This is a genomic window from Mesorhizobium sp. M8A.F.Ca.ET.207.01.1.1 (genome assembly GCF_004794715.1).
Lineage (GTDB): Bacteria > Pseudomonadota > Alphaproteobacteria > Rhizobiales > Rhizobiaceae > Mesorhizobium.
This window is the reverse complement of record NZ_SRUS01000003.1, coordinates 57429-112359: the sequence shown is the minus strand read 5'-3', so window position 1 is coordinate 112359 and position 54931 is coordinate 57429. Positions and strand designations below refer to the sequence as shown.

At 64.9% G+C, this 54931-nt stretch carries 56 protein-coding genes and 3 pseudogenes (2 of these 59 only partly in view); 25 read left to right on the top strand and 34 right to left on the bottom strand.

The annotated features are described in order from the left end of the window. On the bottom strand, positions 1-626 hold the 5' portion of the coding sequence (locus tag EN850_RS09210) for a CerR family C-terminal domain-containing protein (RefSeq protein WP_136091067.1). It extends 73 nt beyond the left edge of the window; only the first 626 of its 699 coding nucleotides appear in the window; the start codon lies at positions 624-626; its stop codon lies beyond the left edge, outside the window. 91 nt (positions 627-717) lie between these two features. Between EN850_RS09210 and EN850_RS09205 the strand changes: the two genes are divergently transcribed. The 3 genes and pseudogenes from EN850_RS09205 (at position 718) to EN850_RS09195 (ending at position 3015) form a co-directional block, all read left to right on the top strand. Next, the gene (locus EN850_RS09205) at positions 718-1191 is read left to right on the top strand and encodes a CYTH domain-containing protein (RefSeq protein WP_127871072.1); all 474 of its coding nucleotides are present in this window, start codon (positions 718-720) and stop codon (positions 1189-1191) included. Next, positions 1188-2131, top strand: a pseudogene (locus EN850_RS09200) (CHAD domain-containing protein). Before EN850_RS09205 ends, EN850_RS09200 begins: the two are co-directional and overlap by 4 nt. Positions 2132-2187: 56 nt before the next feature. After that, the gene (locus EN850_RS09195) at positions 2188-3015 is read left to right on the top strand and encodes a lipo-like protein (RefSeq protein WP_136091066.1); all 828 of its coding nucleotides are present in this window, start codon (positions 2188-2190) and stop codon (positions 3013-3015) included. Positions 3016-3098: 83 nt separating this feature from the next. Here EN850_RS09195 and EN850_RS09190 read toward each other — a convergent pair whose 3' ends face one another. Together EN850_RS09190 and EN850_RS09185 are read right to left on the bottom strand one after the other, a co-directional pair. Beyond that, complete coding sequence (locus EN850_RS09190; protein ID WP_136091065.1) at positions 3099-4475, bottom strand: adenylate/guanylate cyclase domain-containing protein; 1377 nt, start codon at positions 4473-4475, stop codon at positions 3099-3101. A 110-nt stretch (positions 4476-4585) separates the two neighbouring features. Beyond that, positions 4586-5386, bottom strand: a complete 801-nt coding sequence (locus EN850_RS09185) for a helix-turn-helix transcriptional regulator (protein ID WP_135862925.1) — start codon at positions 5384-5386, stop codon at positions 4586-4588. Positions 5387-5499: 113 nt separating this feature from the next. Between EN850_RS09185 and EN850_RS09180 the strand changes: the two genes are divergently transcribed. Beyond that, positions 5500-6360 (top strand): ATP/GTP-binding protein, encoded by an 861-nt coding sequence (locus EN850_RS09180; protein ID WP_136091064.1) that lies wholly within the window; start codon positions 5500-5502, stop codon positions 6358-6360. 35 nt (positions 6361-6395) lie between these two features. Here EN850_RS09180 and EN850_RS09175 read toward each other — a convergent pair whose 3' ends face one another. The 4 genes and pseudogenes from EN850_RS09175 to EN850_RS09160 all read right to left on the bottom strand — a co-directional run bounded on the left by EN850_RS09175 (position 6396) and on the right by EN850_RS09160 (position 9225). Next, positions 6396-7412 (bottom strand): zinc-dependent alcohol dehydrogenase family protein, encoded by a 1017-nt coding sequence (locus tag EN850_RS09175; protein ID WP_136091063.1) that lies wholly within the window; start codon positions 7410-7412, stop codon positions 6396-6398. Positions 7413-7422: 10 nt separating this feature from the next. Next, positions 7423-7824, bottom strand: a complete 402-nt coding sequence (locus EN850_RS09170) for a cupin domain-containing protein (protein ID WP_136091062.1) — start codon at positions 7822-7824, stop codon at positions 7423-7425. Positions 7825-7847: 23 nt separating this feature from the next. Further along, positions 7848-7979, bottom strand: a pseudogene (locus EN850_RS37075) (MFS transporter); the annotation flags it as partial. Between the two features lie 52 nt (positions 7980-8031). Then, the gene (locus EN850_RS09160; protein WP_136091061.1) at positions 8032-9225 is read right to left on the bottom strand and encodes an MFS transporter; all 1194 of its coding nucleotides are present in this window, start codon (positions 9223-9225) and stop codon (positions 8032-8034) included. A gap of 132 nt (positions 9226-9357) precedes the next feature. Here EN850_RS09160 and EN850_RS09155 point away from each other — a divergent pair, with 132 nt between their 5' ends. Together EN850_RS09155 and EN850_RS09150 are read left to right on the top strand one after the other, a co-directional pair. Next, positions 9358-10260 carry a LysR family transcriptional regulator gene (locus tag EN850_RS09155; RefSeq protein WP_136091060.1) on the top strand — a complete coding sequence of 301 codons (903 nt, stop codon included), beginning with the start codon at positions 9358-9360 and terminating at the stop codon, positions 10258-10260. Positions 10261-10262: 2 nt separating this feature from the next. Further along, positions 10263-10862 (top strand): DNA-3-methyladenine glycosylase, encoded by a 600-nt coding sequence (locus tag EN850_RS09150; protein WP_136091341.1) that lies wholly within the window; start codon positions 10263-10265, stop codon positions 10860-10862. A gap of 296 nt (positions 10863-11158) precedes the next feature. Here the strand turns inward: EN850_RS09150 and EN850_RS09145 are convergent, their stop codons facing one another. Continuing rightward, positions 11159-11860, bottom strand: coding sequence for a phosphatase PAP2 family protein (locus EN850_RS09145; RefSeq protein ID WP_135930784.1), 702 nt, complete (start codon positions 11858-11860; stop codon positions 11159-11161). 8 nt (positions 11861-11868) lie between these two features. Beyond that, positions 11869-12210, bottom strand: coding sequence for a hypothetical protein (locus EN850_RS09140; RefSeq protein ID WP_056585458.1), 342 nt, complete (start codon positions 12208-12210; stop codon positions 11869-11871). A gap of 167 nt (positions 12211-12377) precedes the next feature. Between EN850_RS09140 and EN850_RS09135 the strand changes: the two genes are divergently transcribed. Both EN850_RS09135 and EN850_RS09130 read left to right on the top strand, forming a co-directional pair. Next, complete coding sequence (locus EN850_RS09135) at positions 12378-13769, top strand: sensor histidine kinase (protein ID WP_136091059.1); 1392 nt, start codon at positions 12378-12380, stop codon at positions 13767-13769. Further along, positions 13766-14428: a response regulator transcription factor gene (locus EN850_RS09130; RefSeq protein WP_127278300.1), complete on the top strand. Its 663-nt coding sequence runs from the start codon at positions 13766-13768 to the stop codon at positions 14426-14428. The genes EN850_RS09135 and EN850_RS09130 overlap by 4 nt, the downstream gene beginning before the upstream one ends. A gap of 213 nt (positions 14429-14641) precedes the next feature. On the opposite strand, the gene EN850_RS36305 is transcribed toward EN850_RS09130, so the two are convergent. Next, positions 14642-15106 carry a hypothetical protein gene (locus EN850_RS36305; protein WP_189591039.1) on the bottom strand — a complete coding sequence of 155 codons (465 nt, stop codon included), beginning with the start codon at positions 15104-15106 and terminating at the stop codon, positions 14642-14644. 276 nt (positions 15107-15382) lie between these two features. Here EN850_RS36305 and EN850_RS09120 point away from each other — a divergent pair, with 276 nt between their 5' ends. After that, on the top strand, positions 15383-17386 hold the full coding sequence (locus EN850_RS09120) for a PhoX family phosphatase (RefSeq protein ID WP_136091058.1): 2004 nt from the start codon (positions 15383-15385) through the stop codon (positions 17384-17386). A gap of 130 nt (positions 17387-17516) precedes the next feature. Further along, positions 17517-17741 carry a hypothetical protein gene (locus tag EN850_RS09115; RefSeq protein WP_127276434.1) on the top strand — a complete coding sequence of 75 codons (225 nt, stop codon included), beginning with the start codon at positions 17517-17519 and terminating at the stop codon, positions 17739-17741. Here EN850_RS09115 and EN850_RS09110 read toward each other — a convergent pair. Then, a complete protein-coding gene (locus tag EN850_RS09110; protein ID WP_136091057.1) occupies positions 17733-18917 on the bottom strand; it encodes an NAD(P)/FAD-dependent oxidoreductase in 1185 nt (394 codons plus the stop codon). The genes EN850_RS09115 and EN850_RS09110 overlap by 9 nt on opposite strands. A gap of 443 nt (positions 18918-19360) precedes the next feature. Here EN850_RS09110 and EN850_RS09105 point away from each other — a divergent pair, with 443 nt between their 5' ends. Beyond that, positions 19361-20398, top strand: coding sequence for a phosphatidylglycerol lysyltransferase domain-containing protein (locus EN850_RS09105; RefSeq protein ID WP_127276438.1), 1038 nt, complete (start codon positions 19361-19363; stop codon positions 20396-20398). Positions 20399-20477: 79 nt separating this feature from the next. On the opposite strand, the gene EN850_RS09100 is transcribed toward EN850_RS09105, so the two are convergent. Beyond that, positions 20478-21257 (bottom strand): ABC transporter permease, encoded by a 780-nt coding sequence (locus EN850_RS09100; RefSeq protein ID WP_127276440.1) that lies wholly within the window; start codon positions 21255-21257, stop codon positions 20478-20480. Next, positions 21254-22180 carry an ABC transporter ATP-binding protein gene (locus EN850_RS09095; protein WP_135930772.1) on the bottom strand — a complete coding sequence of 309 codons (927 nt, stop codon included), beginning with the start codon at positions 22178-22180 and terminating at the stop codon, positions 21254-21256. Before EN850_RS09095 ends, EN850_RS09100 begins: the two co-directional genes overlap by 4 nt. Positions 22181-22475: 295 nt before the next feature. Between EN850_RS09095 and EN850_RS09090 the strand changes: the two genes are divergently transcribed. Together EN850_RS09090 and EN850_RS09080 are read left to right on the top strand one after the other, a co-directional pair. After that, a complete protein-coding gene (locus EN850_RS09090) occupies positions 22476-23837 on the top strand; it encodes a cytochrome ubiquinol oxidase subunit I (protein ID WP_136091056.1) in 1362 nt (453 codons plus the stop codon). A gap of 279 nt (positions 23838-24116) precedes the next feature. Then, positions 24117-25121, top strand: coding sequence for a cytochrome d ubiquinol oxidase subunit II (locus EN850_RS09080; protein ID WP_136091055.1), 1005 nt, complete (start codon positions 24117-24119; stop codon positions 25119-25121). 45 nt (positions 25122-25166) lie between these two features. Here the strand turns inward: EN850_RS09080 and EN850_RS09075 are convergent, their stop codons facing one another. Beyond that, on the bottom strand, positions 25167-27755 hold the full coding sequence (locus tag EN850_RS09075) for an AAA family ATPase (RefSeq protein ID WP_136091340.1): 2589 nt from the start codon (positions 27753-27755) through the stop codon (positions 25167-25169). 223 nt (positions 27756-27978) lie between these two features. Here EN850_RS09075 and EN850_RS09070 point away from each other — a divergent pair, with 223 nt between their 5' ends. The 3 genes from EN850_RS09070 (at position 27979) to EN850_RS09060 (ending at position 29072) form a co-directional block, all read left to right on the top strand. Further along, complete coding sequence (locus EN850_RS09070; RefSeq protein ID WP_135918009.1) at positions 27979-28254, top strand: DUF4242 domain-containing protein; 276 nt, start codon at positions 27979-27981, stop codon at positions 28252-28254. Next, a complete protein-coding gene (locus EN850_RS09065) occupies positions 28229-28495 on the top strand; it encodes a hypothetical protein (RefSeq protein WP_135918010.1) in 267 nt (88 codons plus the stop codon). Before EN850_RS09070 ends, EN850_RS09065 begins: the two co-directional genes overlap by 26 nt. Positions 28496-28571: 76 nt before the next feature. After that, positions 28572-29072 carry a hypothetical protein gene (locus EN850_RS09060; RefSeq protein WP_127871052.1) on the top strand — a complete coding sequence of 167 codons (501 nt, stop codon included), beginning with the start codon at positions 28572-28574 and terminating at the stop codon, positions 29070-29072. A 166-nt stretch (positions 29073-29238) separates the two neighbouring features. Here the strand turns inward: EN850_RS09060 and msrA are convergent, their stop codons facing one another. The 4 genes from msrA to EN850_RS09040 all read right to left on the bottom strand — a co-directional run bounded on the left by msrA (position 29239) and on the right by EN850_RS09040 (position 32778). After that, the gene (msrA, locus tag EN850_RS09055) at positions 29239-29964 is read right to left on the bottom strand and encodes a peptide-methionine (S)-S-oxide reductase MsrA (protein ID WP_136091054.1); all 726 of its coding nucleotides are present in this window, start codon (positions 29962-29964) and stop codon (positions 29239-29241) included. Positions 29965-30197: 233 nt separating this feature from the next. Then, positions 30198-30515, bottom strand: coding sequence for a hypothetical protein (locus tag EN850_RS09050; RefSeq protein ID WP_135918013.1), 318 nt, complete (start codon positions 30513-30515; stop codon positions 30198-30200). 113 nt (positions 30516-30628) lie between these two features. Further along, the gene (locus EN850_RS09045; RefSeq protein ID WP_136091053.1) at positions 30629-31333 is read right to left on the bottom strand and encodes a DUF1223 domain-containing protein; all 705 of its coding nucleotides are present in this window, start codon (positions 31331-31333) and stop codon (positions 30629-30631) included. 362 nt (positions 31334-31695) lie between these two features. After that, the gene (locus EN850_RS09040) at positions 31696-32778 is read right to left on the bottom strand and encodes a pilus assembly protein TadG-related protein (protein ID WP_136091052.1); all 1083 of its coding nucleotides are present in this window, start codon (positions 32776-32778) and stop codon (positions 31696-31698) included. Between the two features lie 206 nt (positions 32779-32984). Between EN850_RS09040 and lepA the strand changes: the two genes are divergently transcribed. The 3 genes from lepA (at position 32985) to EN850_RS09025 (ending at position 36012) form a co-directional block, all read left to right on the top strand. Then, a complete protein-coding gene (gene lepA, locus EN850_RS09035; protein ID WP_136091051.1) occupies positions 32985-34790 on the top strand; it encodes a translation elongation factor 4 in 1806 nt (601 codons plus the stop codon). A 213-nt stretch (positions 34791-35003) separates the two neighbouring features. After that, positions 35004-35516 (top strand): hypothetical protein, encoded by a 513-nt coding sequence (locus tag EN850_RS36300; RefSeq protein ID WP_189522259.1) that lies wholly within the window; start codon positions 35004-35006, stop codon positions 35514-35516. 79 nt (positions 35517-35595) lie between these two features. Next, entirely contained in the window at positions 35596-36012 is a 417-nt protein-coding gene (locus tag EN850_RS09025) for a hypothetical protein (RefSeq protein ID WP_136091050.1), read from the top strand. Between the two features lie 596 nt (positions 36013-36608). Here the strand turns inward: EN850_RS09025 and EN850_RS09020 are convergent. The 3 genes from EN850_RS09020 to EN850_RS09005 form a co-directional block, all read right to left on the bottom strand. Further along, on the bottom strand, positions 36609-38249 hold the full coding sequence (locus EN850_RS09020) for an ABC transporter substrate-binding protein (protein ID WP_136091049.1): 1641 nt from the start codon (positions 38247-38249) through the stop codon (positions 36609-36611). Between the two features lie 433 nt (positions 38250-38682). Next, positions 38683-39180 carry a protein-export chaperone SecB gene (gene secB / locus EN850_RS09015; RefSeq protein WP_136091048.1) on the bottom strand — a complete coding sequence of 166 codons (498 nt, stop codon included), beginning with the start codon at positions 39178-39180 and terminating at the stop codon, positions 38683-38685. A 382-nt stretch (positions 39181-39562) separates the two neighbouring features. Continuing rightward, positions 39563-40060 carry an FxsA family protein gene (locus EN850_RS09005; protein WP_127873563.1) on the bottom strand — a complete coding sequence of 166 codons (498 nt, stop codon included), beginning with the start codon at positions 40058-40060 and terminating at the stop codon, positions 39563-39565. Positions 40061-40259: 199 nt separating this feature from the next. Between EN850_RS09005 and EN850_RS09000 the strand changes: the two genes are divergently transcribed. From EN850_RS09000 to EN850_RS08985, 4 genes are read left to right on the top strand one after another with little or no spacing between them, the layout of a single operon-like run. Next, entirely contained in the window at positions 40260-40967 is a 708-nt protein-coding gene (locus EN850_RS09000) for a Tim44/TimA family putative adaptor protein (protein WP_127277701.1), read from the top strand. A 21-nt stretch (positions 40968-40988) separates the two neighbouring features. Then, a complete protein-coding gene (locus EN850_RS08995; RefSeq protein ID WP_136091047.1) occupies positions 40989-42086 on the top strand; it encodes a murein transglycosylase A in 1098 nt (365 codons plus the stop codon). Continuing rightward, on the top strand, positions 42086-42616 hold the full coding sequence (locus tag EN850_RS08990; protein WP_127873559.1) for a Smr/MutS family protein: 531 nt from the start codon (positions 42086-42088) through the stop codon (positions 42614-42616). Before EN850_RS08995 ends, EN850_RS08990 begins: the two co-directional genes overlap by 1 nt. Continuing rightward, positions 42613-42981: a helix-turn-helix transcriptional regulator gene (locus EN850_RS08985; protein WP_127277693.1), complete on the top strand. Its 369-nt coding sequence runs from the start codon at positions 42613-42615 to the stop codon at positions 42979-42981. Before EN850_RS08990 ends, EN850_RS08985 begins: the two co-directional genes overlap by 4 nt. Before the next feature lie 174 nt (positions 42982-43155). Here EN850_RS08985 and EN850_RS08975 read toward each other — a convergent pair whose 3' ends face one another. The 4 genes from EN850_RS08975 to EN850_RS08955 all read right to left on the bottom strand — a co-directional run bounded on the left by EN850_RS08975 (position 43156) and on the right by EN850_RS08955 (position 46512). Further along, entirely contained in the window at positions 43156-43404 is a 249-nt protein-coding gene (locus tag EN850_RS08975; RefSeq protein ID WP_127277694.1) for a hypothetical protein, read from the bottom strand. A gap of 381 nt (positions 43405-43785) precedes the next feature. Then, positions 43786-44400, bottom strand: a complete 615-nt coding sequence (locus EN850_RS08965; RefSeq protein WP_135922115.1) for a transglutaminase-like cysteine peptidase — start codon at positions 44398-44400, stop codon at positions 43786-43788. Between the two features lie 161 nt (positions 44401-44561). Continuing rightward, the gene (locus tag EN850_RS08960; protein WP_135922119.1) at positions 44562-45839 is read right to left on the bottom strand and encodes a polyhydroxyalkanoate depolymerase; all 1278 of its coding nucleotides are present in this window, start codon (positions 45837-45839) and stop codon (positions 44562-44564) included. Between the two features lie 304 nt (positions 45840-46143). Next, positions 46144-46512 carry a septal ring lytic transglycosylase RlpA family protein gene (locus EN850_RS08955; RefSeq protein ID WP_127277697.1) on the bottom strand — a complete coding sequence of 123 codons (369 nt, stop codon included), beginning with the start codon at positions 46510-46512 and terminating at the stop codon, positions 46144-46146. A gap of 310 nt (positions 46513-46822) precedes the next feature. Between EN850_RS08955 and EN850_RS36295 the strand changes: the two genes are divergently transcribed. Further along, complete coding sequence (locus EN850_RS36295; RefSeq protein ID WP_189524608.1) at positions 46823-47008, top strand: hypothetical protein; 186 nt, start codon at positions 46823-46825, stop codon at positions 47006-47008. Positions 47009-47098: 90 nt separating this feature from the next. Here the strand turns inward: EN850_RS36295 and EN850_RS08945 are convergent, their stop codons facing one another. The 8 genes and pseudogenes from EN850_RS08945 to tauA all read right to left on the bottom strand — a co-directional run bounded on the left by EN850_RS08945 (position 47099) and on the right by tauA (position 54113). Further along, the gene (locus tag EN850_RS08945) at positions 47099-47896 is read right to left on the bottom strand and encodes an ATP-binding cassette domain-containing protein (protein ID WP_135918119.1); all 798 of its coding nucleotides are present in this window, start codon (positions 47894-47896) and stop codon (positions 47099-47101) included. 7 nt (positions 47897-47903) lie between these two features. Further along, a pseudogene (locus EN850_RS08940) lies at positions 47904-48679 on the bottom strand (ABC transporter permease subunit). After that, positions 48676-49833 (bottom strand): FMNH2-dependent alkanesulfonate monooxygenase, encoded by a 1158-nt coding sequence (gene ssuD, locus EN850_RS08935; RefSeq protein ID WP_189591038.1) that lies wholly within the window; start codon positions 49831-49833, stop codon positions 48676-48678. The pseudogene EN850_RS08940 and the gene ssuD overlap by 4 nt, the downstream one beginning before the upstream one ends. Positions 49834-49909: 76 nt before the next feature. Further along, a complete protein-coding gene (locus tag EN850_RS08930; protein WP_136091044.1) occupies positions 49910-50863 on the bottom strand; it encodes a sulfonate ABC transporter substrate-binding protein in 954 nt (317 codons plus the stop codon). A 228-nt stretch (positions 50864-51091) separates the two neighbouring features. After that, positions 51092-51280 carry a hypothetical protein gene (locus tag EN850_RS08925; protein WP_136091043.1) on the bottom strand — a complete coding sequence of 63 codons (189 nt, stop codon included), beginning with the start codon at positions 51278-51280 and terminating at the stop codon, positions 51092-51094. Between the two features lie 19 nt (positions 51281-51299). Continuing rightward, entirely contained in the window at positions 51300-52160 is an 861-nt protein-coding gene (locus tag EN850_RS08920; RefSeq protein WP_127873550.1) for an ABC transporter permease subunit, read from the bottom strand. Continuing rightward, positions 52157-52930: a taurine ABC transporter ATP-binding protein gene (locus tag EN850_RS08915; protein WP_136091042.1), complete on the bottom strand. Its 774-nt coding sequence runs from the start codon at positions 52928-52930 to the stop codon at positions 52157-52159. Before EN850_RS08915 ends, EN850_RS08920 begins: the two co-directional genes overlap by 4 nt. Before the next feature lie 169 nt (positions 52931-53099). Beyond that, complete coding sequence (gene tauA / locus EN850_RS08910; protein ID WP_136091041.1) at positions 53100-54113, bottom strand: taurine ABC transporter substrate-binding protein; 1014 nt, start codon at positions 54111-54113, stop codon at positions 53100-53102. 505 nt (positions 54114-54618) lie between these two features. Here tauA and EN850_RS36290 point away from each other — a divergent pair. Continuing rightward, positions 54619-54774, top strand: coding sequence for a hypothetical protein (locus tag EN850_RS36290; protein WP_189591037.1), 156 nt, complete (start codon positions 54619-54621; stop codon positions 54772-54774). 93 nt (positions 54775-54867) lie between these two features. On the opposite strand, the gene EN850_RS08905 is transcribed toward EN850_RS36290, so the two are convergent. Next, on the bottom strand, positions 54868-54931 hold the 3' portion of the coding sequence (locus tag EN850_RS08905) for a helix-turn-helix transcriptional regulator (RefSeq protein ID WP_189591036.1). It continues 1085 nt past the right edge of the window; 64 of the gene's 1149 nt are visible here — the last part of the coding sequence; the start codon falls outside the window, past its right edge — the gene reads right to left on this strand; the stop codon is at positions 54868-54870.

The window sequence follows — 54931 nt, the reverse complement described above, 5'->3', positions numbered from 1 at the left end:
ACCACCTTGGCGGCCTCGGCGGCACCGATGTCTTGCCAGCCCATGCGGCGCATCACCGCCTCGCGGCCGATGCGGAAATAGATGACCTGGCCGATCAGCGTGAACACGGTGAGCCGGGTCCGTTCGCTCTCGGCCGGCTCGCCGGTGGCCTGCTCCCAGAGCAGACACAGGCGGCGATGCGCCGGCTCGAAGACGCCGTCATAGATGCGGTCGAGCGCCGCCGTCGGATGCGACAGTTCGCGCAGCACGAACTGCACGATCTCCCCGGCCTGCGGGCTGGCAACGACAAAGCCGACCATCCGTTCCAGGGCCGCGAACAGCTGCGCGCGCGCCGCCTCCGGATCGCCAGCCGTCGCGGCCTGTTCATTGAGCGCCTGACCGGCGACGGCCTGAATGGTCTCGACGATGAAGTCGGCGGCAGCGGCGCGAAGACCTTCCTTGCCGCCGAAATGATAGGCGATCGAGCCGATATTGGCCCCTGCCTCGGCGGCGATTTCACGCGTCGAGGTGCCGTCGAAGCCCTGCCGCCCGAACAGTTTCAGCGCTGCCCGGACCAGTGCGGCGCGCGTCAGCTCAGCCGGGGATGTCGCGCGGCGGGGCGTCTTGGCGTCCGACAATTTGATCATGGCAAGCACTTTAATCAATCGATTGATTAAAGTCAACTTGTGTGCGGTGCCGTCTTGCCATCGCCTTCGGCAAACGCTTTAGTGCGCGGCCATGGGCAAGGAAGTCGAGCGTAAGTTCCTGGTCTCCAGCCCCGCGTGGCGGGACCTGGTGGAAGCGGATATCCGCATTCTCCAGTTCTATCTCGCCACGGCACCCGGACGAACCGTCCGCATCCGCATCAGTGATGGCGCCTCGGCCAAGCTGACGCTCAAATTCGGCAGCAGCGCGCGCGAGCGCGACGAATTCGAATATCCGATCCCGCTGGCGGAAGCGGTGGAGATGCTGGACTTCGCCATCGGACGTGTCATCGAGAAGACACGCTACCATGTTAGACATCGCGGCTATCTCTATGAAGTCGATGTCTTTGGCGGCGCACTGGCGGGACTTGTGGTGGCCGAACTCGAGACTCCGGAAGACGTTCCGGATGAAATGCTGCCGGACTGGCTCGGCCGTGAAGTCACCGGTGAACAGATGTTCTACAACGCGTCGCTCGCCCTCGGGGGGATACCGGAGATCGCCGCATGAGCTTTCGCATAGACCCGCGCTTGCCGCTGACCGGCGAGGTCAGACGCATCCTTGCCGAGGAAATCGGCAAGGCCCTGCAACATCTGGACGTGGCGCGCACTCGGCCCGAACAGGGGCTACACAAATGCCGCAAGCGGCTGAAGAGCGCGCGCGCCTTGTTGCGCCTCGTTCGTTCCGGAAACGAAACGTTCTGTGCCACGGAAACCAATGCTATCGCAATGTGGCGGCGCTGCTTGCCGGCCCGCGTGAAGCGACAGCTCTGATCGAAACCATCGATCGGCTGGCGGCGGCCTTTGCCAGGGAAAGCGCCGATGGCGGGCTCGATGCCGTGCGCGACCGGCTGATCGCACGCCAGCATGATTTGCACGAAGGCGCCGGGCTGAAGGCAGCGATCGGCGCGGCCGCCGCCGCCTGCGAAGACGGCATGAAGCGCATCGAAACCCTTACCCTGCCCGACCAGCCGGAACAGGCCGCCGACGTGCTTGCCGAAGGCGCCCGCGCCACCTTGCGCCGTGCAAGGAAGGCCCTCGACAAGGCCGGCTCGCACGGCGAGGCCGACGATTTCCACGACCTGCGCAAGGCGGCCAAGACGCATGGCATGCACCTGTCGCTGCTCGGCAGGCTGTGGCCGACCCCGATCAAGGCGCGGCGCAAGGCCGTCGACGCACTGGGCGAACGGCTCGGCGAACTGCATGATGTGTTCGTCATGCGTGCGTTGCTCGAGGCGGACGACGAGCCGCTGGGACCGCCCGAGGATACGAAACTTCTCGGCAAGCTGCTCAAGCGTTCGGAAAAGAGCCTGAAGAAGACGTGCCTTGCCGAGGCGGCCGAACTGTTCGGCGACAGCCCCAAGCGCTCGACGAAAAAGCTTGCCCGCAAGGCCCGCGACGATCTTGCCGGCTCGGCCGAAGACGCCGGCGCACTTGCGGCCACCGGCTGATCCGGACCGAACATGCTTTGCCGTCGGGCACCGGCCTGTGGTAATCGCCATAGCCGATGACCGAGCCTGGCGACATGCTTCTGGATCGACTGGGCCGCTGGCTTGCCGGTCAGCTGCAGGAAGAATCCTCGGGATACGAGCCCTACACGCCTTCCGACGCCGAAACACTGCGCCGCACGCTGGAGCCGGGCGACGTCCTGCTGATCGAGGGCAACCAGAAGATCTCGGCGGCGATCAAGTATCTGACCCAGTCCACGTGGTCGCATGCGGCCTTCTATGTCGGCGACGCGTTGGCCGAACCGGATGACGGCTCGGAACGCAGGCGGCTGATCGAGGTCACGCTCGGCGAAGGCTGTGTCGCCGTACCCTTGTCGCGGTACCGGACCTACAATACCCGCATCTGCCGGGCGAGCGGCCTGGCACCCGAAGACCGCGACAAGGTCGTCTCCTTCATGATCAGCAAGCTCGGCCTGAGATACGACCTCAAGAACATCTTCGACATGCTGCGCTATTTCATGCCGACGCCGCCGGTGCCGGTGCGCTGGCGCCGCCGCATGCTGGCCTTCGGCTCCGGCGACCCGACGCGGGCGATCTGCTCGACGCTGATTGCCGAGGCTTACGGCCAGATCCGCTATCCGATCCTGCCCGAGATATCCCGCGCGCCCGGCCGCGCCTCGGCACAGTCGAACTATTCGCGCAGGGAAATCCTGCACATCCGCCATCACTCGCTCTACACGCCGCGTGATTTCGACCTGTCGCCGTTTTTCCGCATCGTCAAGCCGACGCTGGAATATGGTTTCGACTACAGGGCCGTGACCTGGGACGACAAGGCAAGCACGGACGCCGCAGCCGCAAAGGCTGGCGCAACCGCGGCGGACACGTGATGGCTTTCCGCCTAGGTCAGGACATGCCTGGCGCGGCCTACCGCTATCCTGCCGAGGTGCAGCGTTTCACATGGCGGCCCATGTCACGCCGGAACCGCAACAACACCCTGGTTTTCGGCTCTGCGTTCGACCCAGACATGGACCGGTTCGTCCCGGCCGCGGATGCTCATCGGTCCATGATCGCGCGCATTCAACGGTGTCGTGGGCGATTCCGCCTTCGCCGCCTCAATCAGTCGTGACCCAAAGCAAATATTCGCCTGAAGCTCACGGCAGAGCGCCTGCAAACGGCTGGCGACGTTGACGGTGTCGCCCACCACCGCGAAGGACAGATTGCGCTCGCTGCCGACCGCGCCGATGACCACAGCGCCATATTGTACACCGATCCGAACGTCCAGCGGCGGGTATCCCCTGGACACACGCTGTACATTCCAGTCCTCGAGAGCGGCGACCATCGCTTCAGCGCACTGGATGGCCCGAGTCGCGTCGTCATGGCTGGCTTGCGGAACCCCGAATGTCGCCATGATGCAATCGCCGATATAGTTATCGACGGTGCCACGGTGGTCGAAAACGACTTGTTCCATGCGACGGTGGAACTGACGCAGGAGTTCGAACACTGCTTCGGCCGGATGATCCTCGGAATAGTGTGTGAAGCCGACGATGTCGGCGAACAGCACCGCGATATCCTGCCGGCGAACCGGGCCGAAGGGCTCGTCATCGGCGGCGAGCTGGTCGACGACATTGGGCGAAAAATGCCGGGCGAGATTGGCGCGGGCGCGCTCTGCCTTGACATAGTCTTCCGACAGATGTCGGGAACGAAAGACGACCAGCGCCATGATCGCGCCGATAATCAGCACGACCAACACGTTGGTCGCCTGCGCGAATGTATCGACGAAATTGGGGTTGAGATAGAGGTTCAGTCGCTCTGTCATTGGCAGCGAATAGAGGTTCGTCGCCGGAATTACGGTTCCCGGATGGGAAATCACCCATCCCACCCCGATCGCCCATGTCAGGGCCGCGAGCGCGCCGAGATAGAGTGCCAATCGTGTCGAAAGGGTCAGAGCGCCAAGGCATACGAAAATCAGCAGGTATTTAAAGCTGCCCTCGCGCAGTTGCATCGCGGCCGGCGCGACCTCGAGGGAAAACGGGTTGGGCGTTATCAGCAGAACGGTCAACAGAATGATGTCCAGCGTACCGGTGAGGTAACCGATCCACCATCGCGCCGTACGACGGCGAGCAAAGAGAAACTGGATCAGGCCGACCAGCTGGAACAGCACGAGGCCCGCCAGCACGAAGAGCAGCGAAGCATCCCAGCGGCTGGTCAATGAAAAGAAGCAGGAGATCACGGCGAGCGATGCCGTACGCGCCCAGAACTGTAATGCAGCACCCTGGCGTTCTGCGCGCGCCCGCAAATTTTTCAGGCGCGAATAGCGGCGAAGTTCAAGTGTTGGCGCGGTCGACATAGGATCACTTCGATTTCATGGGGACGTGTCACGCATTCGGCAAACCCGCCTTCTACAATCTGACAAATCAGTGCGCGAACTCTATCATGAATGTGATTTCGTTTTCTGTATCAGGCCGGTAACGGGCGGCGTCCCTTTGCAGGAGCGGCGGGCCGATCGAACGCCCCGGCGTCGCGCGGATGCGGGCCGATCGGCATGATCGCCTCGAACGGCGTGGCGCCGAAGGCGAACGTCCATTTGTAGCCGACCAACCCGTCCTCGGGCGTGGTGTGCTGGTCGTGATGGGCGAGCAGTTTCGCGCGGTCGGCCAGTTCCTCGGCCTCGCGCCGCACCATTTCCGCCGTCTCCGGGCGCATCCGCCTGGAGAAGCTGACGAAGGTCGCCTCCTTCTCGATATGGGTGATCGCCCAGCCGATGAAATTCTTGTTGGTCATCTCGAACAACGGCCTGAGCGGCCCCTCGAAATTCCATTGAATCGGCGTTTCGACCAGCAATTTCGCCGACAGGCCACGGCCGAGCGCGATCAGGCCGAGCTGCTCGAGGTCGCGCAGATAGAGGAACATCGAGGCTTCGCTCAGGCCCTGCGAGCGCATGATGCCTTCAGGCGTGAACTTTTCCGACAGCATGACGAAGACGAACAGCAGCGCCGGACGGCCGGCGAGCCGGCGCTCGATCTCCGGCGCGACGTGGTTGACCGGCCCCGGCCCCCTGCTCATCGAGCCGAGCACGTTTTCCAGTTCCACGCCGGCGGCGGCGCAGATCTCCACCAGCCGGTCGAGCTTGCAGTTCTTCTCATGGAAGATGCGCTTCACCGTCGGCTCGGAAACGCCCATGCGTTCGGCAAGCTCGCGATAGGTGACGCCCTTCGCCTTCAGCGTCCGCTTAAGCGCCTCGAAGACCAGACCGTTCATGGGATGCACCTCTTGCCTGCGGTTTCGTATCGGTATTCGATACTAGTGGCAATCTGGCTTCCCGAAAAGTATCGAAAAGCCTAGCTCTTCGCCGACATCAAAGGAGAGCAGTCATGAACATCTTCGTCACCTCAGCCTTTATCGCCACCATCGGCATAGCGGCCGCACCGCCGGCCCAGGCCGGAGAACTCTGGCGGGCCACGGGCCTCGAACAGCCGGAATCGGCGCTGTTCGACGCCGCCAATAACCGCATCATCGTTTCCAACATATCAGGCAATCCGGGCGACGCCGACGGCAATGGTTATCTCAGCGTGCTGTCCACGGACGGCAAGATCGTCACCCAGCACTGGACCGACGGCATGGACGCGCCCAAGGGCATGGCGATAGCGGGCGGCAAGCTCTATGTCGCCGACATCACCAAGGTCCGCGTCGTCGACCTCGCCAGCGGCAAGCTCATCGCCAGCATCGTGGTCCCGAATGCCGTCTTCCTGAACGACATGACGTCGGACCAGTCAGGCAAGGTCTATGTCACCGACATGCTGGCCGACACGATCTACCGCATCGACGGCGACAGACCGGAGCTGTTTGTCAGGGACGCCATGCTCGCTTCACCCAACGGCGTCTTCGCCGATGGCAGCAGGCTGATCGTCGCCTCGTGGGGCAAGGGCATCAAGCCCGACTTCAGCACGGCCGAGCCGGGCGGGCTGCTGGCGGTCGACCTCGCCAGCAAGACGGTGACACCGCTCGCGGGCGCGCAGAAATTCGCCGACCTCGACGGCGTCATCGCGCTGGGCGACATCATCTATGCCACCGCCTACATGACCGGCACGCTCTACCGATACAGGACCGGCGGCGCGCCGGAAGCGGTGGTGCATTTCAAGCCGGGCAGCGCCGACATCGGCACCGACGGCAAGTCGATCCTCTATGTGCCGCTGATGAACGAGGGCGAGGTGGCGGCGCTGAAGATCGATTGAGAGCCCATACCGAGCGCTCCAGGAGCGCCGGACGGTCACACCTGGAGCAGCGTCTTGATGGCGCGGCGCTCGTCCATGGCCTTGTAGCCTTCGGCGACCTGTTCGAGCGGAAGAACCAGGTCGAAGACCTTGCCGGGATTGATCTTGCCCTCGGTGACGAGGGCGATCAGTTCGGGCAAGTAGCGGCGCACCGGCGCCGGGCCGCCATGCAGGTGGACATGGGCGAAGAACAGCTGCTGCCCATCCAGTTGCACCTGGTGGGGAACGCCGACATAGGAGGCATAGCCGCCTTTGCGGGTCGACCCGATCGCCTGCTTCATCGATTCCTGCGTGCCGACGCATTCGAGCACGGAGTCGGCGCCGATACCCCCGGTCATTTCCAGGATGCGGGCGACACCTTCCTCGCCGCGCTCGGTGACGATGTCGGTGGCGCCGAACTCCAAAGCGAGCTTCTGGCGCGGCTCGTGCCGGCTCATGACGATGATGCGCTCGGCGCCCATCTGTTTGGCGGACAGCGCGGCAAGCAGGCCGACGGCGCCGTCTCCGACCACCGCGACGGTCGATCCGGCCCTTACATTGGCCGCGTCCGCGGCAAACCAGCCGGTGCCCAGCACGTCGGACGTGGCGAGCAGGCTCGGGATCATCTCGGCCGAAGGCTGGCCGGACAAGGCGACGAGCGTGCCGTCGGCCAAGGGCACGCGCAGGAACGGCGACTGCGCGCCGCTCATGAACGTCCGGTGCTGGCACGACGACTGGTAGCCGTTGCGGCAATTGGGGCAGGTGTTGTCGGAGGTCGCGAACGACCCAACCACGAACTGGCCGCGGCGGACGGCTCGAACCTCGCTGCCGACCTCCTCGACGACACCGCAATATTCGTGGCCCATATGGGCCGGCTCTGCGATCGGCTGCAGGCCACGATAGGGCCACAGGTCCGATCCGCAGACGCAGGTTGCCGACAATCGCACGATCGCGTCGGTGGGCAGCAGGATCTCGGGATCCGCCACTTCCTCGCAGCGTATGTCGCCGGGGCTGTAAAGAACGGTGCCGCGCATGGAACGTCTCCTATGGGTTGGTGTCGTATTGCGTATCGGTGACGTGATCGAGCCAGTCGACCGCCTTGCCGTCGAGCGCTTCCTGGATGGCGATGTGGGTCATTGCCGCGCTCGGGCTGGCGCCATGCCAGTGTTTTTCGCCAGGCGCGAACCAGACGACGTCGCCGGGGCGGATCTCCTCGATGGGACCGCCCTCGCGCTGCGCACGGCCCAGGCCCGCCGTGACGATCAGGCTCTGGCCGAGCGGATGGGTGTGCCAGGCCGTGCGTGCGCCTGGCTCGAATGTGACGGCGGCGCCCGCGGCGCGTGCCGGAGCAGGCGCGGAAAACAGGGGATCGATGCGGACCGTGCCGGTGAACCACTCGGCGGGCCCCCTGGCTGACGGCTTGGCGCCGGCGCGTTGGATATCCATGGAACAACCTTCCTTTCCTGGTCTCAGCGAATGCGCTCGATACGCAGGGGGAATTCCCCGCGCGTCAGCAGCGGCTCGAACCGGTCGTCCAAACGGCCGAGCCGGATCAGCCCGGTCGACCAGTGATCACCGGCGTGGAAAAGCGCGAGCCCGCCGCCGGTGCGATCGCGGCCCAGAGCAGCGTGCGTCGGCTGATCCGTTGTCGTGTCATGACCGGCGCCTCGCGGAGGTGGAGGTCGCCGCCGCGACGGCAAATAGCGTCGAGCCGGTGAGAAGCAAGGCGGCAAGCGCGAAGGGGCTCCACCAGCTGGCGGAGTCGAACAGCAACCCGCCGGCAAACGCGCCGAAGGTGATGGCGAACTGGATCAGCGCGACCTGCAGCCCTCCGCCCGCCTCGAGATCGTTCGGGATGACCTTGGCCATCCACGTATTCCAGGCCACCGGAATGGGCGTGGTGAACAATCCCCACAGCAAGAGCAGGGTCGCGGTCGCGGCGGCGAGGGGGCCAAGCCCAATCAACAGCAGCGCGACGACCGCCAGCACGGCCGGCAGGGCAATCAGCACGGCGCCCAGATGCGAGCGCAGGACGAAACCGACGAGCGACGTGCCGACGAGGCCCGCCAGCCCGAGTCCGAGCAGGACCATCGAGAGCGTGTTCACGTCCAGGCCGGTGACACCTTCGAGGAACGGACGCAGGTAGGTGGAGAGGGAGAACTGGCCCATGAAGGCGAGCGTGGTGGCCGCCATGCCTATGGCGAAGGCGCGGTTGCCGAGAAGACCAAACATGCGCCTGGCCGAGACGGGCTCGTCGGCGGGCATGCTGGGAAGGACGGCGAGCTGCCAGACGATGGCCGCGAGCCCGATGGGCACGACGATGAAGAGGGCGCCGCGCCATCCGATCAGGCCGCCGAGAAAACTTCCCAGCGGCGCCGCGATGACCGTCGCGAACGCCGTCCCGCCCTGCATCATGGCGATCGCCTTGGGCAGGTCGTCACGCGAGACGATGCGGGCCAGAATGGCGGTGGACAGCGACCAGAAGCCGCCGATCGACACGCCGATCAGGGCCCGGCCGAGCAGGAACACCGGATAGTTCGGCGCAAAGGTGACCGCCAGGCCGGAGACGACGAGCACCGCGGTGTAGAAGAGGACGACCGTGCGCCGGTCCAGCTTCGAGAGCAGGCCGTTGCCGAACAGGCTGGTAAGGACGGCGAAGAATCCGGAGACGGAGATCGCCTGGCCGGCCTGGCCCTCTGTGATGGCCAGTTCCCTCGCGACTGGCGTGAGCAGGCTGACGGGCATGAACTCCGACGCCACCAGAACGAAGGTGAGCAGTGACAGGCAGATCACCGCGCCCCAGGCGCTCGGTGATTCGGCAAGTCGGCCGTCATAGGTGGTTTCCATGCGCCTCGGCCCGCGACGGGACCCTCCAACGGTTTTCGTTGGTGGCTATATAAATCGCCGGGACTGCCCCGATTAGCCGTTGTAATTCGCATGGACTTATCCAATTTTGATATAAATGCACGAGGGCTGGCCATGAACCGCCGCGACCTGAACGACATGCTCTGGTTCCAGGCGGTGGCCGAGGAAAGCAGCTTCACCAAAGCGGCCGCCAAGCTTGGCACGTCCCAGTCGACGCTCAGCCACACCGTGAAGCAGCTCGAGGCGCGGCTCGGCCTGCGCCTGCTGACCCGAACCACACGCAGCGTCTCGCCGACCGAAGCCGGGGAGCGGCTGTTGCGCGCCTTGGCGCCGCGCATCCAGGATATCGAGAACGACATCGACGCGCTGATGGCGTTTCGCGACAAGCCGTCGGGCAATGTGCGGATCACACTCTCCGATCACGCGCTGGACTGGATCGTCTGGCCGAAGCTGAAACCGGTACTGCGGCACTATCCCGACATCCACGTCGAACTGAATGTCGACAATGGCTTCCGCAACATCGTCGAGGAGCGGTTCGACGCCGGCGTGCGGCTGGGGGAAAGCGTCGACAAGGACATGGTCGCTATTCGCATCAGCCCCGACTGGCGGCTGGTCATCGTCGCGTCCCCTGACTACCTCGCCCGGCATCCGGCGCCCGGCACGCCTCAGGACCTCGTCCAGCACGATTGCATCAACCACCGGCAGTCGCGCTCGGGCGGCCTCTACGCCTGGGAATTCGCCAGGGACGGGCGAGAGCTGAGAGTGCGCGTCGACGGACAGCTGACCTTCAATTCGACGATCCCCATGATCGACGCCGCCGTGAGCGGACTTGGGATCGCCTACGTGCCTGAGAATTTGGTGACCGACGAGATTCGGTCGGGCCGGCTGGTGCTGATGCTCGACGAATGGTGCCCGCTGTTCCCGGGCTATTACCTCTACTATCCGACCCGCCGGCAGAACTCGCCGGCCTTCGCGGTGATCGCCAACGCGCTGCGCCACGCGGATGGCTCATCGTGAGCATGACCGTGCTTCGCCCGCTCGCGCGGGAAGAACTGCCGGACGATACGGCCGCCCTTGCCCGTTATCTCATCGGCAAGCTGGTGGTGCGCGACTTGCCCGACGGCAGGGTCAGCGGGCGGATCGTCGAGACGGAAGCCTATGTCGCCGGCGACGCCGCAGGGCATGGCTTTCGAGGGATGACGGAGCGCAACCGGTCGCTGTTTCTCGAGCGCGGGCACGCCTATGTCTATCTCGCCTATGGCATCTCGTTCATGCTGAACGTTTCGAGCGAGGCGCAAGGCATCGGGACCGGCGTACTGATCCGGGCACTGGAGCCGCTGGAAGGCATCGCGATCATGCGGCTGAACCGTGGCGTCGAGCGCCTGCGCGACCTGGCGCGCGGGCCCGGAAGGCTGGCCGCGGCATTGCGGATCGATCGATCGCTCGACGGGCTCGACCTTTGCCGGGAAGGCCCGCTATGGCTCGCACACGATGAATTCGGGGCCGGCGCGATCGGACAGGGCATCAGGATCGGCATTTCGAAGGACGCGGACCGCCTGCTTCGCTTTTACCTGAAGGAAAGTCCTTTCGTCAGTGGCCCGGCATCGCTCAACCGTTGAGCGACGGTTGCTCCGCCTCTTGTTTTCCCGCCAGCTGCGCCCGCGCATCGCGGATCGACGCGGCATAGGTCACCAGCGGCCGCTTGACGCTTGCGGCACGTTAGCGTCTTCGCCTGATTGTCCATTTCTCGATACTTTCCGAAGATTTCAGCCTAAGGTGCCGCACATTCGGGGCAGGGGATAACGAGGTTGAACGTTTTCAAGATCTTGATGACATCAGCAGGCTTGCTACCGATGGCTTTGGCGCTGGCGGGCTGTGGTGGGCACCTCATCAACAGGTTGATCTGACGGTGGGGTCAGGCATCGTCGCTCACCGCCTGGCGCCGTTGCAGAACCCTCGCCACCAACCAGCATAGCATCGCCCAGGCGAAGCCTGCACACCAGCCCGCCAGCACATCGGACGGCCAGTGGACGCCCAGATAGACGCGGCTGACGCCGACCAGCACCGTCGTCAGCACCGCCAGGAACAACACGTAGACCTTGGTGGTCCGGCCCGGCAGGAAGCGTGCCGCCAGCGAACCGAGCGTGAGATAGGTCACCGCCGACAGCATGGCATGGCCGCTCGGAAAGGAGAGCGAGGTCTCGTTGACCAGATGCGAAACCAGTTCCGGACGTGGCCGGTCGACGCCGACTTTCAGCAGGCTCGACAGAAGCTGGCCGCCCGCCACGGCAACGAAGATGAGAAGCGCAGTGCCTCGCCTGCGGATCAAAAGCAGATATATGACCGTCGCGGTGGTGATCAGCACCAGCACGCTGGTACTGCCAAGGCTGGTGATGTCACGCATCGCCCCTTCCAGCCATGACGGACCGATGGGAAGGCCGGGCTGGCCCGGCTGGCGGAAAGCGAGAAGTATCTCGGTATCGAAGGCGTGCGGCGTGGTGGCCCGCGCCACCTCCATCAATTCCTCGAACGCCCACAGCCCACCAGCGATGACCAGTCCGGCCAGCAGCACCGGGAATTCGACCCGGTTGAGCAGCGTTTTCGCAGCGTTTTTCATCGGCACGGTTATAACCGCCCTTGCAGATAGGGCCCAAGGGTGATCAGCGCCACGGCGGCGATCGCCAGCATGATGCCGGTCGCCTGCAGCGCGTTGACGCGCTCGCCGAAGAACACCAGCGCCACGACATTGACCGAGACCAGCTGGATGACCGCCGAAAGGCTGAACGACACCGACATGCCGAACTCGCGGATCAGCCGCAGCATGATCAGATTGCCCAGCGAATAGAGCGCCAGCGTCAGCAGGATCTTGCCCAGGCTCGGCGCCAGTCCCCATTGCTTGGCGGCGGTCGCCGCCAGCAGGAAGATCACCGTTGAAAAACCCAGCTGCAGCAATCCCGAAAAACTCAACGTCCGTCCCCCTCGAAGTGGCTTTCGCCTGATATCGCGGACCTTGTTTCCGAAGCGCGCCGAGACGTCAAGCGAGGTCGTTGCAACGAAGGTCTTGGCAACGGCGAGACTGAAGCTCAATGTGCTGGAATCGCCCAGCATATCGATAGAAGGGCGGTCAGGGGACCATGATTCGTATTCTTCAGAACTTGGCGCGGCGCTGGAGCGAGCTTTCCCTTGCCCTGCAATTCGTCGTTGCCGGCGGCTTTGGGCTGCTGGTCGTCATGCTGATCGTGGGGACTTGGGTGACGACGCAGATCCGGGACGGCGTCATTCGCAATTCGGCCGCCACGACGGCGCTTTATGTCGACAGTGTGATTGCGCCGCTGCTGCCCGACCTGCGCAAGAGCGAGGAGCTCAGCGAATCCGTCAAACAGGCGCTCGACGAGACACTCGGCCAGGGCGCGCTCGGCAAACGCCTGGCGTCGTTCAGGCTCTGGCGCCGCGACGGCACGGTGCTCTACGCGAAGGACGCGGATTTGATCGGCCGCCGCTTCGAGCTGAACAAAAATCTGCGTTCCGCCTTCCAGGGTAGCGTCATGGCCCAGTTCGATACGTTCGACGAGGACGAAGAGAAGGAGCGGGCCGCGGGTGTGCCGTTGCTCGAAATCTACAATCCGGTGCGCGAACCCTGGTCCGGCGACGTGGTCGCCGTCACCGAATTCTACGAGCTCGCCGGCGATTTCAAGGCCACCCTGGCTTCCGCCCTGCTGTCGAGCTGGCTGATCGTGGCTGGCACCACCTTGACGGCATTCCTGCTTCTGTCGGGCATCGTCCTGCGCGCCAGCCGCACCATCGACGACCAGCGCGGGGCGCTGCGCCGCCAGGTGTCGGAACTGCAGGGCCTGGTGACGCAGAACAGCGCCTTGCGGCAGCGCGTGCAGCGGGCATCCCGCCGCGCCACGGCGCTCAACGAACGATACCTGCGCCGGATCGGCGCCGACCTGCATGACGGCCCTGCCCAGCTGGTGGCCCTGGCGGCGCTGCGCATGGACAGCCCGGTGTTTACCGGCGACGGCCATGGCAGCGAAGGCCGCTCGACCGAGGTCGCCATGATTCGCAAGACGCTGGAGGACGCGATGCGCGAGATACGCGGCATCTGCACCGGCCTGGTGCTGCCGCAGATAGAAACGGCGGCGGCGGCGGACGTGTTGCGGCTGGCCGTCGAGGAGCATGAGCGCCGGACGGGCACGTCGGTGACGCTTACGCTGCCCAAACATTTGCCCGAGCCCGGCGCTTCTGAAAAGATCAGCATCTATCGCTTCGTGCAGGAGGGGCTGAACAATGCCTACCGCCACGGGCGGGGCAAGGATCAGGCGGTGCGTGCGGGAATGAAAAATGGCCGGCTTTTCGTCGAAGTGTCGGATGGCGGGCCGGGCTTCGATCCGGCCCGGGCCGAAGGGTTGGGGCTGGCCGGCCTCAGGGAGCGGGTTGAAAGCATTGGCGGACAGTTCGAAACCCTGACGGGGCCGAAGGGCACGAAATTGATGATCCGTCTTTCGGTCGAGGAGCAAGCATGATGGGCGCCATCCGCATCGCCATTGTCGACGACCATCCTCTCTTCCGCGAGGGTGTGACACGCAGCCTTTCGGAGATCGGAGGCTTCGAGGTGGTCGGAGAAGGGGCTACCGCGCAGGACGCGGAACGCATCGCCTCGACCGTGCAGCCCGACATATTGCTGCTCGACATTTCCATGCCCGGCGGCGGCCTGGCCGCGGTTGCAAGCATCCTTGCGGACCATCCCACCCAGAAGATCGTCATGCTGACCGTTTCGGAGGCCAATGCCGACGTGACCAAGGCCCTGAACGCGGGGGTGCATGGCTATATCCTCAAAGGAGTCGGATCGCGCTCGCTTGCCGATATCCTGCGCAACGTGGCGGCTGGCGAAAGCTATCTTTCGCCGATGTTGTCGGCCCGGCTGCTTTCCGATGTGCAGTCCCTGCAGCCCACCAACGGCGTGGCGGACCGGCTGCGGCAACTCACCGGCCGACAGACCGAAATCCTGCGGCTGGTGGCGGAAGGACTGAGCAACAAGGAAGTTGCCTTGCGCCTGGCGCTGCAGGAGAAGACCGTCAAGCACCACATGACGGGGGTGCTGTCGAAACTCAGCGTGCGGAACCGCACCGAGGCTGCCCTCATGATGCGCGAGTTTCGTGACCGCGAGAGGGACTTCTCATAAAGCGGTTTAGCGAAGCTACGCGCTTCTCCCGGGAAAACCGCTACGCACTTTTCATGGAATTGCTCCAAGTCATCGCAGCATTGGAACACAGCGCGAAAACGAGGTCACCTCCGCCGGGGGGCGGCGGAGGTGACGTGTGAAGCTGGTCGTTGCCTGTTGACCAGCTTCACAAGGCCTATATTTCAGAAGGCCGGGATTTCAGAAGGCCAGGATTCAAAGGGCCTTGAGACGGCTGACGTCGGCCGGTGTGGCCGGGCGGTCGATGATCGTGCGGTCGAGCGCATCCTTCATCCTGAAACGGCCGTTCTCGATCTTTTCCGTTAAGCCGTCGGGGTGGTGAACCGTAATCTTGTTGCCGTCCACGTCGACCTCGTCGCCAGTGGTGGCGTTGACATGGCTGCTCTTCCCGCCCTGGCCCTTGCCGGACCCCGAATTTCCGCCACCGTTGTCAGCGCCATTTCCGTTGCCGTTTCCATTGTTGCCGCCGCCGTTGCCGTTTCCATTGCTGCCGCCGCCACCGCCACCACCACCGCCGCCACCCTTGGCGAGCGCGGTCGCGGCCTCGATTCCAGGCACGAAGCCATGAAAGGCAATTCCATAGGGAGCGATGGTCAGCGCCAGAAGCGCAGCCGATCCGAAAGCCAGCCGGCAACAACGGGCCGTTATCGATCCGTGCATCCCTGAACTCCGTCGATTGAGCCGGTGCACCCACCCCAACGTTGCAGTGCAACCAACATCGCCGAAACACGTGGTGACCGGAAGCGACCTCCGACCGTTGCGTTTGTCTCCCAGGACCTTTGCAGGCGCAAGACTGGACTAAAGTCCGAGGTCCGGCGTGAAAAATGGTGTCGTGAGGCCGCGGCAGCGCCGATACCTTGTCACGAAAATGTGATCAGCCGACTGTAAGGCGGTCGATCAGGCAACAAGCTCCAGCCAATCCAGCCAGAGGCTCTCATGACCGAACATTGCTCCCCCGACGCCCGATTCCGCACCAGCCTGCTCGAGGAAAACGAAGGCCCGGCCAACAATCCCAGCGAAAACCGCACGATGGGCGAGATCATCGCCGCGCGGTTTTCGCGCCGGGGCTTCCTCAAGGGTTCGCTTGCCGTCTCGGCGATCGCCGCCACCGTCAGCCCGCTGGCGATGATCGCCGCCGACGATGCCCGCGCCGCGGAAAGCTCGGCCTTCAAGTTCGACGAGTTGGAGGCCGGCATCGACGACAAGCACCATGTCGCGCCGGGCTACGACGCCGATGTGTTGCTTCGCTGGGGCGATCCGCTGTTTGCCGATTCGCCGGAATTCGATCCGACCAAGCAGTCGGCACAAGCCCAGGCCAGGCAGTTCGGCTACAACAACGACTATGTCGGCTACATCGCGATCGATGGCTCGGCGGAACATGGCCTGCTGGTGGTCAACCACGAATACACCAACCCGCATCTGATGTTCCCGGGCATCGTCAAGATCGTCGAGAAGGACGGCAAGAAGGCGGCCGAGGTGGCGCCGCTCTCGAAGGAGCAGGTCGATGTCGAGATGGCCGCGCATGGCGGCACCATCGTCGAGATCCGCAAGGACGGCGGCAAATGGCAGGTTGTGCGTGACGGCAAGCTCAACCGCCGCATTACCTCCAACACCGAGATGGCGCTGTCCGGCCCGGTCGCCGGCCATGACCGCGTCAAGACCAATGCCGATCCGTCCGGCACGAAAGTCTTCGGCACGATCAACAACTGCGCCGGCGGCGTCACGCCCTGGGGCACCTATGTGATGGCCGAGGAGAACATCCATGGCTATTTCTCCGGCGAGCTGCCGGAAGGCCACAAGGAAGCCGCCAACTACAAGCGCCTCGGCATCCCGGAAGGCGCCTATGAATGGGGCACGCATTACGACCGCTTCAACCTCGCCAAGGAACCGAACGAGCCCAACCGCTTCGGCTGGATCGTCGAAGTCGATGTCAACGACCCGAATTCGGTGCCGCGCAAGCGCACCGCCATGGGCCGCTTCAAGCATGAGGGCGCCGAATCGATCGTCGCCAAGGACGGCCGCGTCGTCTTCTATCTCGGCGACGACGAGCGCTTCGACTATGTCTACAAATTCGTCACCAAGGGCATGTTCAATGCCGGCGACCGCGCAGCCAACAAGGACCTGCTCGACGACGGCACGCTGCATGTCGCCAAATTCGCCGAGGACGGCTCGGTCGAATGGATGCCGATCGTGTTCGGCCAGGGTCCGCTGACGGCGGAAAACGGCCTTGCCGGCCAGGCCGACGTGCTGATCGAGACGCGCCGCGCCGCCGACCTGCTTGGCGCCACCAAGATGGACCGGCCCGAAGACATCCAGCCCAATGCCGGCAACGGCAAGGTCTATGTCATGCTGACCAACAATTCCAAGCGCAAGGCCGATCAGGCCGACGCCGCCAACCCGCGCGCCGGGAATGCCTTCGGCCACATCATCGAGATCGTCGAGGACGGCGGCGATTTCGCCGCCACAAAGGGCAAGTGGGAAGTGCTGCTGAAATGCGGCGACCCGTCGGTGGCCGATGTCGGCGCCACCTTCTCCACCGCGACGACGGCCAATGGCTGGTTCGGCATGCCCGACAATTGCGCGATCGATTCGGCCGGGCGCCTGTGGGTCGCCACCGACGGCCAGGGCCCGAAGGCCACCGGCCGCACCGATGGCCTATGGGCGGTGGACACGGAAGGATCGGCGCGGGCGACCTCGAAACTGTTCTTCCGGGTGCCGATCGGCGCCGAGATGTGCGGCCCGCTGTTTACGCCGGACGATCAGACCGCCTTCGTCGCCGTCCAGCATCCGGGCGACGGCGGCGAGGACTGGGACGCGTTTGGCCGGCCCTCCTACTATGAGGACCCGTCGACCCGCTGGCCCGATTTCAACCCCGACATGCCGGTGCGGCCGGCGGTCGTGGCGATCACCAAGCAGGGCGGCGGCAAGATCGGCGTCTGACAGCGAGACAAAACGAGAGGGGCTTCGGCGATCCGCGGCCCCTCTTTTTTGCGCGGCATTGCATTCAAGCCTCGGGAAAGATTGGTAATTTACACATGGCGCCCTAAATCGCGATCAGGAGATCATCGCCATGCCCAAGTCGATCTACGACCGTGGCCTGCTCAAACCTGACGAAGTGGCCACGTTGCAACGTGTCTTCGATGAGGCCTGCCGCCGACGGCAAGCGCATCCCGAATCCACGGAGGCGCGTGAATTGGCGCTCACCTTGCTTGCCCTCTACAATGCCGGCATGGTCGACGAGGAGATGCTGACCGAGGCCGTCGGTTTCCGGCGGCTGGAGCCGAAATCAGCGTGAGGTGCCCGGCTGGCCGGGACCGGCGATGCGCCTGGCTATCGCCTTGGCCAATATGCCGGCATTGGCGAAGCAGCCGCGGATGCTCGGCCGCATGCCGGTGAACCACAGGCCCGGCAGTTTCGGATCGGCCTGGCCGCCGTTGAAGAGCGGAACGCCTTTCTCGTCGAGCACGCCGAGATTGCCGACCATGCGCTCCAGGCCGGTGCGGTAGCCCGTCGCGGCAATGACGATGTCGGGAGCGATCAGGCTGCCATTGGCCAGCATGACGCCATCGCGGGTGAACTCCCGTATCCCCGGCACCACCAGGATCCTGCCCGATTTGATGGCCTTGACGGCGCCATCATCGGCGGCGATCGCGGTGTAGTCCGAAGTCAGACGGCTGGCGCCGCCGGCAGGTGCCCGCGGCATGCCGAATTTGGTGAGATCGCCGAAAACCAGGCGCTGCGTCACCGCCATGACCGCATCGGCGACGCGCAGCGGCAAGCGCGCCATGAACGGCGAGAGGCGGTGCACGGCGATCTTGCCGATACGCTTGGGCAAGAGGGCGGGGCCGTTGCGGGCCGACAGCCAGATAGCGGCGGTATCGATGCCCGCCAGATGATTGAGGGCATCGAAGCCCGAATTGCCGGCGCCGACAACCAGCACCTTCTTGCCCGCATAGGTGTGGGCGTCGCCAAAATCGGCCGAATGGATGATCCGGCCCGCGAACGCTTCCATGCCCTTCCATTGCGGCGTGTAGGGCTCCCTGTCGCGGCCGGTTGCGACAACGACATGACGCGCCAGGCGCGAGCCGGCGCTGGTGCGCACGATCCAGTGGTCGCCCCCGGGGATGATGGCCTCGACGGAAATGCCAAACTCGACCGGCAAATGGTTCGCCTCATGGAAATCGTTCATATGGCGGATGACGACATCCCGGTGCGGAAAGGCGGGAGTACCCTTGGGATAGGTGAGGCCGGGCAGCGCCGAGAGATCGCGGTGGGTATTGAGGTGCAGCTGTTCGTGGCGCCGACGCCAGGGCTCGGCCAGCCGGCTTTCCTTCTCCAGGACCACCGTCGCCACGCCGGCCTTCATCAAGGCCCGCGCGACAGCCAGCCCCGCGGCGCCGGCGCCAATGACGATCGCCGGCTCGACAGCCAGCAACTGCTCCATCATCGTCCCGGGTGTCGTGTCAGCCATTCACACTCGAATCCCATTCGCCCTTGCGGCAACCCCGAAGGCACGCAGGCCGCTGTAACAGTTTGATCGCGCGCCGAGCCCGAACGGCAAATCGAAGCCGATTTTCAATGGGCCTGCGCCGAGCCGTGGTCTCGCCCCGGAGCATTCCGCCGCCGGGCGAAAACTACCGGATCGCGCAACCGCGGCCAAAACCACGACATGAAACGGTTGCCCGCTTCTGTCCGAATACATCCAGCCCTATATGGCATATCGGCGGCATCGGCGATAACCAGGTCGCGGCAAAGTGATTGATTCGAGGTCCGGGGGCTGGTGGACCTCTTCTGACGATGCAGGAATTCGAACCCGTAACCGACTCGGCTTCCCGCTAGAAATCAAGGCGCCACGGCGGTCTTGCGTGCCATTCAAGGCATGCGGCGCCGCAGACGGCACGCGGAATCTCGACCATGCCCTCCTTGCGGATCTATTTCGACAACATCCTCGAGGGCGCCTCGCCCAAGGTCGAGCGACTGGCGCTGACGCATGTCGAGCGGCTGGCGCTGGTGCGCCGCTATGGCGATTTCTCGCTCGCCTATTCCACCGCCGCGCAGCGCAAGCTTTCCTATTTTGGCGACGCCGACGGCTACATCGCCTTCGGCACCAAGATGAGGCATCATTTCGCGCTCGGCGATCCGGTGGCGGCGCCGGCGCAGCGGCCCGATTATATCAGACGCTTCGTCGAGCGTGCCGGCGGCCCATGGTTCGTGCAGATCGGCGAACAGACCGCCCAGGTCCTTGCCGGACTCGGCTACAAGGTCAACCGGCTGGGCATCGACACCCGCCTTGTCCTGCCCGACCATGATTTTTCCGGCAAGCGCAACGAGACCGTGCGCTATTCCGAGCGCTGGCTGCTGAAGAAAGGCTTTTCGTTCGAGGAGGACAAGCGCACGATCCATCTCGACGAGATCTCCCGGCTCTCCCAAAACTGGCGCGGCGACCGTATCGTCAAGCGCTGGGAGATGGGTTTTCTCAACCGTCCGTTTTACGAGCAGCTCGGCACCGACATGCGCCGTTTCGTCCTGCACGGTCCCGATGGCGACCTGGTCGCCCTGCTCGACTTCGATCCGCTGTTCGCCGACGGCAAGGTGATCGGCTACACCACCGCCTTCAAGCGCAAGCATATCGATGCCTCGCCGCATGCCGAGATCGGCCTGACCAAATTCGCCGTCGACCGCTTTCGCGAGGAAGGCGTTTCGGTGGTGACGCTCGGCCTGTCGCCGCTGGTCGATGTCGGCCCGAGCGGATTTGCCGAAAGCGAGTTCTGGCGCAACACCTTCCAGCGCGCCTACGACTCGCCCTGGATCAACCGCCGCAGGTTCAACCTGCAGGGACAGGCGGCATTCAAGCGCCGCTTCCATGGCGCCGAGGAGCCGGTCTATATCGCCTTTCGCGAGGGGGCCTACATCGAGATGCTGGGGCTGCTGCGGCTGGTCAAGGCCATCTGAGATCCGCCGATATTCAGGTGAGGCCGGCCTGCGCTGAATCTCACAAATCTCGGCTGCGGCTCAGGACGCCTTCAGCCGATCAGTTGCGCAGCCGGTAGCCGGTCCGGAAGATCCAGGCGACGATCGCGATGCAGGCGGCCAGGAACACCAGCGTCATGCCGAGACTGATGCCGACCGAGACGTCGGCCTTGCCGTAGAAACTCCAGCGAAAGCCGCTGATCAGGTAGACCACCGGATTGAACAGCGTAATCGTCTTCCAGATGCCTGGCAGCATGTGGATCGAATAGAAACTGCCGCCGAGGAAGGTCAGCGGGGTGACGATCAGCAGTGGCACCAACTGCAGCTGCTCGAAGCTTTTCGCCCAGATGCCGATGATGAAGCCGAACAGGCTGAAGGTGACCGCCGTCAGGATCAGGAAGGCGAGCATCCAGAACGGATGCTCGATCTGTAGCGGCACGAACAGCGAAGCCGTCGCCAGGATGATCAGGCCGAGGATGATCGACTTGGTCGCTGCCCCACCGACATAGGCAATGACGATCTCCAGATAGGAGACCGGAGCTGACAAAAGTTCGTAGATCGAGCCGACGAATTTCGGGAAATAGATGGCGAAGGAGGCGTTAGAGATCGACTGCGTCAAGAGCGACAGCATGATCAGTCCCGGCACGATGAAGGCGCCGTAGCTGATGCCGTCGATCTCGGTGATGCGCGAGCCAATGGCCGAGCCGAAGACGACGAAATAGAGCGATGTCGAGATGACCGGCGAGATGATGCTCTGCAGCACGGTGCGGAACGCACGCGCCATCTCGACCCGGTAGATCGCCCATACCGCGCGAAAATTAGGGGCCGCACGCAGGTTCATGGCTCTTGCCTCAGGAGATTGACGAAGATCTCTTCGAGCGAGCTGTTCTTGGTGTCGAGATCGCGGAACTGGATGCCGGCCGCCTCGAGATCCCTGATCAGCGAGGCGACGCCCGGCCGGTCGCTCTGGTTGTCATAGGTGTAGGTGAGTTGGGTGCCGTCCGGCGACAGTTCGAGCGCGTAGTGCGAGAGCCCATCGGGCACGCTGGCGAGCGGCGCGCGCAGCTCCGCCGTCATCTGCTTGCGGCCGAGCTTGCGCATCAGTTCGGCCTTGCCTTCGACCAGGATGATTTCGCCGCGGTTGATGACGCCGACGCGGTCGGCCATGGCCTCGGCTTCCTCGATATAGTGCGTGGTGAGGATGATGGTGACGCCGTCCTCGCGCAACCGGCGCACCATCTCCCACATGTCCTGGCGCAGCTCGACGTCGACGCCGGCGGTCGGCTCGTCGAGGAACAGGATGCGCGGCTCGTGCGACAGCGCCTTGGCGATCATCAACCGCCGCTTCATGCCGCCCGACAGGGTGATCGCCTTGGCGTCCTTCTTGTCCCAGAGCGACAGATCGCGCAGCACCTTCTCGACAAAGGCCGGATTGGCCGGCTTGCCGAACAGGCCGCGGCTGTAATTGACCGTTGCCCAGACGCTCTCGAAGGCGTCGATGGTGAGTTCCTGCGGCACCAACCCGATCAGGCTGCGCGCGGCGCGATAGTCCTTGTTGATGTCGTGCCCGTCGACCGTGACGGTGCCCGACGAGCGGTTGACGATGCCGCAGACGATCGAGATCAGCGTCGTCTTGCCGGCGCCGTTGGGGCCGAGCAGGGCGAAAATCTCGCCCCGCTGGATATCGAGATTGACTTCCTTGAGCGCGGTGAAGCCGGTGGCGTAGGTCTTGGAGACCCCGGAAATGGACAGAATGGAGGGCATGGTTGAAAACGGCTGCCTGAAAGAGGTGACTTCATATAGGCCTGTTGTCGCCCGGTGCAACCGCAAGTCAATGCCGCTGCTGCCAGTTCTCGACACCGGGGCGCGGGCAGCCTGAAGACAGATCGCCTGCATCCGGTAAAATTGTCCTGTGGCGTTCAGCCTCGCGGCAGGACGCCGCTTTGACCTGCCCCCGCTTCGGGCCTATCCTTCGCCAGTATTGGAGCAATTCCAGGAAAAGTGTAAAGAGGTTTTCTGCCCGGAGTTGCGTCGAAATAATAAGCAGCCGGAGCCCGCCATGGACCCGCTTATTCTCTCGCGCATGCAGTTCGGCGCGAATATTTCGTTTCATATCCTGTTTCCGACGATCACCATTGCCCTTGGCTGGGTGCTGCTGTTCTTCAAGCTGCGTTATAACGCGACCAATGATTCCGCCTGGATGCGCGCCTATTTCACCTGGGTGAAGGTGTTCGCGCTGTCCTTTGCCATGGGCGTGGTTTCGGGCGTCACCATGAGCTTCCAGTTCGGCACCAACTGGCCGGGCTACATGGAGCATGTCGGCAACATCGCCGGACCGCTGCTCGCCTACGAGATCCTCACCGCCTTCTTCCTCGAAGCGGCCTTCCTCGGCATCATGCTGTTCGGCTTCCGTCGCGTTTCCAACCGCGTCCACACGCTGGCGACGGTGCTGGTCGCCGGCGGTACCACGCTGTCGGCCTTCTGGATCATCGCGCTCAATTCCTGGATGCAGACCCCGGCCGGCTTCGAGATGCGCGATGGCGTGGCACATGCCGTCGACTGGTGGGCCATCGTCTTCAACCCGTCCATGCCCTACCGGCTGGTGCACATGCTGCTCGCCTCGGGGCTTACGGTCTCGTTCCTGATCGCTGGCCTGTCGGCGCTGCGCTACCTCAAGGGCGACCGTTCGGAATCGATGTGGAAGGCGCTGCGCACCGGCGTCTTCACCGCCGCCGTCCTGATCCCGATCCAGATCCTGGCCGGCGACCAGCATGGGCTCAACACGTTGGAACACCAGCCGCAGAAGATCGCGGCCATGGAGGCCAACTGGAACACCGGCCCCAACGTGCCGCTGGTGCTGTTCGCGCTGCCCGACGAGGCGGCGAAGGAAAACAGATTCGAGGTCGCGATTCCGGATGGGGCCAGCCTTATCCTGCGGCACGGCACCGACGGCGTGGTGCCAGGGCTGAACGACTACCCCGGCAACCACCCGCCGGTCTTTCCGCTCTTCTGGAGCTTCCGCATCATGGTCGGCACCGGGCTTTTGATGCTCGCCGTCTCGTTGTCGGCCGCCTTCTTCCTCAAGCGCCGGCATTCGCTGCCCAGGCCGCTCGCCCTGCTGATGGTGCCGATGGCGCTGTCGGGCTGGCTGGCGACACTGGCCGGCTGGTACACGACCGAGATCGGCCGCCAGCCCTGGCTGGTGACCGGCGTGCTGAAGACCGCCGACGCCGTCGGTCCGGTGGCCGGCAGCCATGTCGCGCTGACGCTCGCCATCTATCTCCTGCTCTACCTGCTTTTGCTGATCGCCTATCTCGGCGTGCTGGTGCACCTGGCGCTGAAGGCGGCCAAGGATGGCGATTCATCGCCGCTGCCGGGCGTGATGAAGACGGCCATGTCGCAACCGGCGGCGGGGGAGTGAGCATGCTTTCATCGCAGGTCCGCGCCGCCCCTCACCTGCCTGCCGGCATCCTCTCCCCGTATAGTGACGGGGAGAGGGGCGCCGTCGTCGCCGATTTCGCTTCTCGTCAGCGTTGCTGGAGGGGTGCCGACGTTGCGGCCAGCCCACTTCTCCCCGCCACTATACGGGAAGTGCCCGGCAGGGCGATGAGGGCGGCGCCAACCCCGACAATCGATTTGAAACGATCGCTTCAAGCGGTAAGGCCGTGCACCCGGCCCATCGCGGCTGGGAGATATCCCGATGACCTATGACTGGCCAACCCTGCTCCCCCTCATCTTCGCCGGCCTGATGGGCCTCGCCATCCTGATCTATGTCATTCTCGACGGGTTCGACCTCGGGATCGGCATCCTGTTCGCCGCCGCCGAGGACACCGAGCAGGACACGATGATTGCGGCAATCGGCCCGTTCTGGGACGCCAACGAGACCTGGCTGGTGCTGGCCGTCGGCCTGCTTCTGGTCGCCTTTCCGCTGGCGCATGGCGTCATCCTCACCGCGCTCTACATTCCCGTCTTCGTGCTTTTGGTCGGGCTGATCCTGCGCGGCGTCGCCTTCGATTTCCGCGCCAAGGTGCCGGCGGGGAAAAAACATCGCTGGAACCGTATTTTCTTCCTGGGTTCGGTCATCGCCTCGCTGGCGCAGGGCTACATGCTGGGCGTCTACGTGCTCGGCCTCGATGTCGGGCTGGGCGGCATGGCGTTCGGCGTGCTGGTGGCGTTCTGCCTGGCGGCCGCCTACGCGGCGATGGGCGCTGCCTGGGTGATCTACAAGACCGAAGGCGAGCTGCAGAAGAAGGCTGTGCGCTGGCTGCGCACGGCACTGGTGCTGACCGCGCTCGGCATGGCCGCAGTGTCGCTGGCGACGCCCTTCGCCAGCCCGCGCATCTTCGACAAATGGTTCGTCTGGCCGCAGATGCTCTATCTGTCGCCGCTGCCGATCCTGTCGGCGCTGCTGTTCCTCTGGCTGTGGCGGCAGACCTTCCACCTGCCGAGGCCCGACGACCGCCATGCGCTGACGCCGTTCCTGACGCTCGCCGCCATCTTCGCGCTCGGTTTTGCCGGGCTGGCCTGGTCGTTCTATCCGTTCGTGGTGCCCGATCGCCTGACCATCTGGCAGGCGGCATCGGCCACCGAGAGCCTGGCGATCATCCTGGCCGGCACCGTGGTGGTGCTGCCGGTGATCATCTTCTATTCGTTCTATGCCTACCGCGTGTTCGGCGGCAAGGCGACGGATCTGACTTACGATTGAGGCTCTGCCTGCGAGCAGGGCGGGCGGCGAATCAAGCGTGCCGGCTCAGATCAGCCCGCTGTCGCGCGCGGCGGCGGTGGCCTCGCCGCGCGACACGGCTTCCAGCTTGCCCAGCACCGCCGAGACATGGTGGTCGACCGTTTTGGGCGAAATGGCGAGATGCTCGGCGATGCGCTTGTTGGACAAGCCGCGCTCGATCAGCTGCAGCACTTCCATCTGGCGCTCGGTCAGGCCGGCGCGGTTGGCGCGCGTGGCGCGGCGCGGGCCACGGGCGATGTGAATGACGCCGCTTCGGCGCATGATGTCGCGCACGTGCTGGGCGACCGGCCGGGCGCCGAGCCCCTCGAATATCTCCAGCGCCACCCGCTGTGCGGCTTCGTCGCCCTGGGCAAGCGCCAATGCGCGTTCGTAAGGCGTGTCGAGCTCGGCCCAGGCGGCAGCCGCGCCACGCCAGTCCCCGGTGAGCAGCATCCTGTAGGGCAAGGCCATGCCGGCCGTGTCTCCGGGATCGACATCCGGTACCAGCATTCGCCGCCAGACGGCCAGTTCGGCAAAGACGGCCCGCGTCGGTGACAGGCCTTCGGCAAGCCCGATGAGCCGCAGCGCCTCGTGCTTGTCCGCCTGCCCGAGCCAGGCCTGTTCGGCAACCACCGCCGCGTAGGGCAGCAGCCGCTGCAGCTCGATGCCCTTTTCCAGGAACCGCTTCATCTCCGCCAAAAGCGGCTCGGCCGATGGGTCGCCGCGCCGAAGGCGCAGTTTCGCCAGCGCCACCAAAGCGGGATAGCGCACCAGGGCCGTGGCCTGATCGTTGCCAATCACATCCAGCGCCTCGGAAGCCGCCTCATCCCAGCATCCCTGACGCAGCCGCAATTGCGCGCGCACGCCGTGCATATAGTCGCGCCATGTCGCCAGATCGTTCTCGACGCAGTAATCGATGCCGCGATCGAGGAAGGATTGGGCCTCGCGATAGTCGAGCTGGTTCATGCCGCCACAAGCGCAGTTGGTGAAGGCGCGTGCCGCGTGCTCCTGAAAATTCTTCTGCAGCGCGATTTCGAGGCTGCGGGCAAGATGCCGCCGGCTGCTGGCCAGATCCAGCCACTGCTCGGCGGCGCCGACATTGTTGAGGGCGTGGCAGACGACATCCGGCCGGTTCAACCGTTCGGCGAGCTCCATCGCCCTGGAGCCCAGCGACAACGCTTCGTGCAGTCTCTCGGCCAGCATCGCCAGCTGCGAAAGGTTCGAATAGGCCATGGCAAGCTCGGCACTTGGCCCAACGCTCTCCAGCAACGCGACCGCCTGGGCGCCGAACCGGTCGGCGGCCTGCCGGTCGCCCAGGAGATAGGCGAAGCGGGACAGCCATCTGAGGCTGTCGCCTTCTTTCAGACCGTTGCCGAGCGCCTGCTGCAATGCGCGCGCCTTCTCCTGCGCCTCGATGGCGTCGTCGATGCGCGCGATCAAATGGCACTCGAAGGCATATTGCTCGTAAAGCCCGGCGCGCTCTTGCGCGGGCAAGGTGTCGGCCTGGCGCAAGGCGACCTCATAATAGCCGGTGGCGTCGCGATGGGCGCCAACGCGGGAGGCCTCGCGCGCCGCGACCGGCGCCAGTTCGCGCACCGTCTCCAGATTGTGCGCCTCCACCGCGTGATGGACCAGCCGCGCGGTGGCGACGTCGCCCCTTTCGAGCAGCGCCGACAGCGCGCGCTGGTTGAACGCCCGTCGGTGGCTGGTCGTCAGCATCGTCTCGATGGCGTGGCGGGCGATCTCGTGGCGAAACGCATAGGCGTCGCCCAGATCGTCCAGCAAACCGTTGGAGACGCATTCCGCGAGCTGGCCGGCACTGGCCACGCCGCACAGGCCCGCCAGCGCCCAGGCGTCGGCGCGCCTGGGAAATACCGAGACGGCGTCGAGCATCGAGCGGGCACCGGCCGACAGACGTTCGGCGCGCGCCAGCACCGCGTCGCGCACGCTGGCCGGCAATGCCGTTTCGCATTCGCAGCTCAACAGTTCGGTGACGAAAAAGGCGTTGCCGGCGGTCGCCCGGTAGATGGCATCGCCGTCACGGCCGGCGGCGCCGGCGAGCGACAGCACCGCCGCCTCGCTCAAAAGCGGCACGTCGATGCGTGCGACGCTTGCGGCCGGGATTTCGCCCAGCGCGCGGCGCACGCGCATCTGGCCCTCGCTGCGGTCCGTGCGCGCCGTCAAAAGCAGCAGGATGTGGGTGTTGGCGATGCGGCGGCCGAGAAAGCGGACGAAGTCGAGCGTCGCGTCATCGGCCCAGTGCAAATCCTCGATCACCAGAATGGTCGCGCCCGCTGTCGCGTCGAAGACGTCCAGCGCGTCGGAAAACAGCGGCAGCCGCTCTCCCCGCCGCGCGTCGACGGCTTGCGGCATTGCCCATTGCGCCTCTCGCGCAAGGTCGTAGAGCGGCCCGAGCGGATCGGGAATCGACAGGTCTTCGCAGGCGCTGCGCAAGATGCGGGCCCGCGCACCGGCTTCGCCGATGAAGGCCTCGACAAGCGCCGACTTGCCGGCGCCCGCTTCGCCCGACAACGCCGCCACGTGACCGCGGCCGCGGCCGGCCTGTGCCAGCAAGCCGTCCAATTGCGCCAGCTGTGTCTGCCGTTCCAGAAGCATGGTCATCGGCTCACGTGATCCTGGTTGCGGCCGCCGCGCCCCAACTCGACCGCCAGGGTATCCGGGCTCGGTATCTGCTGTGTGGCTCCTGGACTAAACGCCGTTAACATGGGGAATCGTCCCGCCAAACATAGGGAAAGGTTCCGATGCGCGCCGTTGACAGGCGTGATCATGTCCAGCCGCGCTCAATTCGAGCGTGTCCAATGGAAAAGGGAACCTCGATATGCCCCGCTATGTGGTTGAACGTACATTTCCTGCCGGCCTCAGCGTGCCGATGAACGATGCCGGCGCCGATGCACTGGCCGGAGTGATCATGCGCAACGCTGAGAAGGGCGTCACCTGGGTGCAGTCCTTTGTGTCGCCCGACAAGAAGCAGAGTTTCTGCATCTATGACGCGCCTTCGCCGGAGGCGATCCGCAGCACCGCCCAGAAGAACTCCCTGCCCGTCGACAAGATCACGGAGGTGCGGGTTCTTGACCCTTACTTTTATCGCCCATGAAGGTCCGGCCGCCCAGCGCAATGGCGGCATGCCCGACATGCCGGCCAACGACGCGATGCCTGCCCTGGGAGATGATCGCCGGGCGTGGGGCGTGCCCCGCCGCCTGCGGCGGATCGTGTCGGCGCTTTCCGCGCACTTGCCGGGCAGGCGCCGGCCACCGGAAGGCGACTATCTGAGGCGCGACATCGGCCTGCCGGAGCGCGAAGAGCTGCCCCACTACTGGGACTTCACCCGGTTATAGCCACCGATACGCCCGGCCATACCGCTTCGCCGCGAGGAGCGGGTGCTCCCGCGCGCATCAACAACGAGGAGAGAAAATGAACATCCATCTGTGGACCAGACATCTCATCAACCTGTCGATCCTGTCGATCGCGGCCACGGCGGCGAATGCCCATGAAACCGGCGCGCTGGACGAGAAGGTGCGGGCGGCCAATAGCCGCTTCGAGAATGTGGCGATGGCGACCGCCGAAGGCTACGCGCCGATCGCATGCGCCAGCGGCATCAGCGGCGGCGCGATGGGCATCCACTACGTCAATGCCGCCTATCTGAAGGACGACGCGATCGATGTCGCCAAGCCGGAGGCGGTGATGTACGAGCCGATGTCCGACGGCAAGCTCAGGCTTGTTGCCGTCGAATACATCACCTCGAAAGGTCCGGCATCGCTCGGAGGGCAGCTGTTCAACTTCAACAGCGCACCCAACCGCTACGGCCTCGGGGCTTTCTACGAACTGCATGTCTGGGCGTGGAAGAAGAACCCGACCGGGACCTTTGCCGACATGAACCCCGATGTGTCGTGCGATGCGATGAAGGCCATGTAGGCACAAAATCTCCCCCCTCGAGGGGGAGATGTCGCCGTAGGTGACAGAGGGGGTCGCCGGACGTAAGGCGCTAGCCTTCTTCTGTCGCAACAGGTCGAGCCCGGTCGGACCGACCCCCTCTGGCCGCTTCGCGGCCATCTCCCCCTCAAGGGGGGAGATTAGGCACTCAGTTGCTCGCCGACAGCACCAGCACCGGCTTTTCGCTGTAGAGCGCCGGGAACAGCGTCTTCAAATTCGCCACCTTGGGCAGGTCGTTGTAGACGATGTAGGGGTAGGTCGGGTTCAGTGTCAGGAAGTCCTGGTGGTAGTTTTCGGCCGGGTAGAAGGTCTTGCCGGTTTCCAGCGTGGTGACGATAGGCTCGGAAAACACCTTGGCCTTGTCGAGCTGGACGATGTAGATCTGCGCGATCTTCTTCTGCGCGTCATTCTCGGCGAAGATCGTCGAGCGGTACTGGGTGCCGGAGTCCGGTCCCTGGTAGTTGAGCTGGGTCGGGTTGTGGGCTACCGAGAAATAGACCTGCAGCAGCTGGCCGTAGGTGACGACGGAGGGATCATAGGTGATCTCGACGGATTCGGCATGGCCGGTGCGGCCGGTGCCGACCGTCTCGTAGACGGCGTCGTCCTTGGCGCCGCCAGTATAGCCGGAAACCGCCTTGCTGACGCCCTTGACGTGCTGGAACACGCCCTGCACGCCCCAGAAGCAGCCACCGGCGAAGATTGCCTTTTCGCTGCCGGGGGCCGCCTTTTCGTCGATTGCCGGCGGCGGGATTTTCACCGCGTCCTCGGCGGAGATGGCCGGCGTCAGCCAGAAGGCGGCGCCCGCGACGGCAAGGGCGAGTGCGGCGAGCGCGCCCCGGACAAGACCGGCCGAACGGTTGTTGGTGTTGGTCATGGTTGCACTCCTCATGGCTTCCCCCGTTGATCAGTAATTTGGGGGATCAGTCTATTGGATCAGCTACGGTGGCGCGATGCGCGAGTTGCGGCGGCGCCTCACATTCGCGTGCGCCGGGACTTTCGCCTTGACGTAGTCCCCGACGCAAAACCGCTTCAAGCCTTTGCCGGGATTGTTCCAGCGACTGTCCCCGGCTGGACAGGGAGCCCGCCGGGGACAGCCACGCGCCAAGCTCAATTGGCGGTGGCATCCGTTGCCGGCTTCATGGCATCGGTCGCCGGTTTCATCGCGTCCGCGGCGGGCTTCATCGCGTCCGCGGCGGGCTTCATGGCATCGGCGGCGGGCTTCATGGAGTTGGTGGCCATCGGGTCGGCCGGCTTCATCGCATCGGTTGCCGGCTTCATGGCGTCCGCGGCCGGCTTCATGGCGTTGGCGGCGGGTTTCATCGCATTGGTGGCATCATCGGCGCGCGCGATGCCGCCGGCAAACAGCGCGGTCGAGCACAGAGCGAGCGCGAGCGCCGGCAGCGTCAGGCGGGAGAAATTGGTCATGATCGGTTTCCTTGTGGGGTTGGTGGCACGCCCTTTTGGACGGCCGGGGTCTTGCGCCGCCGCCCATGCGGTGGCGCAAATCTGTGCTCGGCAAATCTCTGCTCGAACGCGATCTAGTTGGCGGCGGCGGCCAGGATCGGCCCGCCGCCGGGCGACTGCACCAGCACGGCGGTGCTGAGGCCGCCCGAGGCTGCCGGCAGATCGAGCGTCTTGGCCTCGCCGCTCCAGCTGCCGAGTTTTGTCAGCGCGTGCACGACATTGGCGTGCGGCAAGGTGCGGCCGGTGTTTTCGCCGCGCGCCACCGGCACCTCGACGACACCCTTGGTGTAGCGCACCAGCCAGACATCGGCCTTGCCGCCCGGTGCCGCGCCGGCGCCGATCGCGACCTTGCCGCCGTCGAGCGAAAGCGACGGACCGCCGGTCTTGGCCGTGGCAGTGATCAGACGTTCGATCTCACCGGGTGCGGCGCCGACGACGTCGGCATGGCCGTTGACCACTACTTGCGGCGTGAACGGCCCGTCATGGCCGAGCGGCGGCTCGTAGGAAACCTGGCGCTGGGTGAATTCCTGCTTGCCGAACGTGTCCTTCCAGCCGAGATAGTCCCAATAGGTGACGTTGAACGACAGCGCGAGCACGCCGGGCCGGTCCTTGACCTTGATGAGGTTGGCATTGGCCGGCGGACAGGACGAGCAGCCCTGGCTGGTGAACAGTTCGACCACGCTGAGCGGCTGGGCTGCCGCCGCGCCGAGCGAGGCGGCGAGCGCCAGAGCGGCGAGGCCGGACAGTGCGAGGACCCTGCTTGAGATGACTGGCGACATCGGCTTGCTCCCTGGGAGGGCGCCACGATGCGCCCGTCATATCCCCACTTCGCCGCCACTTGCCGCTTCGTTACAACGCTCACCGGTTTGTGATTGAAGAGCGCCTGCCCCTCTTCCTTGCGGCGCTGGAGATTGGCGAAAACGGTCGCGCGTCCAATCTCCCCCCTTGTGGGGGAGATGTCCGGCAGGACAGAGGGGGGCGCCGTAGAGCGCCTACGCCCGCGCTTCTAAACAGATGTCGGCGCGCGGGGGAGATGGCCGGTCGAACCAGGGCGGATATCGTGGACCTGGCAAGGTCGGCGGGACAGCGCCCCCCTCTGGCCTGCCGGCCATCTCCCCCACGAGGGGGGAGATCGGCAGTGTTACTGCGTCAGCGCGGTGTCCGAGGGCCGCTTGTTGAAGTCGCACTTGCCGGTCACGTTGTAGAAGAAGTCGGCGTTGCTGACCGGCGCCGGGACCGCGTTGCCGCCGTCTTCCCAGGCCTGATAGGCTGTCGAACCGCAAGGCACGAGGCCGAAGATATCGACGACCTGGCCGGTCGCGATCTCATTGTAATTGATAGCGTTGGTCTGCGGATCCTTGATCCCGCTGTAGAGCCGGTTGGAGGTGGTCGGATCATTCGTCTTGAGATATTGCGGGTTGCCTGATGGCACATACATCTGCAGACTGAGGCCACCCATCTGGCTGACATCGATGGACGCGCCGGTGCCATCGGCGGGATACATCGTGTCGACACAGTAAAATTTTGTCTGGAACTTGTCGGTCTGGATCACCGCACCGGCGGGCGGGTTGGAGCCGGCGAGCTTGCAAACCTGCGTCTGGGCCACCGTGGTGACGGTCTTGCCGGTCGAATCGGTCGTAAGGATGCTGGTGGTGGTGGTGCCATAGCCCTTCGGGTCTCCGGTCTTGCCATAGACGTAGTCGATCGTCATCAGCGGCTTGGCCGTCGTCGCACCGAATTGCGTGCCGTAGAGCGTCATCTTCTTGTTCCAGTAGCCCGATACGCCGGTGACCTTGAAGTTGGCCGCGACCAGCGCCGGCGGTTTGCTGACCCCCGAGGCCACCGCGATCGGCACGGTGTCGATCCTGGCGATGGTCATGAAAACGGTCGGCATGGCGAAACTTGCCGTGGCCCGCGCGGTGGTCGCGGTGGCGGTGGTCCCAGCGACGAAGCTGGTCAGCGTCGCTGTGCCTTGTCCGCCGTTGGCGATGAAGGAATCCTGCAGCATCGTCTGGCGCTGCGGCAGCGTCGACGTGGTGTCCATGGTGGTGATCGTCAGGATCGCGGCATCCAGCGCCTGCTGCTGATTGGACCTGGTCTGGACCGCGCCGGTGTAGTCGACCGAGAAGCCGACGGCCGCGATCAGCGGCATCAGGCTCACCAGGAAGAGCGGCATCATCGACCCGCCGCGGGAACGGGCAAAGCCACTTGCAAGCTTGAACATTTCCAACCCCCAACAGGCATTAGCGAGCGTGCGATTACCACGCAGCCGGCAAACCAAGGTCTAATCTGAACGATTAAAGTTTATGCATCGTTGGCGCGCAGACCGGTTTTTCGATTCTTTTGCCGATTTCACCGCTTTGTGTGCGGCGGGCAGCCCTTGGGCGCCAAGCCTTGCCGCCGCTTGCCGCCCCTGCTAAAGCGCGCGGCATGAGCACGCCCCTCGACCACATCCGCAATTTTTCCATCGTCGCCCATATCGACCATGGCAAATCGACGCTCGCCGACCGCCTGATCCAGTCGACCGGCGGGCTGGAGCTGCGCGACATGAAGGAGCAGGTGCTGGACTCGATGGACATCGAGCGCGAGCGCGGCATCACCATAAAGGCGCAGACGGTGCGGCTGAAATACCGCGCCAACAATGGCGAGGACTATATCCTCAACCTCATCGACACGCCCGGCCATGTCGACTTCGCCTATGAAGTGTCGCGGTCGCTGGCCGCCTGCGAAGGTTCGCTGCTGGTCGTCGACGCCAGCCAGGGCGTCGAAGCGCAGACGCTCGCCAATGTCTACCAGGCGATCGACAACAACCACGAGATCGTCGTGGTGCTGAACAAGGTCGACCTGCCGGCCGCCGAGCCCGAGCGCATCCGCGAGCAGGTCGAGGAGGTGATCGGCATCGACGCGTCGGGCGCCGTGCTGATCTCGGCGAAGACCGGGCTGGGCATCCCCGACGTGCTCGAAGCCATCGTCCACCAATTGCCGCCGCCGCGCGAGGGCGACGCCACGGCACCGCTGAAGGCGATGCTGGTCGACTCGTGGTACGACGCCTATCTCGGCGTCATCGTGCTGGTGCGCATCCTCGACGGCGTGCTGAAGAAGGGCCAGACCATCCGCATGATGGGCACGGGCGCCAAATACCTGGTCGAGCGCACCGGCGTGTTCACGCCCGCCCGCATCAATGTCGAGGAGCTCGGCCCCGGCGAATTCGGCTTCTTCACCGGCTCGATCAAGGAAGTGGCCGACACCCGCGTCGGCGATACCATCACCGAGGACAGGCGCCAGACCGCGCATGCCTTGCCCGGCTTCAAGCCGGCGCAGCCGGTGGTGTTCTGCGGCCTGTTCCCGGTCGACGCCGCCGATTTCGAGGACCTGCGCGCCGCCGTCGGCAAACTGCGCCTCAACGACGCCAGCTTCTCCTATGAAATGGAAACCAGTGCGGCGCTGGGCTTCGGCTATCGCTGCGGATTCCTTGGCCTGTTGCATCTCGAAATCATCCAGGAGCGGCTGGAGCGCGAGTTCAACCTCGACCTGATCGCCACCGCGCCATCGGTCGTCTATCGGCTGCTGCTCAATGACGGCTCGGTCAAGGAACTGCACAACCCGGCCGACATGCCCGACGTGGTGAAAATCTCGGCCATCGAGGAACCGTGGATCCGCGCCACTATCCTGACCCCCGACGACTATCTCGGCGGCATCCTGAAACTCTGCCAGGACCGGCGCGGCATCCAGGCCGACCTCTCCTATGTCGGCAAGCGCGCCATGCTGACCTACGACCTGCCGCTCAACGAGGTCGTCTTCGACTTCTATGACCGGCTGAAATCGATCTCCAAGGGCTACGCCTCCTTCGACTATCACCTGACCGACTACCGCGAGGGCGATCTGGTGAAGATGTCGATCCTGGTCAATGAAGAGCCGGTCGACGCGCTCTCCATGCTGGTGCACCGCACGGCGGCCGAAAAGCGCGGCCGGCAGATGTGCGAAAAGCTGAAGGAGCTGATCCCGCACCACCTCTTCAAGATCCCGATCCAGGCCGCGATCGGCGGCAAGGTCATCGCGCGCGAAACCATCTCGGCGCTGCGCAAGGACGTCACCGCGAAGTGCTACGGCGGCGACGTCTCGCGCAAGCGCAAGCTGCTCGACAAGCAGAAAGAGGGCAAGAAGCGGATGCGGCAGTTCGGCAAGGTGGATATTCCGCAGGAGGCGTTTATCCAGGCGCTGAAGATGGGCGATTGAGGGGTCCGGCCTCCGGCCCGAGGCAGCGGGTCCCACCCCAGTGCGGGTGACGGGACATCCCTGGATACCTACCGCCTTTCCTTTCGCCGGACACGTCCAAGCTCGCCAAAATCAATTTGAACTGGGCTAACGCGCTTCACACCGGACGGCGGACCGCCCCTTTGAGTATACTCCGTTCCGACGTATCCTCCCCCTAGCTTGGGGAGACACCACATGCGCACCACCCTCGACACCATCGCCTCCATCGGTCTCGCCATAGGCGGCATCTTTGGCCTTGCCGGCACCTTCGTGGCGAGCGATGCGCTGCGCGAGACGCTGTGGGCGATCGACGGGGTGGCGCTGGTGGTGGCGACCGCGCTGCTGACGATGAAGTATCAGCGACTCGGCAATGATTGCGTCGCCGCGGGCTTCCTGACCTTCCTTGCCGGCGAGAGCCTGCTTCTGGCCGGCAATGCGGCCGGGTTGCAGGCCAGCGTGCCTTCCTATGTCGGCGGCATCTCGCTTTGGGCGGCGGCGCTGATCCTGGTCAGCGTGCCCAACACTTTTGCGCTGTGGATGCGGATCACCGGGCTCATTGCCGCCGTGCTGTTCCTGGTGTCGGTGGGCATGGTGCTGTGGGGCGCGCCCTTGCAGCCGACCTCGGCGCCGCTGCCGGCGGCCGGCTATCCCTTCCTGGTGCTGACCTTCATCGGCTGGATCTGGACCTTGCTGAAGCCCGACCGGTGAGTGCGCCCCCATGTCCGCCCCCGTCGAACTCCGCAACAGTCCCACCAACAAGTTCTCTTCCGTCGCAGGGTCGTTGCTGATGGCGGCGATTTTTGACTTCTATACGCTGAAGGGGCTGGCCAACGGCGCCGATGGCGGGCGGGTGTTTTTGGTGGCGTTGCTGACGCTGGGTTTCCTCGGGTTCGGCGGCTACATGGTGCGCGGCGCCTTCGACACCTCGGTCAAGGTGGTGCTCGACGAAAACGGTTTTCGCGATCGCCGCCTCGGCGACGTGCTGGTGCCCTGGCACAGGGTGCAAAGCGTGCGCCTCTCCTCCTCCGGCAAGGGCTCGGGCATGGTCAGTTTCGAACTGACCGGTGAGCCGTCCGACGCGCTGGCCAATGCGCTATTCGGCGGGAACACCGTGCGCATGGAGGTCAACTCGCTCGACATGAGCGGGCTGGACATTGTCGCCGCGATCAAGCGGCTGGCGCCGCATGTGGCGGTGACGGGGTAGGCTCTCCCTTCCCGCCCTTGTGGGGGAAGGTGTCGCTGAAGGCGACGGACCAGGGGTGCGCGACGGAGTGAGACGTTGACGGTTTCGCGCCTATCCGATGCGTTATCGAGGCGATCAGGGTGTTCGCGCCGCATGTGAGGATCACAGGTTAGGGTAAAGACGACGAAGGTTGGTGCTGCCCCTCACCTGCCTGCCGGCATCCTCTCCCCGTATAGGGACGGGGAGAGGGTGCTGTGGCCGACGCTTTCGCCAATTATCAGCGCTGCAAGAAAAGTGCCGGCGTTGCGGCCAGCCCCTTTCTCCCCGTCCTATACGGGGAGAAATGCCCGGCAGGGCAATGAGGGGCGGCGCTGGCGCTGAAGGTGGCGCAGGGCGCGGCGCTTCTTCCTTCCTCCCTTGTGGGGGAAGGTGGATCGGCGCGCCAGCGCCGAGACGGATGAGGGGTGTTCCAGCTTGGCGATGCCGGAAAGATAGGCGCGGACTCAAACCTTTAGATACGAAGGCCTCGCTCCGTGGCGCACCCCTCATCCGTCTTGCCGCTTCGCGGCAATCCACCTTCCCCCACAAGGGGGGAAGGAAGAGGCGCCGCGCTAGCCTCAGCTTTCGATCCAGACCTTCTCGAAGTGCTGTTCCAGCGCCTGGTGCTGCTCACATCCTTCGACGCCCTTGCGGTAGGTGCGGTAGACCGAGCGCCAGTAGGGTTGGATGATGATGCCAGAATCGCGCAGATTCTGCTCGATCTCGGCCATGATCTCCTTGCGGGCCTTGGCGTCGGGCATGGCCAGCGCCTTGTCGAGCAGCGCGTCGAATTCTTTCGAGGCATAGGCGCTTTCGTTCCAGGCGGCGCCGGATTTGTAAGCCAGCGCCAGCACCTGGACGCCGAGCGGGCGGCCGAGCCATTCGGTGCAGGAGAAGGGGTATTTGCTCCAGTCGTTCCAGAAGGTGGCGGCGGGCAGCACGGTGCGCTTGATCTTGAGGCCCGCCTCGCGCATCTGGGCGGCGATGGCATCGCCGGTGCTCTTTTGCCATTCGACGTCGACCGAGATCAGCTCGTACTCGTGGTCCGCCTTGCCGGATTCGGCGAGCAGCTTCTTGGCCTGCTCGACATCGCGCTTGGCCGGGCCGATATCGGCAAACTCAGGATGCATGGGGCCGACATGGTGGTTGTCGGCGGGCTTGCCCCGGCCGTCGAGGCCGAGCTTCAGCACGGCGGCATTGTCCACCGCGAGCTGGGCGGCGCGGCGCACCTTGACGTCGTCATAGGGCGCATTGGCGACATTGAAGCGGGCGACGATGGTCGAGCCGGTGGCGATCTCGGAATTTTTCAGCCCCATCTTGTCGGTCTGCGCGACGGCGTCGGAGGCGGTTTCGTGGTCGGTGTCGATCTCGCCGGATTCGAACGCCGACAGCATGGCGTTGGGGTCGGAGCCGTAGTCGATCCACTGGATGCCATCGAGATGGAACTCGCCCTTCCACCATGGCTTTTCCCGGCGCTTCACTTCCGCACCCGTTTCGGCGTCCCATTTCACCAACTCGCAGGGGCCGGTGGTGATCGCCAGCGCCTTCAGCGGATCGCCGTCGCCGTCGTAGGAGCGGTGCATGATCAGCGCGGGATAATCGGCCATGCCGGCGATCAGCGAAATGTCGGGCTTCGGCAGATTGAGTTTTATGGTGAAGTCGTCGACCTTCTCGATGCCGCCATCGACCACCTTCTTGGTGTCGGCATTGACCAGCGCGCCCATGCGCGCGGCGACCGAATTGCCGGCGACGCCGGCCTCGCACCAGCGGGTGAGGTTGTGGACGACATCGTCGGCATTGAAGGCGTCGCCGTTCGACCAGGTGATGCCCTTGCGCACATGCAGGGTCAACGTTTTTGCGTCGTCGCTCATCTCCCATTTTTCGAGCAGCCAGGGCTCGAAGGAGAAATCGGTGTTCCAGCGCACCAGATATTCGTTGCAGTGGCGCGCGACATTGGACATTTCGACACCGTCGAAGGTGCGCGGATCCTTGAAGCCCTTGACGTTCATGGCGACGCGCAGGGTGCCGCCCTTCTTGGGTTCGGCGGCGCGGGCCGGGGCCGCGGCGATGCCGCCCAAGGCAAAGGCGCCGGCGGCGCTGACGCCGAGGCCAGCCATGAGCGCCAGATATTCGCGGCGGCTGATGCCGCCCGTCTTGAAATCCTCGGCGACAGGTCTGGCTTGCGGGTGGAGCTTGCGGTCGGTCAGCATGAATTTCATCGTCGTTCCCTCTTTTGTTGGGCGTCCCGACCGATCGCCAACGCGGGGGCGGCTGCGACCGCCGGGACGCCTTTGCCTGAGGGCGCGATGATAGGGCTGGGGGATCGAGGGGAGTGTTCTGGAATCCGCAGGACTTGTGCGGTGCTCCGCTCGCGACTTCGTCATCCACGGGCGGAGCAGCCGCGCAGCGGCGTCGCGCAGACCCGAGGATCCATGCCGCGACCTCGCCGACTGGCGCAGCGGAGCAGAACCTGGACCGTGGCAACGCTTCAGAGTCCCGGCATGGATCCCTTGGGCTGCGGAGCAGCTCCAGGGGTCTGCGCCGCGTCGCTGCGCTCCTTGCTTCGCCCTAGGATGACGAAGGGAAGAGGCGGCCCACAACAAAAAACCCGGCGAGGCCGGGTTTTTCAAAGCGATCCCTGTCAGCCGAGCGTCAGCTCACCTTGGTCTGCGAGGCGGCCTGGTCCTCGGCGATCTTCTGCTGGAACATCTGCGCGAAATCGATCGGGTCGAGCATCAGCGGCGGGAAGCCGCCATTGCGCGTCGCCTCGGCGATGATCTGGCGGGCGAAGGGGAACAAAAGGCGCGGGCATTCGATGAACAGGATCGGCAGCATGTGCTCCTGCGGGAAGCCCGAAATGGCGAAGACGCCGCCATAGATCAGCTCGACGTTGAACAGCACTTCCTGGTCGAAGGAAGCCTTGGCGTTCAGCGTCAGGTTGACGTCGAACTGCTTGTCGGAGAGCGGGTTGGCGTTGACGTTGACGTTGATGGCGATGCCGGGCGCCTTGTCGCGGCCGCGCAGCGAGTTGGGCGCGCCGGGGCTTTCGAAGGACAGGTCCTTGACATACTGGGCCAGCACGTTGAGCGACGGCTGCGCCGCGCTGCCATTGCCGTTGGCGCCGACCGGCGCGTCATCATTGCTGGCCATGAGCCGATATCCTTTTCCCCTGGGCAGTCTCGCTCACCGAATTGAATCGGGGCTGACCGAATTGAAATCGGGCGTTCGCTACCATGGCCGGCATGACAAGACAAGGTTTGCCGCCTTGTGGTGGTGGGGCGATCGTGGCGGACGCTTCGTGCGGGGAAGATCATCGCGGGAGGCCGGCGCCGCCCCTCACCTGCCTGCCGGCATCCTCTCCCCGTATAGTGACGGGGAGAGGGGTGCTGTGTCCGATGGTTTCGCCAATCATCAACGTTGGAAGGATGCGGCCGGCGTTGCGGCCAGCCTCTTTCTCCCCGTCACTATACGGGGAGAAATGCCCGGCAGGGCAATGAGGGGCGGCGCCGGCCTCTCGGAACAGATCAGAACTCTAATCGTCCTTCAGCCGCCGCCAGGGCGAATTGTGGTCCGGGCCGCGCTTCAGGTCGTCCTCGCGCGAATAGTCGCCGTCTTCGAGGTCGATGACCTTGTCGCGCTGGCGGCGGAAGCCGCCGGTGGAGAAATTGCTGGCCACGACGATGCGGCCCTTGAGCCTGTTCCAGGCGAAGTCGCGCACCGGCGGCAGGAACAGCAGCAGGCCGATAATGTCCGTAATGAAGCCGGGGATGATCAGCAGGATCGCGGCGACCACGATCATGGCGCCATGGGCGAGCTGGCGGCTGGGGTCGTGGCCGGCGGCCATCTCGGCGCGGATGCGAGCCATGACGCCGAAACCCTGGTGCCGCAGCAGAAGCACGCCGGCGAAGCTCGAGGCCAGCACCAGGCCGACCGTCGCCAGCGCGCCGACCTCACGGCCGACGACGACGAAACCGGCGATTTCCAGCAGCGGCAGCGCGAGGAGAAAGAAGGGAAGCAGCGAAATGCGCAAGTCTTTACCGACCATTCGATTGTTTTGGCCCGCCGGCGACCAATCGCCGCTGGCACGGAGGCTGTTAGATAGGTATGCCTGCCTTTGATTTGAATGATTGCGCCTTGCGTTCTATATGCTTTGAATGGTGAACGCTATGCGACCGCGGCCTGTCGGCTTGACGGTCCGGCCTAGAGGCAGGGATTGATTGGCGGAAAATATGGGCTTCTTCGACTTCGGCACGATTTTCTTCCTGATCGCGGCGGTGGTGATCTTCTTCCAGCTGCGCAACGTGCTGGGCCGTCGGACCGGTAGCGAGCGGCCGCCCTTCGACCCCTACACGGCGGCGCGCACCGACAAGGAGGCCACGCAGAAGCCCGAAAACGTGGTTTCGCTGCCGCGCAAGCGGCTGCCCGGCGAGGCGGCGCCGGCCGACGCCTATACGGCGATCGACGCCTTCGCCAAGCCCGACACCGACCTCAACAAGGGCCTGCGCGCGATCAAGGACAACGACCCGTCCTTCGATCCCAAGGGTTTCGTCGACGGCGCCAAGATGGCCTATGAGATGATTGTCATGGCCTATGCCGACGGCGACCGCAAAACGCTGAAGAACCTTTTGTCGCGGGAGGTCTATGACGGGTTCGTCGCCGCGATCGGCGAGCGCGAGGCCAAGTCGGAAAAGATCCAGTCCTCCTTCGTCGGCATCGACAAGGCCGACATCGTTTCGGCCGAGATGAAGGGCGGCGAGGCGCATGTGACGCTGCGCATCATCAGCGAGCTGATCTCGGCGACGCGCGACCAGGCCGGCGCCGTCATCGACGGCGATCCGGAAACCGTGGCCGAGGTCAAGGATGTCTGGACCTTCGCCCGCGACACGCGCTCGCGCGATCCGAACTGGAAGCTCGTCGCCACCGAAGAAGAAGACTGAGCCCGGGACAGGCGGGCTCCGGTGTCGCTGTCGCCTCTCCTTGTTGAAAGGTCCTTCGGCGACCTACCCGGCTGGGCCGGCGACGACCATCTGCCGGCCTTCGAGGCGTTTGCGCGTTCCGCCTTGCATGTGCCGATAAAACCCTATCGCAGCGGTGCGCTGGGCGTCGATTTCGGCGCCTTCGCCGAAGCCTATGCGCAAGCGCGTGGCGCTGCGCCGGCGAACCGATCCGAGGCTCGCGCCTTCTTCGAGCGCCATTTCGTTCCCATGCTGGTCCGGCCGGAAACCGGCGCCGGGCTCGTCACCGGCTTTTACGAGCCGCAAGTCGAGGCCTCGCCGGTGCGGACGGAGCATTTTGCCGTGCCGCTGCTGTCGCGGCCGGCCGATCTTGTCGACGTCGACGACGCCAACCGGCCGGCCGGGATGGATCCTTACCTCGCCTTCCCCCGCCGGACGCCGGATGGGCTGGCCGAATACCCCGACCGTGGCGCGATCGAGCGCGGCGCGCTCGCCGGCCAGGGGCTGGAGATCGCCTGGCTGGCCGACAAGGTCGATGCCTTCTTCATCCATGTACAGGGCGCTGCGCGGCTCGCCATGACCGACGGCCGGCTTTGCCGCGTCACCTACGCCGCCAAATCCGGCCAGCGCTTTACCGGGCCCGGCAAAATCTTGAGCGAGCTGGGCGAAATCCCGCTGGCGGACGTGACGATGCAGTCGATCCGCGCCTGGTTCAAGGCGCATCCGCGGCGCGTCGACGAGATCCTGTGGCGGAACCGTTCCTACATCTTCTTCCGCGAGGCCGCGGTGGATGACGCCGCGCTCGGGCCGATCGCGGCCGCCAAGGTGCCGCTGACGCCGGGCCGCTCGATGGCCGTCGACCGGCTGCTTCACACATTCGGCACGCCTTTTTACATCGACGCGCCGACGCTCACCGCCTTCGACAAAAGGCCGTTCCGGCGGCTGATGATCGCGCAGGACACCGGCTCGGCCATCACCGGACCGGCGCGCGGCGACCTGTTCGCCGGCTCGGGCGATACCGCCGGCGAGATCGCCGGCGTGGTGCGCAACGCCGCCGATTTCTACGCGCTGGTGCCGCGCGCGCTGGCCGGGGGCGCATGATGAGCAAGCGTCCGGACAAACTCAGCGAGGACGACCGGGTGCTGTGGAACCTGGTGGCGCGCACGGCCAAGCCGCTCAAGGGCCGCGCCGCCGTCGACATTGCAGACATGGCCGTCGATGCCAGGCCGACGCCGTCGCAGCCGGCCCAGCCCGCCGCCGGCCCGGCTGGCGCGGCAAAGCCGAAGGTGCAGCATGTCACGCACCGGCTCGACGAGCCGACCCTGGACAAGTTGCAGAAGGGCCGGTTGCCGATCGAGGGCCGCGTCGACCTGCATGGCATGACGCAGGACGAGGCCTATTCGCTGCTGTTCTCGTTCCTGCACCGGGCGCATGCCGGCGGCGTCCGCTATGTGCTGGTCATCACCGGCAAGGGGTCGTCCTCGGGCGGCGACGGTGTCTTGCGGCGTGCCGTGCCGGCCTGGCTGTCGACGCCGGCGTTCCGGCCGCTGGTCTCCAGCCACGACCATGCCGCCCGCAACCACGGCGGCTCGGGCGCGCTCTATATCAGGCTGCGGCGGGCGCGCTCATGACGCCGTTCGGCGAGAAGCTGCGGGCGCTGAGAGCCGAGCGCGGCGTCAGCCAGAAGGACATGGCCGCGGCGATCGGCGTCAGCGCCGCCTATCTCTCGGCGCTGGAACATGGCCGGCGCGGCGCGCCGACCTGGACGCTGATCCAGAAGATCATCGGCTATTTCAACATCATCTGGGACGATGCCGAGGAGCTGGCGCGGCTGGCCGAAGCCTCGCACCCGCGCGTCAGGCTGGACACGTCGGGTCTTTCCCCCGCCGCCACCGAACTCGCCAACCTGTTGGCCGAAAACATCGAGAAGCTGGATGAGGCGGACTTGCGCCGCATCACAGGATCGATCCAGGCGGCCTTGGGCCGGCGATCCTAGAACAATTGCAGGAAAAGTGCGTAGCGGTTTTCCGGGGAGAAGCGCGTAGCGCTTCCCCTTGGGAATTGCGTAAAAACAAAGAGTTTCTTTGCTCCGACTTTGCGACGGCCGAGCGATCGCCGGTCGCAAGAACAGCGCCCACCGGCGAGTAACCGGCGGGCAGCCATGGTGAGATCAATTCTTGCCGGCCGTGCTGCCGCCATTGCCGCCACGGCCATGGTCGCCATGGTTGCCATGATCGCGGCCGCCATTGCCACCGCCCAGGCAGTCCGACGCGCCGGCGGCGCCGCAACAGCGGCCGCTCCACAGGTCGTTGAGGCTGGTCTTGGCGCAGCTTGGAATGGTCTGCTCGGCCAGAGCGGATCCGGTCAGGGCCGAAACGGCAGCGGCGGCGAGAAGGGTGTTGCGCAGGAAAGCAGTCATTTGAAGTCTCCATGGTTTGGGTTTCTATCGTCCACGGCTGTGTGTCGCCGGGCGAACGGAAATGGTTCACGGAGGGATGCGGAAATCTTTGGAATGGCTATGCGAGACGCCCGATCGGCGATGTCAGCGCCGCCCCTCATCTGCCTGCCGGCATCTTCTCCCCGTAGAACGGGGAGAAGGTCGCTGTGGCAACCTCGCCACCCTTCCTGTACCGCTGACAATTGGCGAAATCGGCGATGACGGCGTCTTTCTCCCCGTCACTATACGGGGAGAAATGCCCGGCAGGGCAATGAGGGGCGGCGCCGCCCTGCGCCAGGGATAAGCGGAAGACATTTTCGTCGGGACGAGAGGTGCCGCGGTTCCGAACCGCGCCGCCCTTTCCTACTGCACCGAGCCCACCAGAACCTGCTGGCCGCCGCGGATCGAGACCCAGCGGCCGGTGTTGTCGATCGCCTGCCGCTTGAGGAAGCGGTAGCCGGTCTGGTCCCAGGGCTTGACCTTGTCGGTCAAATTGTCGAGCACATAATCGCCGCCGTCGGTGCGCACCGTCAGCACGGCGTGACCTTCGCCGTCGGGCTTGCGCACCACGGTTATCAAGAGATCGGCGAGCGAAACGCCCATGCGGGACAGCTGGCGCCGCTTCTCCAGCACATAGTCCTCGCAGTCGCCGACGCCGTTGTCGGGATAGGCCCAGACCTCGTCCGTGCCATAGATGTCCATGTCGCTCATCGGCTTGACTGATGCATTGACCCTGGCGGTGACGTTGAGCAGCTTGCGCATCAAGCCGTCGGTCAGGGTGGCCGGCGCGAGGCTGGCCGGACGGATCGAACATTCGCCCGGATGCTGCTTACAGAAATCGTAGTGGCCGATCGGCTGCGAGGTGAGGCCACCGGTCGCCATCGCGTCCGAAGCCCAGGCCGGTGCCATCCAGCCTCCCGTTACTGCCAGCCCGGCTGCCACGCATACGCGCAGCCTTCGCATGGTTGAGGAATTCATTGTCCCCGCTCGCCCTGTTGTTAACGAAACGTTAAGGGCGATTTACACTCCGTGTCAATTACGACGTCGGGTTGATTTGCAGCATGGTTACCCGCGAAGAGGTACAGCGGCACTTGTGCAACAGAATCGGACCGCCGGCCCGGCTCCGTTTCTAGAATTGCCTACCGCTTGGCGGTGCGGACCAGCTTCGGCTTCACCGCCACCCGGTTCTGGCGGCCATAGCTGGTGATGAAGTCGACGATGCGCGGCACGATCTCGGAGCGGAAGCGCGAGCCGTTGAAGACGCCGTAATGGCCGACCGCCGGCTGCATGTAATGCGCCTTCCTGTCGGCGGGGATGTTGACGCACAGGTCCTGCGCGGCCTTGGTCTGGCCAAGGCCCGAAATGTCGTCGTTCTCGCCCTCGACCGTGAACAGGGCAACGTTGCGGATGGCGGACGGATCGATCCTGGTGCCGCGATGCGTCATCTCGCCCTTGGGCAACGCATGGCGCACGAAGACGGTGTCGACGGTCTGCAGGTAGAACTCCGCCGTCAGGTCCATCACCGCCAGATACTCGTCGTAGAAGTCGCGGTGCTTTTCTGCATTGTCGCCATCATGCTTCACAAGGTGCATGAAGAAGTCCTTGTGGGCGATAATGTGGCGGTCGAGGTTCATGCTCATGAAGCCCGAAAGCTGCAGGAAGCCGGGATAGACCTCACGGCCAAAGCCCGGCACCGGCCAGGGCGCGCGCATGACGACGTTGTCGCGGAACCAGTCGATGCCCTTTTCCTCGGCCAGCAGATTGACCGCGGTCGGGTTGCGGCGGGTGTCGATCGGTCCGCCCATCAGCGTCATCGTCGAAGGGACGAAGGGGTCGCCGCGCGTTTCCATCAGCGAAACCGCCGCGAGCACCGGCACGGAAGGCTGGCACACCGCCATCACATGGGTGTCCGGACCCAGCGTGTGCAGCATGTCGATGATGTAGTCGATATAGTCGTCGAGATCGAAGCTGCCATCGGCCAGCGGCACCATGCGCGCGTCGACCCAGTCGGTGATGTGGACATCGGCATAGGGCAGCATCGCCTCGACCGTGCCGCGCAGCAGAGTCGCGTAATGGCCCGACATCGGCGCCACGATCAGCAGCTTCGGGTCGGCCTTGCGTCCGGCGGGAACGGCGCGCTCGAACCGGACGAGATTGCAGAACGGCTTCGACCAGATGGTCTTTTCGGTGACCGCGACGCTCTTCCAGTCGACCACCGTCTTGGCCAGGCCGAATTGCGGCTTGCCGTAGCGGCGCGTGGTGCGCTCGAACAGTTCGGCGCCGGCCGCGATCGATCGGCCCCAGGGTGTGTGCGAGACCGGATTGAGCGGATTGGAGTAGAAGAGCCGGACAGCGTCGGCATAGAGCCGGGCCGGCTGCAAGGCGGCATGGTTCATTTCGTAGAGCTGGTAGTACATCAACAACCCCGCTGCTGCCTCGACCGAAGGGACGACGAGCAGCGCCGAGCCTTGAATGTCACGCGGGGAGGTTAACAACTAATTGCTGCGATGCAATACGTCACGTCGCGTGACCAATGCTTCTTTCGTCCAAAGCCTTGAAAACCGGCCCCGGACGGCACAGCCGGCTCAATGTGCGCCGCCGAAATGTGAAGGATATGTGTCAGGCTTTCGCGCCGGACACCTGACCATGATCCCCGAAAAATACCCGCTTTGCGCCGCTGAGCCGCGGTCCGCGAGGGATCATGGTCAAGAGACGGTCATATCAGACGCGCGCCATGCAGACCGAAGTCTGGCCGGAGCCGATGAAGCCGAGCTGGCCGGCGGCGCCTTTCGACAGGTCGAGCACCCGGCCCTTGATGAAGGGACCACGATCGTTGATGCGCACGACGACGCTGCGGCCGTTGTTCTTGTTGGTGACCCGCAGTTTGGTGCCGAAAGGCAGCGTGCGGTGGGCGGCGGTCATCGCCGAGGGGTTCATGCGCTCGCCCGAGGCGGTCCTCGAGTGCAGCGCGTACCAGGACGCGCGGCCACACTGGCCGGCGGCGGCGGTTGCCGAAGTGGCGGAGGCGCCGACCATCAGGCCAGCAGCGATCGTTACCGCGACAAGCGCGGTCTGTTTTGGGGTCTTCATATTTGGGGGATGGCTCCGTTTTTGACAGACCCCAGCCGTTAGGTCGAGAATAAGGCAGGAAATGCGGCAGTGATCTGGCGGTTCCATGGCGAGATCACACGTTTGGAGTCACCGGGTAACAGTCTGTCAGGGATCTTCTGGAGCGTCGGGATCAGTTTTCGGCCTTGTTTTGATCGGGACGAAGGACTTTCATGACAAGATTAGACGTTGATCTTCAAATAGAAACCCGCGCGATCTGGCCACTTCCTTCGGCTCTTTCATCGCGGCCACGGCGCCGCGATCGATCGACTTTCAAAATCGGGGTCCGACAATGAGACTAATCAAAAATCTGCTGGCCTTGATCGTGCTGGCCGTCGGTGCGCTGTGGTCGCTGCAAGGCATCGGCGTGGTCGGCGGCAGCTTCATGACCGGCCAGTCGCAATGGCTCTATATCGGCCTCGCCACCATGCTGATCGGCCTGGCAGGGCTGGTGTGGGCGAACCGTCGGCTTCGATGAAAGGTCGACCCCCACTCCGTCGAAGCGGCGACGGAGAGGGGGAAGCCGCTCGTCAATCGCGCAGGCGCCGCGGCCCGACCCGCCGCGGCCCTAACCGAACAGCTGGTCCAGAATCCTGCCTTCGAGGCGGGCAAGCTCGGCGGAGCCGCGGCGGCGCGGCCGTTCCACCGGCACATCCAGATCGAGCGCGATCCTGCCGCCGCTTATCACCACCACCCGGTCGGCGAGCGCAACCGCTTCGGCGACATCGTGCGTGACCAGCACGGCGGTGAATTTCTGGGCTATCCAGATACGCTCCAGCAATTGCTGCATCTCGATGCGGGTCAGCGCGTCGAGCGCCCCGAGCGGCTCGTCGAGCGCCAGGACCTGCGGGTGACCGACCAGCGCGCGGGCCAGCGCCACGCGCTGCTTCTGGCCGCCGGACAGCACCGAGGGCCATTCATCGGCGCGATCGGCGAGACCGACCTCGCCAAGGATATCCAGCGCGCGTTTCCTGGCCTCCGCACCGGAGGCGATGCCGGTCAACCCGACCTCGACGTTTTTCACCACGCTGGCCCAGGGCAGCAGGCGCGGCTCCTGGAACATGAAGCGCGTGCGGCTGTGGCCCTCTTCCTCGGCCCCCAGCGTCAGCGATCCCGAGGTCGGCCGGTCGAGCCCCGCGAGCAAGCGGAGCAGCGTGCTCTTGCCGCAGCCGCTTTTGCCGATGACGGCGACGAACTGCCCGACCGGCACGTCGAGATCGATGCCGTCGAGAACGGTCTTGTCGCCAAAGCGTTTCTCCACGCCCTTGAAGGCGAAGGCACGCCTGCCTTCGACCGATATCGCCGGGCGCGCTGGCGCTGGCGTGGTGACAAAGGAGCGGACGGCGGTCAGACTGGCGGCTGGCATCGAATACTCATCCGTTCTGAAAGGCGGGATGCCAGCCGAGCGACAGGCGCTCGAGCAGGCGGGCGAGACTGTCGGCGAGCTTGCCGAGCAGCGCGTAGATCAGGATCGACAGCACGACGACATCGATCAGCAGGAACTCGCGCGCCTGCATGGCCATGTAGCCGAGCCCGGAGCTGGCCGAGATGGTTTCGGCGACGATCAGCGTCAGCCACATGATGCCCAAGGCGTAGCGCAGGCCGACGAAGATCGCCGGCAGCGCGCCGGGCAGGATGACGCGGAAGAACAGCGCGCGCCGGTCCATGCCGTAGACGCGGCCCATCTCCACCAGTTGCGGGTCAACGCTCTGGATGCCGAGCAGCGTGTTGACGTAGATCGGAAAGAACACGCCGAGCGCCACCAGGAACAGTTTTGCTTCCTCGTCGATGCCGAACCACAGGATGACCAGCGGAATCAGCGCCAGGTGCGGAATGTTGCGGATCATCTGCAGCGTGGTGTCGGTCAGGCCGCGGCTCAGCGTCGACAGCCCGTTGGCAAGGCCGAGCGCGAAGCCGATCGAGCCGCCGACGGCGAAGCCGGCCAGGGCGCGCGCCGTCGAGACGCCGATGTTGCGGATCAGTTCACCGGACAGCGTCAACCGCCAGAAGGCCTCGGCGACAGCACTGGTGCCGGAAGCACGTTGGCCGGCATGACGCCGGCGCGGGAAGCCACCTCCCAGCCGGCAAGCACCAGCACCGGCAATAGCCAGCCGATGCCGTTCCTGCGCAGGCGCGTGAAAAAGCTCATGACGCGGCCTGCAGGCGGGCCGCGCCATGGAAGCCGACGGAGAATTCGTTGGCGATGTCTTCGCGCGGCTTGAGCCGCCTGGTACCAAGCCCGAGCTTGGGGAAGAGCAGTTCGGCGACGCGATAGGCTTCCTCGAGATGCGGATAGCCGGAGCCGATGATCGTATCGATGCCAATCGCCTGGTACTCGCGAATGCGGTCGGCGACCTGCTCCGGCGTGCCGACCAGCGCGGTGCCGGCGCCGCCGCGCACCAGCCCGACGCCGGCCCACAGATTGGGCGAGACGAGCAGCCTGTCGCGGCGGCCGCCATGCAGTTCGGCCATGCGGCGCTGGCCGACCGAGTCCATCTGATTGAGGAACCGCGCCTGCGCGTTCTCGATCTGCGCATCGGTGACGTGGCTGAGCAGCCGGTCGGCGGCGCGCCAGGCTTCGTCCTCGGTTTCGCGAACAATGAAATGCAGCCGGATGCCGAAACGCAGTTCGCGGCCGCGCAATGCCGCTTTCGCGCGCGCCGAAGCCAGCTTTTCGGTGACCTGCGCCGGTGGCTCGCCCCATGTGAGGTACATGTCCACCAGGCCGGCGGCAAGATCCTGCCCGGCGTCGGACGAGCCGCCGAAATAAAGCGGCGGCCGCTCCTGTGATGGCAGAAGGTCGAGGCGGCCATTCTCGACGCGGTAATATTTGCCGTCGAAATTGACGCGCTCGCCGGACACCAGACCGCGCCAGATGGTCAGGAATTCATGCGCCTGCGCATAGCGCTCGTCATGTGGCAGGAAGACGCCGTCGCCGGCAAGCTCGGCCGGATTGCCGCCGACCACGACATTGAGCAGCAGGCGGCCGTTGCTCAGACGGTCGAGAGCCGCCGTCTGGCGCGCCGCGAAGGTCGGCAGGGTCACGCCCGGCCGCAGCGCGACGAGGAATTTGAGCCTTTCGGTCAGCGTCGCCAGTCCAGTGGCGGTGATCCAGGAATCCTCGCAGTTCTGTCCGGTCGGCAACAGCACGCCGGGGAAGCCGAGCCGGTCGACTGCCTGCGCGATCTCCTTGAAATAGCCGAACTCCGGCGGCCGCTGCTGCTGCTCGGAGCCAAGATAGGAACCGTCGCCATGCGTCGGGATGAACCAGAAGAAATCGAGTGGCTTGGCTGGCGTGGTCAAGGCGGGCCTCCTGGAGGTCAAGGCACAATGGCAACGGCGCCGGGCGTTCCTCCACCCGGCGCCGCGTGACGAAAAATCAATTGCCCGGCGCTGTCCAAACCGCGTCGGAAATCCGCACCGCCTTGGGGATCAGGCCAAGCTTGTAGAAGCGGTCGGCGGTAGCCTGCTGACCGGCCACGATCTCGTCGGTGATCGGAAAGATGCCGAACTTGCTGCGATTGGCGGCGATGGTCTGTGCGTCGAGCGGCACCCCGGTGACCTCATGGAGCGCCTCGGCCACCTTGTCGCGATTCTGGTCCGCCCATTTCGCCGCCTCGCCAAGCGCGGCGATGGTCGTGGTGACGATTTCGGGATGCGCCTTGGCGAAATCCTTGTTGGCGAGGAAATAGGTGTTGACCTTGAGCACCTCGCTGGAGCGGGCCAGCACACGCGGCTGGTAGCGGGTTTCGGCGATGGCAAAGAACGGATCCCAGACCGCCCAGGCATCGATCTGGTCGCTGGCGAAGGCGGCGGCCGCATCCGCCGGGCTGAGATAGACCGGCGTGATCTGATCGAAGGCGACACCTGCCTTTTCCAGCGCGGCGACGAGAAGATTATGCGCACTGGTGCCCTTGCCGACGCCGACGCGCTTGCCCTTGAGGTCGGCGACCGCCTGGACCGGCGAGGCCGGCTTGACGAAGATCGCCTCGCCTTCGCCATTGGACGGCAGCGCCGCGGCATAGACGATGTTGGCGCCGGCCGATTGACCGAAGATCGGCGGCGCGTCGCCGGTCCAGCCGGCATCGATGGCACCGACATTGAGCGCTTCGACCAATGGCGGCCCGGCGGTGAACTCGACCCACTTCACGGTGACGCCCTTGTCGCCGAGCGCCTTCTCGATCACCTGCTGCTGCCTGGCGATCACCGGCAGGCCGGTCTTCTGGTAGCCGATGCTGAACTGCTTCAGGTCCTGCGCGGCGGCGCCGAACGACAGCACCACTGTCGCGGCCACGAGGCCAATGCCGAAAACGCGTCTCGTCAGATTGAACATGATCCCTCTCCTTCAATGCGCGGGCGGCGCCAAGAAACTTCCGATCGACCGGAGTTGGGATCAGGCTAGGTATGTCTATAAACTTAGTAGAGGAACAATTTTGCGAGATGGATCGGCAAGAGGGAATTGTTTTTCTACATCCCGATCGAGCGGCAAGGCCGTGCCAGCTTCTCTCCCCTTCACGGAGCAGGGGACCCTTTCTCAACGGTTTCGCCAACTGCTAGCCACTCACTGCGACCAGTACTGCCAGGCCCAATAAAAGCTCTCGTCGCGCGGCGGCAGGCGGTCGTGCCCGGCGCGGAGATGGACCGGCGCCGGCGAGCGCGGGCCGTCCTCCTTTGCCGCTTTGTCGTCGGCGGCAAGGCCGAGCAGCCAGGAGCCGACATGAGCAAACAACACGGCGGTGGAATGGGTCATCGTCATTCTCCTCTTCCGATCATTCACGCCCCGCCCACGGGACGAGCACGCGCTCGATCCGGCGGATGGTGAATTCGAGCACGAAGGCGATGGCCGCGATCACCAATATGCCCATCACCACCACGTCGGTGACGAGGAATTGGGCCGCGGACTGGATCATGAAACCAAGGCCGCGCGTCGCCGCCACCAGTTCGGCCGCGACCAGTGTCGACCAGCCGGCGCCGAGCGCGATGCGCAGGCCGGTCAGGATCGAGGGCAGGGCGCTGGGCAGGATCACGTGGCGGACCACCTGGGCGCGCGTCGCGCCAAGCGAACGCGCGGCGTTGATGCGCTCCCGCGAGACGCCGCGGACGCCCGAGGCGGTCGACAGGGCGACCGGCGCCAGCATGGCGATGGCGATCACCAGGATCTTCGACGGCTCGCCGATGCCGAACCAGATGATGACCAGCGGCAGATAGGCCAGCGGCGGGATCGGCCGCAGGAATTCGAGCAGCGGATCGAAGATGCCGCGCCCCACCGTGCTGATGCCGATGGCGAGCCCCACCGGCACACCGACCAGGATGGCGGCGGCCAGCGCGGCAAAGACGCGGCCGAGGCTGGCGACGACATGCTGCAGCAGCGTCGCGTCGACGAAGCCGTCGCGGATGACGACGACGAACTTGTTCCACACGGCGAGCGGCGAAGGCAGGAACACCGGCGACACCAGCTGCAGGCGGGCCGACAGCGTCCAGAGCGCCAGCACCGCCAGGATGGTGGCGGCGCTGACCATGCGCGCCGAAACGCCGGTCCGTTTCGTCCGTGGCCTCGACCAGGGCACCGACAGGCCGTCGGTTTCGTCCGTCGTTGAACCGGGCCGTTCCGTGTAGGAGGAAATGGTCATGCCGCCTCTCCCTCGAAGATCGCGTCGGTCAGTTCGCCGCGCGCCGCCGCGAAGGCCGGGTCGGCCTTGATGGCGCGAATGGGCTCGCCGGAGGCATAGCGCCGGGAGAAGCCCGGCTCGAAGGTTCGCACCACGCGTCCGGGGCCGGGCGCCAGCACGACGACGCGGGTGGCGAGCACCAGCGCTTCCTCAATGCCGTGCGTCACCATCAGCACGCCGGCGTGGCTTACCGTCCAAAGGTCGAGCAGCGTCGTCTGCATGCGTTCGCGCGTCAGCGCGTCGAGCGCGCCGAGCGGCTCGTCGAGCAGCAGGAATTCGGGTTCGGCGGCGAGCGCGCGGGCAAGGCCGACACGCTGGCGCATGCCGCCCGACAGCTCCCAGATGCGCTTGTCGCCGGCATCGCCGAGCTTCACCAGGTCCAGCAGCCGGTCGGCGCGCCGCGCCCGCTCGGTCGGCCTGACACCGCGCAGCCGCAGCGCGAAGGCGACGTTCTCGCGGGCGGTCAACCAGGGAAACAGCGCATCGTTCTGGAACACCACCGCCCGGTCCGAACCGGGTCCGGTGATCGGCTGGCCGTTGATCGAGGCCGTGCCGCGCGCGGGCGCGACCAGGCCGGCGGCAACGTTGAGCAGCGAGGTCTTGCCACAGCCGGAGCGGCCGACAAGAACGACGAAGTCATTCCCGGCGACGTTGATCGACACCCGCTCGACGGCGGGCGCCGGCTGGCCGTCATAGTGGATGGAGATGTTGTCGAGCACGAGATTCGGCATGGCCCCTCGCCGAGCAATTCCAGAAAAGTGTCAGGCGGTTTTCCGTCCGGAATTGCGTCAGGGATGAATCGGTTCGGTAAAATCCGCCTGCCCCGAAACCGCGCCTCGTCAGCGGCTCCGGGACAGGCAACGCACGGCGTCCGGGAAGGTGAGCCGCGCGTTTGGGCCGTCAGTTCGAGGCCAGCGCCTCGGTGACGTATTTCGACGTCACGTATTTCGAGTAGTCCGGCAGCACGGCGTCGACCTTGCCTTGCTCCTTGAGGAAGGCGGACGCGGCCGCGACCGCCTTGACCGTGCCGCCGCCGAGGAATTTGTCCGAGGCCTGCTCTTCAAGCGTCGGGAACACATAACCCTTCAGGAGCTCCGGCACTTCTTCCAGCTTGGCGCCGGTGAGCCTGGCGATCGACGCGGCCTGCGGCGACGACACCGACCAGGCGTCGGGCTTGGCGAGATATTCGGCATAGGCTGATCCCGTCACCTTGACGAAGTCGCGCACGGCTTCCGGATTCCTGTCGGCGAAGTCGGTGCGCACGATCCAGGCATCGAAGGTCGGCGCGCCCCAAACGGCGACCTGCGAGGAATCCAGCACCACCTTGCCCGATGTCTTGATCTGGCCCAGCGCCGGATCCCAGACATAGGCGGCATCGATATCGCCGCGCGCGAAGGCGGCGGCGATTTCCGGCGGCCTGAGATTGAGGATCTGGACCGACTTCGGATCGACATTCTCATGCTTGAGCGCGGCAAGCAGGCTGTAATGCGTCGTCGACACGAACGGCACGGCGACCTTCTTGCCGGCGAGGTCGGCGACCTTCTCGATACCGGCGCCGTTGCGGGCGACCAGCGCTTCCGACGGCCCGATCAGGCCGACCACGAAGATTGTCTGGATCGGCAGTTCGCGGCTGGCGGCGGCCGCCAGCGGGCTCGAGCCGACATAGCCGATATCGACCGAGCCGGAGGCGACCGCGGCGATGACGTCGGCGCCGGAATCGAATTTACGCCAGTCGATGCTGGCCTTGGTGGCCTTTTCATAGGCGCCGTCGGCCTGCGGCACCTTGGAGGGCTCGACCACCGTCTGGTAGCCGATGGTGATCTTCAGGTCATCGGCCATGGCCGGAGCGAGGAAGGCGGCGCCGGCAAGGGCCGCCGAAGACAGGAGAATGATGCGGCGTGAAATGCTGGACATGAAAGGCTCCTTGAAAAAGGGGAAAACCGGATTGCCTGTTCATAGTCAGCTAATTCTATGGTTCTTGTAGAGTTAAATCCTTCCAACGAAGGTGGGTTTGTTGGAAAAAATCTGCCGATGAGACCCCGCCGAGGCGGAAAGGGCGGCTCCGGTGCGCCCACCCTGACATAGCGGTACGGGCGTCGGGGGCGAAATCGTCGGGCTGGGACCGTCACTGTCCACCGAACGGTGGACGACCCGAAATTCTTTTCGTGGTGGTCTGCGTCTACCTCTAGTCCCGATCCAATGGGCACCCATAGATTTCAAATGCTTGGAGAATACGACGACAATTGAGGATGATTGCGAATGCAATACAATTTGCCCGCAATACCAGCACTGTATTTGTATTTATCACCACGACGAAGGATATTGTGACTGCACTTGCGGGCCGCTGCAGATCCTATCCGAGCGCGCCGCAAAGCGGCCGTCGCATAGCATTATAAATATCTGCGTAAAGGGTGCCGAATTGTCGGCCGTGGCGGCGTTCCTGAGCAGGTACAGCGAGGAAGAATTGTTCATCCCGGCCGCGCGCGCGAGGACGAAAATTTCGCTCGAGATCAAAAAGACAACGCTTGCCAGCGTGATCGAGCACATTGGTTTGCGGATCGGACTGCCTGGTTGAAATGAATTCCCGCGACAAGGCCGCTTGAGTTCGTTGCTGGTTGCAACCGGCCCGCGCCGTATGTCTCCCCGCAGCCGGGGTCTGCTCACAGGGCTACGCCACGCCGGCCATAGGCGACGCCAGCGACGCCGCGAGCTGAACCAGCTCGGCCTGTCGC

Bases quoted from the DNA above. Each gene is read 5' to 3' on its own strand.
- EN850_RS09205 (WP_127871072.1), top strand. From the start codon at position 718: ATGGGCAAGGAAGTCGAGCGTAAGTTCCTGGTCTCCAGCCCCGCGTGG.
- EN850_RS09195 (WP_136091066.1), top strand. From the start codon at position 2,188: ATGACCGAGCCTGGCGACATGCTTCTGGATCGACTGGGCCGCTGGCTT.
- EN850_RS09190 (WP_136091065.1), bottom strand. From the start codon at position 4,475: ATGTCGACCGCGCCAACACTTGAACTTCGCCGCTATTCGCGCCTGAAA.
- EN850_RS09185 (WP_135862925.1), bottom strand. From the start codon at position 5,386: ATGAACGGTCTGGTCTTCGAGGCGCTTAAGCGGACGCTGAAGGCGAAG.
- EN850_RS09180 (WP_136091064.1), top strand. From the start codon at position 5,500: ATGAACATCTTCGTCACCTCAGCCTTTATCGCCACCATCGGCATAGCG.
- EN850_RS09175 (WP_136091063.1), bottom strand. From the start codon at position 7,412: ATGCGCGGCACCGTTCTTTACAGCCCCGGCGACATACGCTGCGAGGAA.
- EN850_RS09170 (WP_136091062.1), bottom strand. From the start codon at position 7,824: ATGGATATCCAACGCGCCGGCGCCAAGCCGTCAGCCAGGGGGCCCGCC.
- EN850_RS09160 (WP_136091061.1), bottom strand. From the start codon at position 9,225: ATGGAAACCACCTATGACGGCCGACTTGCCGAATCACCGAGCGCCTGG.
- EN850_RS09155 (WP_136091060.1), top strand. From the start codon at position 9,358: ATGAACCGCCGCGACCTGAACGACATGCTCTGGTTCCAGGCGGTGGCC.
- EN850_RS09150 (WP_136091341.1), top strand. From the start codon at position 10,263: ATGACCGTGCTTCGCCCGCTCGCGCGGGAAGAACTGCCGGACGATACG.
- EN850_RS09145 (WP_135930784.1), bottom strand. From the start codon at position 11,860: ATGAAAAACGCTGCGAAAACGCTGCTCAACCGGGTCGAATTCCCGGTG.
- EN850_RS09135 (WP_136091059.1), top strand. From the start codon at position 12,378: ATGATTCGTATTCTTCAGAACTTGGCGCGGCGCTGGAGCGAGCTTTCC.
- EN850_RS09130 (WP_127278300.1), top strand. From the start codon at position 13,766: ATGATGGGCGCCATCCGCATCGCCATTGTCGACGACCATCCTCTCTTC.
- EN850_RS36305 (WP_189591039.1), bottom strand. From the start codon at position 15,106: ATGCACGGATCGATAACGGCCCGTTGTTGCCGGCTGGCTTTCGGATCG.
- EN850_RS09120 (WP_136091058.1), top strand. From the start codon at position 15,383: ATGACCGAACATTGCTCCCCCGACGCCCGATTCCGCACCAGCCTGCTC.
- EN850_RS09115 (WP_127276434.1), top strand. From the start codon at position 17,517: ATGCCCAAGTCGATCTACGACCGTGGCCTGCTCAAACCTGACGAAGTG.
- EN850_RS09110 (WP_136091057.1), bottom strand. From the start codon at position 18,917: ATGGCTGACACGACACCCGGGACGATGATGGAGCAGTTGCTGGCTGTC.
- EN850_RS09105 (WP_127276438.1), top strand. From the start codon at position 19,361: ATGCCCTCCTTGCGGATCTATTTCGACAACATCCTCGAGGGCGCCTCG.
- EN850_RS09100 (WP_127276440.1), bottom strand. From the start codon at position 21,257: ATGAACCTGCGTGCGGCCCCTAATTTTCGCGCGGTATGGGCGATCTAC.
- EN850_RS09095 (WP_135930772.1), bottom strand. From the start codon at position 22,180: ATGCCCTCCATTCTGTCCATTTCCGGGGTCTCCAAGACCTACGCCACC.
- EN850_RS09090 (WP_136091056.1), top strand. From the start codon at position 22,476: ATGGACCCGCTTATTCTCTCGCGCATGCAGTTCGGCGCGAATATTTCG.
- EN850_RS09080 (WP_136091055.1), top strand. From the start codon at position 24,117: ATGACCTATGACTGGCCAACCCTGCTCCCCCTCATCTTCGCCGGCCTG.
- EN850_RS09075 (WP_136091340.1), bottom strand. From the start codon at position 27,755: ATGCTTCTGGAACGGCAGACACAGCTGGCGCAATTGGACGGCTTGCTG.
- EN850_RS09070 (WP_135918009.1), top strand. From the start codon at position 27,979: ATGCCCCGCTATGTGGTTGAACGTACATTTCCTGCCGGCCTCAGCGTG.
- EN850_RS09060 (WP_127871052.1), top strand. From the start codon at position 28,572: ATGAACATCCATCTGTGGACCAGACATCTCATCAACCTGTCGATCCTG.
- msrA (WP_136091054.1), bottom strand. From the start codon at position 29,964: ATGACCAACACCAACAACCGTTCGGCCGGTCTTGTCCGGGGCGCGCTC.
- EN850_RS09050 (WP_135918013.1), bottom strand. From the start codon at position 30,515: ATGACCAATTTCTCCCGCCTGACGCTGCCGGCGCTCGCGCTCGCTCTG.
- EN850_RS09045 (WP_136091053.1), bottom strand. From the start codon at position 31,333: ATGTCGCCAGTCATCTCAAGCAGGGTCCTCGCACTGTCCGGCCTCGCC.
- EN850_RS09040 (WP_136091052.1), bottom strand. From the start codon at position 32,778: ATGTTCAAGCTTGCAAGTGGCTTTGCCCGTTCCCGCGGCGGGTCGATG.
- lepA (WP_136091051.1), top strand. From the start codon at position 32,985: ATGAGCACGCCCCTCGACCACATCCGCAATTTTTCCATCGTCGCCCAT.
- EN850_RS36300 (WP_189522259.1), top strand. From the start codon at position 35,004: ATGCGCACCACCCTCGACACCATCGCCTCCATCGGTCTCGCCATAGGC.
- EN850_RS09025 (WP_136091050.1), top strand. From the start codon at position 35,596: ATGGCGGCGATTTTTGACTTCTATACGCTGAAGGGGCTGGCCAACGGC.
- EN850_RS09020 (WP_136091049.1), bottom strand. From the start codon at position 38,249: ATGAAATTCATGCTGACCGACCGCAAGCTCCACCCGCAAGCCAGACCT.
- secB (WP_136091048.1), bottom strand. From the start codon at position 39,180: ATGGCCAGCAATGATGACGCGCCGGTCGGCGCCAACGGCAATGGCAGC.
- EN850_RS09000 (WP_127277701.1), top strand. From the start codon at position 40,260: ATGGGCTTCTTCGACTTCGGCACGATTTTCTTCCTGATCGCGGCGGTG.
- EN850_RS08990 (WP_127873559.1), top strand. From the start codon at position 42,086: ATGAGCAAGCGTCCGGACAAACTCAGCGAGGACGACCGGGTGCTGTGG.
- EN850_RS08985 (WP_127277693.1), top strand. From the start codon at position 42,613: ATGACGCCGTTCGGCGAGAAGCTGCGGGCGCTGAGAGCCGAGCGCGGC.
- EN850_RS08975 (WP_127277694.1), bottom strand. From the start codon at position 43,404: ATGACTGCTTTCCTGCGCAACACCCTTCTCGCCGCCGCTGCCGTTTCG.
- EN850_RS08965 (WP_135922115.1), bottom strand. From the start codon at position 44,400: ATGAATTCCTCAACCATGCGAAGGCTGCGCGTATGCGTGGCAGCCGGG.
- EN850_RS08960 (WP_135922119.1), bottom strand. From the start codon at position 45,839: ATGTACTACCAGCTCTACGAAATGAACCATGCCGCCTTGCAGCCGGCC.
- EN850_RS08955 (WP_127277697.1), bottom strand. From the start codon at position 46,512: ATGAAGACCCCAAAACAGACCGCGCTTGTCGCGGTAACGATCGCTGCT.
- EN850_RS36295 (WP_189524608.1), top strand. From the start codon at position 46,823: ATGAGACTAATCAAAAATCTGCTGGCCTTGATCGTGCTGGCCGTCGGT.
- EN850_RS08945 (WP_135918119.1), bottom strand. From the start codon at position 47,896: ATGCCAGCCGCCAGTCTGACCGCCGTCCGCTCCTTTGTCACCACGCCA.
- EN850_RS08930 (WP_136091044.1), bottom strand. From the start codon at position 50,863: ATGTTCAATCTGACGAGACGCGTTTTCGGCATTGGCCTCGTGGCCGCG.
- EN850_RS08925 (WP_136091043.1), bottom strand. From the start codon at position 51,280: ATGACCCATTCCACCGCCGTGTTGTTTGCTCATGTCGGCTCCTGGCTG.
- EN850_RS08920 (WP_127873550.1), bottom strand. From the start codon at position 52,160: ATGACCATTTCCTCCTACACGGAACGGCCCGGTTCAACGACGGACGAA.
- EN850_RS08915 (WP_136091042.1), bottom strand. From the start codon at position 52,930: ATGCCGAATCTCGTGCTCGACAACATCTCCATCCACTATGACGGCCAG.
- tauA (WP_136091041.1), bottom strand. From the start codon at position 54,113: ATGTCCAGCATTTCACGCCGCATCATTCTCCTGTCTTCGGCGGCCCTT.